Annotated in this window: 49 protein-coding genes (1 of these 49 running past the window's edge); 29 read left to right on the forward strand and 20 right to left on the reverse strand. The window is 45.1% G+C overall.

From position 1 onward, the window contains the following. Both putA and ACWPOD_RS07120 read right to left on the reverse strand, forming a co-directional pair. A protein-coding gene (putA, locus tag ACWPOD_RS07115; RefSeq protein ID WP_006740881.1) for a bifunctional proline dehydrogenase/L-glutamate gamma-semialdehyde dehydrogenase PutA crosses the window boundary here: on the reverse strand, window positions 1-898 show its beginning. 2,234 nt of this gene lie to the left of the window's left edge; the window shows 898 of its 3,132 coding nt (coding positions 1-898); it begins with the start codon at window positions 896-898; its stop codon lies off the left edge, out of view. A gap of 406 nt (window positions 899-1,304) precedes the next feature. Further along, window positions 1,305-2,117, reverse strand: coding sequence for a helix-turn-helix domain-containing protein (locus tag ACWPOD_RS07120; protein WP_432609811.1), 813 nt, complete (start codon window positions 2,115-2,117; stop codon window positions 1,305-1,307). 974 nt (window positions 2,118-3,091) lie between these two features. Here ACWPOD_RS07120 and ACWPOD_RS07125 point away from each other — a divergent pair. Next, entirely contained in the window at window positions 3,092-3,811 is a 720-nt protein-coding gene (locus ACWPOD_RS07125) for a helix-turn-helix transcriptional regulator (RefSeq protein ID WP_005392144.1), read from the forward strand. 72 nt (window positions 3,812-3,883) lie between these two features. On the opposite strand, the gene pdxH is transcribed toward ACWPOD_RS07125, so the two are convergent. Further along, a complete protein-coding gene (gene pdxH, locus ACWPOD_RS07130) occupies window positions 3,884-4,519 on the reverse strand; it encodes a pyridoxamine 5'-phosphate oxidase (protein ID WP_005392142.1) in 636 nt (211 codons plus the stop codon). 115 nt (window positions 4,520-4,634) lie between these two features. Between pdxH and ACWPOD_RS07135 the strand changes: the two genes are divergently transcribed. The 9 genes from ACWPOD_RS07135 (at window position 4,635) to ACWPOD_RS07175 (ending at window position 16,688) form a co-directional block, all read left to right on the forward strand. Then, window positions 4,635-6,509 (forward strand): sensor histidine kinase, encoded by a 1,875-nt coding sequence (locus ACWPOD_RS07135; protein ID WP_432609854.1) that lies wholly within the window; start codon window positions 4,635-4,637, stop codon window positions 6,507-6,509. Beyond that, a complete protein-coding gene (locus ACWPOD_RS07140; RefSeq protein WP_104970371.1) occupies window positions 6,502-7,728 on the forward strand; it encodes a sigma-54-dependent transcriptional regulator in 1,227 nt (408 codons plus the stop codon). Before ACWPOD_RS07135 ends, ACWPOD_RS07140 begins: the two co-directional genes overlap by 8 nt. Window positions 7,729-7,900: 172 nt before the next feature. Continuing rightward, complete coding sequence (locus ACWPOD_RS07145; protein ID WP_005392136.1) at window positions 7,901-9,292, forward strand: HlyD family type I secretion periplasmic adaptor subunit; 1,392 nt, start codon at window positions 7,901-7,903, stop codon at window positions 9,290-9,292. 114 nt (window positions 9,293-9,406) lie between these two features. Then, on the forward strand, window positions 9,407-10,090 hold the full coding sequence (locus ACWPOD_RS07150; RefSeq protein WP_005392134.1) for a transglutaminase-like cysteine peptidase: 684 nt from the start codon (window positions 9,407-9,409) through the stop codon (window positions 10,088-10,090). Window positions 10,091-10,095: 5 nt separating this feature from the next. Next, a complete protein-coding gene (locus ACWPOD_RS07155) occupies window positions 10,096-12,009 on the forward strand; it encodes a bifunctional diguanylate cyclase/phosphodiesterase (RefSeq protein WP_031780239.1) in 1,914 nt (637 codons plus the stop codon). A 15-nt stretch (window positions 12,010-12,024) separates the two neighbouring features. Then, a complete protein-coding gene (locus ACWPOD_RS07160; RefSeq protein ID WP_203343135.1) occupies window positions 12,025-14,139 on the forward strand; it encodes a type I secretion system permease/ATPase in 2,115 nt (704 codons plus the stop codon). Window positions 14,140-14,649: 510 nt separating this feature from the next. Continuing rightward, the gene (locus ACWPOD_RS07165) at window positions 14,650-15,243 is read left to right on the forward strand and encodes a mechanosensitive ion channel family protein (protein WP_012842403.1); all 594 of its coding nucleotides are present in this window, start codon (window positions 14,650-14,652) and stop codon (window positions 15,241-15,243) included. A 142-nt stretch (window positions 15,244-15,385) separates the two neighbouring features. Then, window positions 15,386-15,589, forward strand: a complete 204-nt coding sequence (locus tag ACWPOD_RS07170) for a hypothetical protein (protein WP_145472442.1) — start codon at window positions 15,386-15,388, stop codon at window positions 15,587-15,589. Window positions 15,590-16,103: 514 nt separating this feature from the next. After that, window positions 16,104-16,688, forward strand: coding sequence for a flavodoxin family protein (locus ACWPOD_RS07175; protein ID WP_456231724.1), 585 nt, complete (start codon window positions 16,104-16,106; stop codon window positions 16,686-16,688). A gap of 63 nt (window positions 16,689-16,751) precedes the next feature. On the opposite strand, the gene ACWPOD_RS07180 is transcribed toward ACWPOD_RS07175, so the two are convergent. Continuing rightward, window positions 16,752-18,377, reverse strand: coding sequence for an ABC transporter substrate-binding protein (locus tag ACWPOD_RS07180; RefSeq protein WP_258680080.1), 1,626 nt, complete (start codon window positions 18,375-18,377; stop codon window positions 16,752-16,754). Window positions 18,378-18,518: 141 nt separating this feature from the next. Between ACWPOD_RS07180 and mpaA the strand changes: the two genes are divergently transcribed. Further along, the gene (gene mpaA, locus ACWPOD_RS07185) at window positions 18,519-19,229 is read left to right on the forward strand and encodes a murein tripeptide amidase MpaA (RefSeq protein ID WP_170902807.1); all 711 of its coding nucleotides are present in this window, start codon (window positions 18,519-18,521) and stop codon (window positions 19,227-19,229) included. A gap of 19 nt (window positions 19,230-19,248) precedes the next feature. On the opposite strand, the gene ACWPOD_RS07190 is transcribed toward mpaA, so the two are convergent. Further along, complete coding sequence (locus ACWPOD_RS07190) at window positions 19,249-20,100, reverse strand: SIS domain-containing protein (protein ID WP_237308923.1); 852 nt, start codon at window positions 20,098-20,100, stop codon at window positions 19,249-19,251. Window positions 20,101-20,342: 242 nt separating this feature from the next. On the opposite strand from ACWPOD_RS07190, the gene murQ reads away from it, so the two are divergent. From murQ to ACWPOD_RS07205, 3 genes are all read left to right on the forward strand, one after another. Further along, on the forward strand, window positions 20,343-21,245 hold the full coding sequence (gene murQ, locus ACWPOD_RS07195) for an N-acetylmuramic acid 6-phosphate etherase (RefSeq protein WP_258680084.1): 903 nt from the start codon (window positions 20,343-20,345) through the stop codon (window positions 21,243-21,245). 28 nt (window positions 21,246-21,273) lie between these two features. Further along, complete coding sequence (gene murP / locus ACWPOD_RS07200; RefSeq protein WP_456231725.1) at window positions 21,274-22,728, forward strand: PTS N-acetylmuramic acid transporter subunit IIBC; 1,455 nt, start codon at window positions 21,274-21,276, stop codon at window positions 22,726-22,728. 146 nt (window positions 22,729-22,874) lie between these two features. Further along, complete coding sequence (locus ACWPOD_RS07205; protein ID WP_015313726.1) at window positions 22,875-23,930, forward strand: porin; 1,056 nt, start codon at window positions 22,875-22,877, stop codon at window positions 23,928-23,930. An 89-nt stretch (window positions 23,931-24,019) separates the two neighbouring features. On the opposite strand, the gene ACWPOD_RS07210 is transcribed toward ACWPOD_RS07205, so the two are convergent. Together ACWPOD_RS07210 and ACWPOD_RS07215 are read right to left on the reverse strand one after the other, a co-directional pair. Beyond that, window positions 24,020-24,685 (reverse strand): Type 1 glutamine amidotransferase-like domain-containing protein, encoded by a 666-nt coding sequence (locus ACWPOD_RS07210; RefSeq protein ID WP_456231726.1) that lies wholly within the window; start codon window positions 24,683-24,685, stop codon window positions 24,020-24,022. A gap of 37 nt (window positions 24,686-24,722) precedes the next feature. Continuing rightward, the gene (locus ACWPOD_RS07215; protein WP_167427846.1) at window positions 24,723-25,634 is read right to left on the reverse strand and encodes a LysR family transcriptional regulator; all 912 of its coding nucleotides are present in this window, start codon (window positions 25,632-25,634) and stop codon (window positions 24,723-24,725) included. A gap of 88 nt (window positions 25,635-25,722) precedes the next feature. On the opposite strand from ACWPOD_RS07215, the gene catC reads away from it, so the two are divergent. Then, a complete protein-coding gene (gene catC / locus ACWPOD_RS07220) occupies window positions 25,723-26,382 on the forward strand; it encodes a type C chloramphenicol O-acetyltransferase (protein WP_167427847.1) in 660 nt (219 codons plus the stop codon). Window positions 26,383-26,438: 56 nt separating this feature from the next. Here catC and ACWPOD_RS07225 read toward each other — a convergent pair whose 3' ends face one another. The 4 genes from ACWPOD_RS07225 to ACWPOD_RS07240 form a co-directional block, all read right to left on the reverse strand. After that, window positions 26,439-28,118, reverse strand: a complete 1,680-nt coding sequence (locus tag ACWPOD_RS07225; protein WP_167427848.1) for a DUF342 domain-containing protein — start codon at window positions 28,116-28,118, stop codon at window positions 26,439-26,441. Window positions 28,119-28,369: 251 nt separating this feature from the next. Beyond that, window positions 28,370-30,397, reverse strand: a complete 2,028-nt coding sequence (locus ACWPOD_RS07230; RefSeq protein ID WP_456231727.1) for a tRNA(Met) cytidine acetyltransferase TmcA — start codon at window positions 30,395-30,397, stop codon at window positions 28,370-28,372. 105 nt (window positions 30,398-30,502) lie between these two features. Beyond that, entirely contained in the window at window positions 30,503-31,477 is a 975-nt protein-coding gene (locus ACWPOD_RS07235) for a ParB/RepB/Spo0J family partition protein (protein ID WP_006740903.1), read from the reverse strand. Window positions 31,478-31,484: 7 nt separating this feature from the next. After that, window positions 31,485-32,702, reverse strand: coding sequence for an AAA family ATPase (locus tag ACWPOD_RS07240; RefSeq protein ID WP_005374503.1), 1,218 nt, complete (start codon window positions 32,700-32,702; stop codon window positions 31,485-31,487). A gap of 1,240 nt (window positions 32,703-33,942) precedes the next feature. Between ACWPOD_RS07240 and ACWPOD_RS07245 the strand changes: the two genes are divergently transcribed. Continuing rightward, window positions 33,943-35,913 (forward strand): replication initiator protein RctB domain-containing protein, encoded by a 1,971-nt coding sequence (locus ACWPOD_RS07245; protein WP_005392102.1) that lies wholly within the window; start codon window positions 33,943-33,945, stop codon window positions 35,911-35,913. Between the two features lie 292 nt (window positions 35,914-36,205). Here the strand turns inward: ACWPOD_RS07245 and ACWPOD_RS07250 are convergent, their stop codons facing one another. From ACWPOD_RS07250 to ACWPOD_RS07260, 3 genes are read right to left on the reverse strand one after another with little or no spacing between them, the layout of a single operon-like run. Continuing rightward, window positions 36,206-36,673: a transcriptional regulator gene (locus tag ACWPOD_RS07250; protein WP_139059707.1), complete on the reverse strand. Its 468-nt coding sequence runs from the start codon at window positions 36,671-36,673 to the stop codon at window positions 36,206-36,208. Continuing rightward, a complete protein-coding gene (locus ACWPOD_RS07255) occupies window positions 36,673-37,605 on the reverse strand; it encodes an ATP-binding cassette domain-containing protein (RefSeq protein WP_395197149.1) in 933 nt (310 codons plus the stop codon). Before ACWPOD_RS07255 ends, ACWPOD_RS07250 begins: the two co-directional genes overlap by 1 nt. Further along, complete coding sequence (locus ACWPOD_RS07260; protein ID WP_456231728.1) at window positions 37,602-38,456, reverse strand: ABC transporter ATP-binding protein; 855 nt, start codon at window positions 38,454-38,456, stop codon at window positions 37,602-37,604. Before ACWPOD_RS07260 ends, ACWPOD_RS07255 begins: the two co-directional genes overlap by 4 nt. A 361-nt stretch (window positions 38,457-38,817) precedes the next feature. Here ACWPOD_RS07260 and ACWPOD_RS07265 point away from each other — a divergent pair, with 361 nt between their 5' ends. Beyond that, window positions 38,818-39,015, forward strand: coding sequence for a PA3496 family putative envelope integrity protein (locus ACWPOD_RS07265; protein ID WP_005392088.1), 198 nt, complete (start codon window positions 38,818-38,820; stop codon window positions 39,013-39,015). 281 nt (window positions 39,016-39,296) lie between these two features. Then, window positions 39,297-40,358 carry a GTP cyclohydrolase II gene (gene ribA, locus ACWPOD_RS07270; RefSeq protein WP_006740907.1) on the forward strand — a complete coding sequence of 354 codons (1,062 nt, stop codon included), beginning with the start codon at window positions 39,297-39,299 and terminating at the stop codon, window positions 40,356-40,358. Between the two features lie 71 nt (window positions 40,359-40,429). Here the strand turns inward: ribA and ACWPOD_RS07275 are convergent, their stop codons facing one another. Beyond that, window positions 40,430-41,185 carry a substrate-binding periplasmic protein gene (locus ACWPOD_RS07275; RefSeq protein WP_006740908.1) on the reverse strand — a complete coding sequence of 252 codons (756 nt, stop codon included), beginning with the start codon at window positions 41,183-41,185 and terminating at the stop codon, window positions 40,430-40,432. Between the two features lie 68 nt (window positions 41,186-41,253). Between ACWPOD_RS07275 and ACWPOD_RS07280 the strand changes: the two genes are divergently transcribed. From ACWPOD_RS07280 to ACWPOD_RS07290, 3 genes are all read left to right on the forward strand, one after another. Then, on the forward strand, window positions 41,254-43,149 hold the full coding sequence (locus ACWPOD_RS07280) for an ATP-binding protein (RefSeq protein ID WP_395196903.1): 1,896 nt from the start codon (window positions 41,254-41,256) through the stop codon (window positions 43,147-43,149). A 100-nt stretch (window positions 43,150-43,249) separates the two neighbouring features. After that, window positions 43,250-43,459 (forward strand): DUF3283 family protein, encoded by a 210-nt coding sequence (locus ACWPOD_RS07285; protein ID WP_005374484.1) that lies wholly within the window; start codon window positions 43,250-43,252, stop codon window positions 43,457-43,459. Window positions 43,460-43,594: 135 nt separating this feature from the next. Continuing rightward, entirely contained in the window at window positions 43,595-44,311 is a 717-nt protein-coding gene (locus ACWPOD_RS07290; RefSeq protein WP_005392082.1) for a YebC/PmpR family DNA-binding transcriptional regulator, read from the forward strand. A gap of 73 nt (window positions 44,312-44,384) precedes the next feature. Here the strand turns inward: ACWPOD_RS07290 and rodA are convergent, their stop codons facing one another. Then, window positions 44,385-45,467, reverse strand: coding sequence for a rod shape-determining protein RodA (gene rodA, locus ACWPOD_RS07295; RefSeq protein WP_005392081.1), 1,083 nt, complete (start codon window positions 45,465-45,467; stop codon window positions 44,385-44,387). 407 nt (window positions 45,468-45,874) lie between these two features. On the opposite strand from rodA, the gene ACWPOD_RS07300 reads away from it, so the two are divergent. From ACWPOD_RS07300 to ACWPOD_RS07335, 8 genes are all read left to right on the forward strand, one after another. After that, entirely contained in the window at window positions 45,875-46,543 is a 669-nt protein-coding gene (locus tag ACWPOD_RS07300; RefSeq protein ID WP_006740910.1) for a hypothetical protein, read from the forward strand. A gap of 9 nt (window positions 46,544-46,552) precedes the next feature. Continuing rightward, the gene (locus tag ACWPOD_RS07305) at window positions 46,553-47,251 is read left to right on the forward strand and encodes an ABC transporter ATP-binding protein (protein WP_006740911.1); all 699 of its coding nucleotides are present in this window, start codon (window positions 46,553-46,555) and stop codon (window positions 47,249-47,251) included. Next, entirely contained in the window at window positions 47,239-48,507 is a 1,269-nt protein-coding gene (locus tag ACWPOD_RS07310) for an ABC transporter permease (protein WP_456231729.1), read from the forward strand. Before ACWPOD_RS07305 ends, ACWPOD_RS07310 begins: the two co-directional genes overlap by 13 nt. Continuing rightward, window positions 48,500-49,285: an outer membrane lipoprotein-sorting protein gene (locus ACWPOD_RS07315; RefSeq protein WP_182035907.1), complete on the forward strand. Its 786-nt coding sequence runs from the start codon at window positions 48,500-48,502 to the stop codon at window positions 49,283-49,285. Before ACWPOD_RS07310 ends, ACWPOD_RS07315 begins: the two co-directional genes overlap by 8 nt. 45 nt (window positions 49,286-49,330) lie before the next feature. Then, entirely contained in the window at window positions 49,331-50,677 is a 1,347-nt protein-coding gene (locus ACWPOD_RS07320; RefSeq protein WP_456231730.1) for a hypothetical protein, read from the forward strand. Next, window positions 50,678-51,700, forward strand: a complete 1,023-nt coding sequence (locus ACWPOD_RS07325) for a sensor histidine kinase (protein WP_395187417.1) — start codon at window positions 50,678-50,680, stop codon at window positions 51,698-51,700. Between the two features lie 15 nt (window positions 51,701-51,715). Next, window positions 51,716-52,507, forward strand: coding sequence for a LytR/AlgR family response regulator transcription factor (locus ACWPOD_RS07330; RefSeq protein ID WP_456231731.1), 792 nt, complete (start codon window positions 51,716-51,718; stop codon window positions 52,505-52,507). Window positions 52,508-52,575: 68 nt separating this feature from the next. After that, window positions 52,576-53,226, forward strand: a complete 651-nt coding sequence (locus tag ACWPOD_RS07335) for a DUF2268 domain-containing putative Zn-dependent protease (protein ID WP_456231732.1) — start codon at window positions 52,576-52,578, stop codon at window positions 53,224-53,226. A 117-nt stretch (window positions 53,227-53,343) separates the two neighbouring features. On the opposite strand, the gene ACWPOD_RS07340 is transcribed toward ACWPOD_RS07335, so the two are convergent. The 4 genes from ACWPOD_RS07340 to ACWPOD_RS07355 form a co-directional block, all read right to left on the reverse strand. Then, window positions 53,344-53,838, reverse strand: a complete 495-nt coding sequence (locus ACWPOD_RS07340; protein ID WP_456231733.1) for a peptidylprolyl isomerase — start codon at window positions 53,836-53,838, stop codon at window positions 53,344-53,346. Window positions 53,839-53,960: 122 nt separating this feature from the next. Next, complete coding sequence (locus ACWPOD_RS07345) at window positions 53,961-55,622, reverse strand: methyl-accepting chemotaxis protein (RefSeq protein ID WP_005392065.1); 1,662 nt, start codon at window positions 55,620-55,622, stop codon at window positions 53,961-53,963. A 180-nt stretch (window positions 55,623-55,802) separates the two neighbouring features. Then, window positions 55,803-56,189 (reverse strand): thiol-disulfide oxidoreductase DCC family protein, encoded by a 387-nt coding sequence (locus ACWPOD_RS07350; protein WP_257888892.1) that lies wholly within the window; start codon window positions 56,187-56,189, stop codon window positions 55,803-55,805. 27 nt (window positions 56,190-56,216) lie between these two features. After that, the gene (locus ACWPOD_RS07355) at window positions 56,217-57,011 is read right to left on the reverse strand and encodes a DUF4344 domain-containing metallopeptidase (RefSeq protein ID WP_456231734.1); all 795 of its coding nucleotides are present in this window, start codon (window positions 57,009-57,011) and stop codon (window positions 56,217-56,219) included. Between the last annotated feature and the right edge of the window lie 660 nt (window positions 57,012-57,671).

Raw genomic sequence — 57,671 nt, forward strand, 5'->3', positions numbered from 1 at the left:
CTGCATCGATTGTGATTGCAACGTCGACTTCAATTGCACGTTTCAATAGCTGCATTAGTGAATCATACAACTCTGTCATTACACGTTCTTCATTTGCGACTTCGTAGCGCGGGTGTAATGCAGAAAGCTTGATGGAAATCGAAGGCGCAGGACTGGTGTCATTGCCGTAAGTCTCTCGACCTACCGCTTCGATCGCCATTAGGTAATCTTTGAAGTACTTGTTCGCGTCCGCTGTAGTTAACGCCGCCTCACCTAACATATCAAATGAGTAGGTGAAACCTTTGTCGCGCATTGGGCGACCGTTCTTTTGCGCTTCTTCGATCGTACGACCACGAACAAACTGATGACCCATAATCTTCATTGCCTGATACATGGCTTTACGAATCACAGGCTCAGAGAATTTATTTACCAGACGGTTTACAGCCTGACCTGGGCTCTGGGTGCCTTGCTCACCAAGACCAACCACTTTACCTGTTAGCATGAGGCCCCATGTTGATGCGTTAACAAACACAGAGTCAGAGTTTTTCAGGTGAGATTTCCAGTCTGCGACGCTCAACTTATCTTTAATCAAAGAATCTGCTGTCGCGGCATCTGGGATGCGCATTAATGCTTCTGCAAGACACATCAGCAAGATACCTTCTTGAGTATCTAAGCTGTATTCCAACAATAGGGCATCAATCATCTGGATTGACTTCTTATCGGCACGAATGGCTTCGATAAGTTGGGTCGTTTGGGTAGTGATCGCCGATTTTTCATCCTCTGTCGGCGTCGCTAGTGGCAATAGTTGCTCTAGCCATTGAGACTCGTCCACCATATACAATGGCGAGATCAGTGACCACAACTTATCAAGCGGCTGCCCGATAAATTCCGGTGTCAACACGTTCGTAGCTGTAAACATGTGTGTTCCTCAATCTCACTCCTCGAAAACCGCTTCGAGGATTATCAATGGCTGGCAGTGTATTTTGAGGCCGATAAGAATACTTGTCAAAAACTACGACATTTTTGCCAAAAACTCGCTTTTATAACAAAACATCCACATAGTCACATTCAAATAGGTAATATTTTGTGTTGTAAATTTTAATTTTTTCATTGCATTCACAACAAAATGTCAGGAATATCAATAAGATTTTTGTGAAGCGCTCGTTCTAAGAGAAAATGTAGGATCAAGTGGCATATCAGTCACACCAAAGGACAGAGAATTTAACAAAACGAGAGATAGGTCACGTGAATAAAACACAAAAAAACCATGCATATTGCATGGCTTTGTTCTGATTGCTGCTAATTTGACCTAAAAATACGCGTTGTTATCCAACTTGTTTTTTATAGCGGGATGGCGATATTCCCTGTAAGCGAGTAAAAGTATGAGTAAACGTACTCTGGCTTGAGAAACCAGTGAATTCGGCAATTTGCCCTAAAGAAAGGTGGCCTTGCTCGATTAATTCACGAGCCATGTCGATACGCTTTCCGAGAACATATTGATGAGGTGTAATCCCCATATGCTCCTTAAACAAGCAATGGAACTGACTTTCCCCAAGAAACACTCGTCCCGCTAACTGAGCCACACTGATCTTATGGCTAAGGTGCTGCTCGATGTAGCGATCAATCGCCTCCAAATCAAAGCGTGACTCTTTTCGGCTAGTCTCAAATGCCGAGATATGGCGCTGCATTAATGCAATCACGGTGTCATTGCACGCGCGACTTAACAGCAGATCATCCGGATGGTTTCGCATTTCCTGAACCAACATCTGTATCAGCTTCTGAATTTGACCGTCTAACTGAAAGTAGACATGGTCTCTCTCCAGATTATTGATTTTCTGCAGCATTTCAGGATCATCATTTGTCGGTTTTGGCATATTCAACACCAAAATATCCGATTGATTAATGACGCCACCGAAAGCATGATCAGAGCATGCGGTTACCACACAACCTTGGCCAGGACCGACAAGATTACCTCGTCCACGCACTTCAAATTCGGCTTGTCCTTTTAAACCAATCACGATCTGTGTGTAAGAATGATCATGGCAGTCCATATAAGACGGAAGTGTGATCAGTTCTGCTGGCTTAGGCAGCATAATCTCTTGATATGGCGGGGCTTTGGGGTTATCTGAATCACTCATTTTAAACAGTCGTCTTTACACGGTCAGCTTACGTCTTGGCATCATATACCTTCCTTGTTGGGTTGCAACTTTTCCCCAACTCAATCGCACAAGATCAAAACAGCATGATCAAGTTCGTTTACATGATCATAGTTCCGGAACGATGATCATGCGAGGTTAACTTACGGTCAATGAGCAACCAATTTTATTAACAAAAACGGATAGATAGAAGCACCTTACGTATACATAACCAATAGATATAAAGATCCTTGTTACCGAACAATCCGTTATTTGGTAGAACACTGCGGTTCAAAATAGATAAATCGCCTCATAAACAGATCAAAGCCACCTCTTGAAATCAACATAGAGGGATTTCCCCCCTTACTAATATGCTTCTGATTCAATACATTAGTCCTCGAGCTTTAAGATGCATACGATCTAAAGCTCTCGGTATCTCATTGATACCTCTAACTTACTTAGCAGACCCTCGCTAGGTAATTTAGAACCTCTTCTACACGTCGACAAGATTATATCTTGTGTTGCCAGCCCGTCTTCAGGCTGGCTTTTTTTTCGCTTCTCAACAATGAAAACAATGGCATAAGCTGATATTATAGCTTTCGTCTCACTGTCCCTCTCATATGACTTAGGCACCGTTCTCCCTCTCGATGAGTGATATGAACGCTAACTAAATTACAACTGAGTTGTAGGAAGCATGATCAAGGACGATACGAGTTGTAAGCCGAACATCAGGCGGACATCCGTGAGCGCACATATCTGTAATGAAACAGACCATTTTCCCAATTAAATTCTTCGTTCAATTTCGTTGTTGTTTGTCGCTGTGTGACGAAAATATCGAACACCATGAACTTAATTGGATTGAGCGCCAATCAACGAACGTGTTCTAGCAACGTGACTGCCTACTTGGCAATGTCAATATTAACAACGCAACACGGACGTCTCTGTATTGGTAAAAGCAGTATGTAGTGAGTCCTTTTGTGAATATTTCAGTCGATACCATAGAACAATCCCTCCTTAAACAGCTACCTGGTTGTTGGGGATGCAAAGATAAAGATTCGGTATTCCGCTACGTAAATCAGGAATACGCAGAACTGTTGGGACACACGTCGCCCGAGGAGTGCGTCGGTAAAACTGATTTTGAGATGGCAAGCCCAACCACTGAATGTGCACAAGAATTTCAACGCCAAGATAAACACGTCATCGAAACTGGTGAGTCACTCAAAATTCTTGATATACATCCTTATCCAGATGGCCGCTGGCGAGCGCATATCTTTACTAAAACACCGTGGCGAGATGACAATGGTAACATCGTAGGGACCATTTTCTACGGAAGAGAACTCACCGACACCGCCGTGATTGAAGTCGGGTATTGGGTTTGTCGTGCAATCAGCACCAACCCTAATCAGCAATCCATCTTTCGTTTCTCTGACTTACAGCCAAAACCAGAGAAGCTCACATGTCGCGAGCAAGAAACGCTTTTCCTCTTGCTCTACGGCAAGAAGCCACAATTCATCTCTCAGGTCATGGGTATATCAACAAAAACCGTTGAAGGTCACGTCGCACGCTTACGTAATAAGTTTGCAGCGAACAGCAAGAACGAACTAATAGATAAAGCAATGGAAGCTGGCTACGGCTCTGTTGTGCCCAAAACTCTGCTTAAGCATCAATTATCGGTAGTGTTGAATGGAGAGCGATAATTCGCGCCACTTTCCACCTACAAAAACACCGCCCAAGTGGGCGGTGTTTGTTTATTCATGAGGCACGAGAGTTTATGGCGCAAGACGGTCAATGTCCCAACTTCCATCATGTTGGGAGAAAAGAAAGCGATCATGAAGACGGTGTTCACCACCCTGCCAAAACTCAATACTCTGTGGTTTTACGCGAAAGCCACCCCAGAAGGTTGGAACCGGTATTTCACCCTTAGCAAATTTCTGTTTTAGCTCTAAAAACTTACCTTCTAATACGCCTCGAGCAGAAATACGGCTACTTTGCTTGCTCGCGATTGCGGCTAATTGGCTCTCTTTTGGACGAGAAGTAAAGTATTTCATATTTTCTACGGCGGTGAGCTTTTCCGCCACACCAGTAATATGAACCTGGCGCTCTAACGGATGCCAAGGGAAGTGCAAACTAATATTGCTGTTATGCTCAAGCTGCTGGGCCTTGCGACTGCCTAGGTTGGTGTAAAATACAAAGCCATTTTTGTCGACGTTTTTTAATAGAACAATGCGTTGAAACGGCATGCCATTTTCATCAACCGTTGCAACTGTCATCGCAGTCGGATCCGTTAAACCCGCTTCAACTGCTTGCTCTAGCCACAGATTAAATTGATCAATAGGATCAGCTTTCAAATCTTTACGACGTAGCCCACCTTTGGTGTACTCACGACGAATATCAGCAAGTTCCATCTCTACTCCTTCACTCGTTTTTGTCGATTGTGCTCCCGATACTGAGGAAATACAAGGACATCATTGTGCTTGTTATCGTTGCCGCTCACAGCATCACAGTGTGTCATTTGATACCATGACACAAAAAACCAGTGAGCTGATCGTGAACTTACTCAACCCTAAAGCCCTACGCCATTTTCTATTGCTACTGTGTGCCGTTGGCATTTCAGGGCTTGCGCTTACTCATCATTACGCAACTCAATACCAACATGATAAGTGGCAACAAAAGCTAGAGAGACAAGCAGCGCAAGTGTCGCAAGAAGTCGACTACGAGCTGGCAAAGTTTGAACAGATACCAAACCTATTAAGTCACGATCCGAGATTACTCAAAGCAGTAGAACGCGGAGCGCCCTCTCACGAGCTCAACCTATTGTTAGCAGATTGGTTGAAACAAAGTTTGGCCGATACGATTTACGTTCATGACCGCACAGGGTTGGTCATTGCCTCAAGTAACTTTCAGCAAGAAGATACGTTTGTTGGTTCCAGCTTTAGCTATCGTCCCTATTTTAAAAATGCGCGACGCGGTGAACCCGCTCAATATGTCGGGTTAGGCGTTCGTTCAAATAAACGTGGGTACTTCTTCTCATCTCCGCTTTGGGTAAATGATGAGGTCGTTGGCGTGATCACGGTAAAAGTGAATTTGGAGCCGTTGGAACAGCGTCTTTCGCAAACCACGACGGACGTACTCATCACGGATAAACACAATGTCGTGTTTATGAGCAATTTGCCTAACTGGCGCTATCGTGCACTTTTCCCGCTGTCACCGAGTGCGATAAACGAGCTTACCGAAACGCGTCAGTATGGCGATACCTTACCAGAGTATTTTGGTGAGCTTACCGCGCAAACTGGCGTCAGCGAGTTTGCTGATAATCAATTGCTCCTCTCACCCAATTACCTCGCATACGCGACACATTTATTGGATAAAGGATTTCGCGTCGTTGCCTTGATAAACCACAACACCGTCCTTGCCGCCGTTTTACAGGCTGATGTCGTCTTTCTGATTCTATATGCGCTCATTGCGCTGATTGCGTTGGCGTGGTTCCAAACACTCGTGAACAAGGCACGCCTAGCCGACCTTAATGTGAGCCTAGAAGAAAAAGTGGTGCAACGAACCTTAGTGTTGAGTGAGGCCAACCAAAAGCTACAACAGACCATCCGCCAATATAAGCAAAGCCAACAAGAGCTTAAACAAACACAACAAGAACTGACTCAAGCCGCGAAATTGGCACTGTTGGGCGAGCTGTCTGCCAGTATTAATCATGAGATAAATCAGCCACTTTCCGCACTAAGAACCTATACCGAAAACTCGCAGCGTTTGTTGGCAATGGAAAAATACCCAATGGTCGCCGACAATTTGGGCAAAATGCTGACACTCAATGACACCATTTCGGAAGTGATCGCACGCTTAAAAGTCTTCACTCGGAAAGCCACGCACGATTCACACAATGAAATCGCGGTACTGCACGACGCAGTACATACTGCCACCAGCATTTTGAGCAACAAACTCATTAAACAAGGGGTGACATTAAAAGTCCCAGCCATCGATGATAATGTGAAGCTAGCAATTCACAGCGTTGAGTTAGAGCAAGTTCTGATCAATCTCTTCCATAATGCTGCACAAGCGATGGAAAACTACTGCATTGATCCGCAAATATCTATTGCCGTTCAGTGTCATGATGACAGCTGTGACATTCTTGTTTCCGACAACGGGCCCGGCATGTCGGACGAAGCCTTAGCAAAAGTCTTTGACCCATTTTTTACGACTAAGCCAGAGGGCTTAGGATTAGGTTTGACCATCTCCAAACGCATTTTAGAAAGCTATCACGGTTCACTCAGTGCTTATAAACATCAGAACACGGAACAACAAGCAGGAGGCATGACCTTTATCGTAACGCTGCCAATCGCTATCCAAAACCAACGCAACCCAGAAGTGGAAAACAACCATGAATAATCCCGTTTTCTTTGTTGATGATGAACCACATATTCGTGATGCCGTCGCTCAAGCACTGCTTATTGAAGGGATAGACGTCACCTGCTTACCAAACGCCGTGGAAGCCTTACGCGTTATCGACCCAAATACGCCAGCGATCATCATCACCGATATCCATATGCCCGTGATGGATGGATTGGAGTTCATGCGAACGTTGCGAAGTAAAAACGATCACTTTCAATTTATCGTACTTACCGGACATGGAGATGTGAAAACCGCGGTAGATGCGATGAAAAGCGGCGCGTACGACTTTCTCGAAAAGCCTTTTTCAACGGAACAACTTATGAAGTCGCTCAATAATGCTGGCGATAAGTTGAATCTATTGCAGGAAAACATCTGGCTTAAGAAAGAGCTCGACATGCAAACTCACGTTGGCCCGAAAATGATTGGTCACAGTAAAGCCATGGTGAGCATTCGTCGCGCTTTGATCAGTGCACCAACGAACCAGCCGATCATTTTTGTTGGTCAAGATGGCACAGGTCGCCGGCTCGCCGCACAATTTGCCCACGACATACATGCAACGCCAGACAGCGAGTTAATCGCCGCTTCTGGTGAGGATCTCTATGAGCTTTCATTAGAAGCTCTCGATAAAGCCATACATCGCTTGATTGAAGGAAAAAGCCATTGCAGCTTGTACTTACATAGTGCTGAGCATGTGTCACATGAACAATGGCAATGCTTATTTAACCACCCGAAACTTGAGCGTGTTTTTGGTGCGACAACCCAAGTCGATCCGTCTGTCAAAGCCCTGGCTACTCTAATTCACTTGCCGACACTCGATGAAAGAAAAGAAGACATTGGACCTTTATATAAGCACTTTGTACGCCACGCAGCGAGCCGTTATCAGCTTCAACCGCCACACATTAGCTTAGAAGAAGTCAAACATCTGACCGATTTAGAATGGCCAGAGAATATTAAGCAGCTGCGCCAATTTGCAGAACTTCGCGCACTCAAGCCAGATACCTTCCGAATGGAAGATTGGAACAGTGAAAAAAGTATCGAAATTCAGAGTATGACTCAGCGCACAGAATACTTTGAATATTGCTTATTATTCGATGCACTACAAAGACACCGAGGCAGACTCAAAGAGGTTCAACTAGAATTACAGGTATCACGCAAAACCTTGTACGACAAACTAAAAAAACATCAGTTGGATAAAACCAAGTTCAAGGCGCAATAGCCATACTCTGACGATATCTTCACTTTTCTTTTGCTAGAGAAGCATTGAAAACGCTCATTCGGAGAGAGAATGGTCTTCGTCTCATATTTTTATTCGCCGAGCATACTGACATGATCGGTTAATAATAATAAGATCAAAAAGATAATCAGCATTTATATAAGCAGGGACTGTGATGAGCCGAGATAACTACAACAAACTCAACAATGAAGAGTTGGATTTTGTTGACGACAAAACTGCAGCATTGCTCCTCAACACCCCCAACAGCGCACGTTTGATGCTCTGGGTGATGGTGTTGTTTTTTATTGCTGCAATAGGCTGGGCATCTTGGGCTGAAATCGACCAGGTCACTGTTGGTCAGGGAAAAGTCATTCCCTCTTCACAGATTCAAGTTGTCCAAAACTTAGAAGGTGGCTTAGTCAAAGAAATTTTAGTCAAAGAAGGTCAGTTGGTTGAAAAAGGTCAGCAGTTACTTCTTATCGATGACACTCGCTTTCGCTCTGATTTTCGTGAGCGTGAACAACAAGTTGCCAACCTAACTGCGTCTGTGCTGCAACTCTCAGCTTCGATCAACAGTGTTGCCGTGAATCGTGATTTTGAAACGGAAAACTGGCGCCAAAGCGTTGTACTCGATTATGGCAAACTGACCTTTCCACCAACTTTAGAAGAAACTCAGCCGAAACTCACTCAGCGCCAGAAAGCAGAATACCGCGAAGATTTAGACAATTTACGCAATCAACTTTCGGTGATTGACCAACAAGTTCAGCAAAAGCAGCAGGACTTAGTAGAGATTGAAGCGCGAGTAAGGAACTTACGTCAAAGCTATCAATATGCGAAGAAAGAATTAGACATCACCAAACCGTTGGCTGATGAAGGTGTTGTGCCTCGTATTGAATTACTCAAGTTACAACGCCAAGTCAACGACACCCGCCGCGAAATGACGTCCAGTGAGCTCAAAATCCCGGTATTAAAATCAGCGATTCGAGAGTCCATGCTCAACCGTATTGATGTTGCGCTCAAATTCCGTTCAGAACAGCAAGAAAAGCTCAACAGCGCCCAAGACCAGTTATCTGCCTTGGTTGAATCAGCAGTGGGTTTAGAAGATAGAGTTAATCGAACCGTTGTGAACTCGCCAGTAACAGGCAAAATCAAAACGCTGAACATCAACACCGTTGGGGGGGTTATCCAGCCAGGCATGGATATCGTCGAAATTGTACCAACTGAAGATACGTTATTAGTTGAAGCGAAAATTGCACCCAAAGACATTGCATTTTTGCGCCCAGACCTACACGCCATCGTGAAGTTTACGGCTTACGACTTCACTAAGTACGGCGGCTTAGAGGGTGAATTGGAGCACATCAGCGCAGATACAACCCAAGATGAAGAAGGAAATAGCTTTTACATCGTTCGTGTCCGCACCGATAAAACGAATTTTGGTCAAGATGCAGATTTACCAATCATTCCAGGAATGACGGCATCGGTCGATATCATCACAGGGAAGCGAACCGTTTTGGAATATCTACTTAAACCGATTTTAAGTGCCAAAACGAACGCCTTGAAGGAGTAAATCACACCAAGGTACTCACAACGGCGAGTATTGAGCGATAAGTGATTAAATAAAAAGCACTTGTTTCTCACTGACGAACCCTTTAGAAGAGTATACTTGTGATATGAGTCGAATATGCGATCCAATTTGAAGCGTAAAGTTACATTATTAATCAGTTTAAGTTGTTTTTCGTTCCAAATTGGTGCGTTAAGCAGTAAAGAACAACAATGGGTCAATACGGTCACAGCGGTGTACGGCGAACGTGCGGGATTGCGCGTAAATACATGGCGAAAAAACCTCGACTTATTTAAACAATTAGAGACACATGAACAGCTCGCTGGCGTCAACGACTTTTTTAACCAGCTGTATTTTGTTGACGACATAAAACTGTGGGGAAAGACAGATTATTGGGCTACGCCACTCGAATTTTTAGGGAGTAATGCAGGGGATTGTGAGGATTTCACCATCGCCAAGTACTTCTCGTTACTCGAGCTAGGAATACCAGATTCTAAGATGCGTTTGATCTACGTAAAAGCCATCGAACTGAATCAGTTTCACATGGTATTAGCTTACTACCCAACCCCAAGCTCTGAGCCGCTCATTCTCGACAATATCAACCCTGATATTGTCCGAGCCTCTAAACGTAGCGACTTGCTACCGATATACAGTTTTAATGGTACAAACCTGTGGTTGATGAAGTCTTCTGCTAGCACTGGAGAGCTGGCAGGGAAAGCATCACGGTTGAGCCTTTGGAATGACTTACGCTCGCGCGAACGTAAGTTGCAGTTAAATAAACCTAAAATTAACTATGACGAGTGAGAAACATGACCCTATATAAGAAGCTTGTAGTGGGAATGGTTACGGTCTTTATACTCTTGTTGGCATCAGTATTCGTAATCCAATTCAACACGACTCGAGACAGCTTGGAACAACAGCAACGTTCAGAGGTCAACAACACCATTAACACCGTAGGTTTGGCATTGGCTCCTTACCTTAAAGACAAAGATAAAGTCGCGGTAGAATCCGTGATTAATGCTCTGTTTGACGGCAGCACCTACTCGGTTGTTCGCCTGACCGCTTTAGATTCTGACTACCAAATCGTGCGCACTTACCCGGTTAAACCAAGTACGGTGCCACAATGGTTTATCGACATGAATCTATTCAAAGCCATTCACGATAAGCGCGTAGTAACCAGTGGTTGGATGCAACTTGCTGAAGTGGAAATCATTAGCCACCCAGGAGCAGCTTACGAGCAGCTCTGGCAAGGCTTTATTGGTTTGTTATCTGCATTCAGTGTCATTTTCCTGGCTGGTTTAATTGCGATTTCGTACATCCTCCGTCGCTCACTAAAACCATTAGCGGCCATCGTGAAAAAAATGCATGAAATCGCTAATAACCAATTTGGTGAACCACTTGCTCGTCCAAGAACTAAAGATCTGATCGCGGTGGTAGATGGCATTAACATGATGTCTGCTCAAATTGAGCTGTCATTCAAAGAGCAAGCGAAAGAGGCACAACGACTGCGTGCTCAAGCTTACCTCGACCCTATCTCCAAACTGGGTAATCGCTCGTTCTACATCAACCAAATAGACCAATGGCTTGCAGAGCAAACGCAAGGGGGTATCGCGCTACTCCATGCAGAATACATTGGTGACATTTACGAGACAAAAGACTACCAACGCGCCGATGCCCACGTAAAAGAGCTGTCTCAACGTCTGAAAAACACCATTGATGTTCCGGGAGCTACCATTGCACGCCTGTCTAGTGATGAGTTTGGCCTGCTTTTCCCACACATGGATGAAAGCGAACTACGCATTTTGGCGGACAGCATCGTGAACTGCGTTAACGGGTTGAACACTGATCCAACCGGCCTAGCCAAACCAAAAGCAGCCTTAGGTGTTGCGCATAGTAAAGACCAAAAAACGCGCTCTGAAATCTTATCTATGGTGGATAATGCGCTCTCGAAAGCAAAAGCTCAACCAGACAAAGCTTACGGCTTTATCGGCAGTGACACACCTTCTAACTTAATGGGTAAACAGCAGTGGAAAGCGCTGGTTGAAGAAGCGATTCATAGCGATTGGGTTAAATTCCGCTTCCAAGCAGCGAAGAACACTTGGGGTAAAGTGTTCCATAACGAAGTGTTCTCAAGCATCGAAAAAGAGGGCGAAACGTTCCGTGCCAACCAATATTTATTCGCACTAGAGCAGTTAGACGCCACCAATATTTTCGACCAATACGTTATTGAGTCGATGATTAAGATGCTAGAAAGTGGCGAGCTAACCGATCCTGTCGCGATCAATATTGCGCAAAGCAGCTTGTCTCAGCCATCGTTCATTCGCTGGACCACCAGCATGTTGGAAAAACACGCAAAAGTGGCCTCTAAGCTACACTTTGAAATTCCAGAGGAGTGTTTTATTGATCAGCCTCACCACACGGCGCTGTTATGTAATGCCATTCGCCAATCCGGGGCTGAGTTTGGCGTAGATAACTATGGACGTAACTTCCAATCATTGGAGTACATCCAAGAGTTCCGCCCTAACTATGTGAAGCTCGATTACCTATTCACACACAACTTACACGACGAAAAACAGAAATTCACGCTAACGTCGATTTCTCGTACTGCCCATAACCTAGGCATTACGACTATCGCGTCGCGTATTGAAACTCAAATCCAGTTGGACTTCCTCACCGAGCATTTTGTTGAGGTATTCCAAGGATTCATCGTCGACAAGGAATAAAAAGGTTTACCACAGATGAAAGACCCTTTACTGAATTCGCTCATCTACGTTAGCCGTTACTATGGGTTAGCTAACTCGCCAGAAGCGCTGGTCAATGGCCTTCCGCTTTCAGACGGCAAGCTAACTCCATTTTTGCTACCAAGAGCAGCGGAAAGGGCCGGATTGGTTGCCAAGGAAAACCGTGCAGAGCTGGAGAACATCTCCAGCCTGATTCTGCCGGCAATCTTAGTTCTTAAAGGCGGTGACTCATGCGTTCTCAACAGCATTAACGCGGAGACACGCGAAGCCGAAGTCACCACCTTAGAAAGTGGAATGGTGCCAATCTCCATTCCATTAGAAGACCTACTTGAGCAGTACACTGGTCGCTACTTTTTAGTTAAAAAACAATTCCGTTTCGATGAGCGCTCTCCCGAGGTGCTCAAAACCAACGAAGGTCACTGGTTTTGGTCAACCTTGTGGCAGTCAAAACGTATCTACCGCGATGTTTTAATCGCCTCACTTCTCATCAACCTCTTTGCCGTTGCCGCCCCGCTGTTCACTCGTTTGGTGTACGACAAAGTGGTACCAAATCTCGCGTTTGAAACCTTATGGGTATTGGCAAGCGGCATCTTTGTTGTCTTTCTATTCGATTTCATACTCAAATCGTTGAGAAACTACTTTATTGATGTCGCAGGAAAGAAGTCTGACATTCTGATTTCCTCCAAGCTGTTCAGCAAAGTGATGGGCATCCGAATGGAGTCCAAGCCGCCTTCGGTCGGCGCATTCGCTCGCCATCTTCAAGAGTTTGAATCTATTCGAGAATTCTTCACGTCTGCAACCGTCAGTGCCCTAATTGACCTGCCTTTTGCCATTCTGTTCTTGGTGATTATATGGCTAATGGCTGGTGATCTTGTGTATGTTCCAATGGTCGGCGTGGTCATTTTGATTGTCCATTCGCTACTGATACAAGGACCGCTGCGTCGCTCTATAGAGGAAGGGTCACGCTTAGCATCGCAAAAATACGCCAACTTAATTGAGAGTCTAGCGGGGCTAGAAACCGTAAAAATGCTCAGCGCGCAAAGCCAATTCCAATACCGTTGGGAAGAAGCGGTGGCGCACATGGCGAACTGGAACATCAAAAGCCGCCGCATTACCGACAGCATCCAGAATGCGGCAGGCTTCGTGCAGCAAAGTAGTAACGTTGGGATGATCATTCTCGGTGTTTATCTGATTGCAGAGGGCGAGCTCACTATGGGTGGCTTAATCGCCGCAACCATGTTGAGCGGTCGCGCCATAGGGCCTTTGGTTCAGTTGTCTTTGCTCTCAACGCGCTACAACCAGGCGAAGTCTTCTATGACGATTATCAATCAAGTCATGGAAATGCCGGACGAGCAAGAAGAAGGGAAACGCTATATCCATCGCCCAATCATCCAAGGTAAGATTGAAATTGATCGCGTAACGTTTCATTACCCAGACTCTCCTGTCGCGTCTATACGTAACATTTCTCTCACGATAAATCCTGGTGAAAAAGTCGCGATAATCGGTCGGATTGGTTCGGGTAAGACAACGTTAGAGCGCTTGATTATGGGCTTGTATAAGCCAACAGAGGGGCACGTACGTATCGATGATACTGATATTGCACAGCTTCACCACGTTGATGTTCGACGTAACATCGGCTGTGTACCTCAAGATTCGAATCTATTCTACGGTTCGATTCGCGACAATATTACCTTGGGTCGTCCACTAACGGATGACCGAGACGTGCTTGATGCAGCAAACCGTGCAGGCGTGACCGCATTTACACAATCGGATCCAGCTGGTTTAGAACGTCAAGTAGGTGAAGGTGGTGCGATGCTTTCTGGTGGTCAACGTCAAGCCGTCACGATTGCTCGTGCATTTTTGGGCCGTCCTCCCGTCCTACTTATGGATGAACCGACCAGCGCGATGGATAACCGCTCTGAAATGCATATTAAGCACCAGCTATCTCAGCTCAAACCGAGCGAAACATTGATACTGATTACGCATAAAACGTCGATGCTCGACATCGTTGATCGAGTGATTGTGATGGAGAAAGGCAGCATCATTGCTGATGGTCCTAAAGCGCAAGTGCTGAATGACCTGAAGCAAGGCAAAGTACGTGCGGTTAGCTAACCGAAATTAGCATTTACAAAAGAGAAAGGCCCCGTTTGACTCATGTTTAACGGGGCTTATTTTATTGAGAATCCAAGATAGTTAAGCTCTTCAAGCACTATCCAAACGAGCACTAGCCCCACAATCACTACCAACATCATAATCGCCTTTTCATCTTCTTCCATTTGATAGATATCCTAGCAAGCCATTTCACTCAACACGTCTTAGGTTATCAGGACAAAAATCATATTCAGCACGTTTATACGCTCCTAGCCTCATACAATACCGGATATGAGATACAGCTCAAACATTAAACACTTTAAAACCGCATCAACTTTGGTTGAATATATGCGGTGAGCGCAAACAGAAGCAAAGCTCTGCACACTATTGATAAAACTCTACAACTCTCCGTAGGCTCTAGGGCGAAGTTCCTAGGTAGAGAGACGAAAAATGGAGAGAGAAAATTTGTGATTACTTACATCAGAAAATCAGCTATAACAGCGGTTTTCTTAATATCGTCGAGTTGAAGAAATGAATGATTGGATCCATCTAGATCAAGTGAGCCAGTATTTCACCGCTGGATCTCTCGGGTACAAAGTCTTAATGGGCATTATTGTCCTGATTGCTTATCGCATTCTGAAGAGAATCGTCAATCGAGCCATTTTAAACTTAGCGACCTCAAAAGGTGTAAAAAAGGCCCGCCTGAGTTTTATTCAGCGTTGTTTTAACGTCGTGCTTTTATTTTTAACCGCGTCTGTTTTTGCCATTATCACCGGGATTGGCTATGGTGATGTGTCATTGTTCCTATCGTCCATTTTCGCCGTATTGGGTGTGGCGTTTATTGCGCAATGGTCAATTCTGAGCAATATCACTGCCAGCTTTTTGATCTTTTTTGTCTTCCCATACCGAGTGGGCGATCGCATCAAAGTCGTAGACAAAGACGAAGACATCAGCGGCGAGATTCAAGAAATCAGTATGTTTCACGTGTTAATTAAGCACGATAACGGTAACTTGATCACTTACCCAAACAACCAGATTTTGCAAAAAGCGGTACTAAAGCTGGCGAAAAACAAGCCAGAGCCAAGTAAAGCAAAATCTCGGATTTATACTCGCAGAAAGAAATAACCCACTAAAAAGCCGATGTATCTACATCGGCTTTTTAGTATCACTTGGTGGTCACAAATAACCCAAAGTTAATGGCGAAAAACAGTGAAGAGACAAAACGTATAAGCTGAAGGTCACCACTGTATTCTTTCATGATAAAAGCATGACACATCGCCGAAACCAAAAGCGCCACTTTAACCAAAGGAAGCTTCTTCTTTACGAAGAAGAGATACGTGCAGAAAATAGAGATGGTGCAAGCAAAAAAATTGTTATTAATTATCCTACCTATAACGACCTGTTTATCTGCTATTTTTATCTAAAACATATCAAAGCTGTGGGAGCAAAAAAAATTGAGAAAACCAAATAGAATATAGCTAATCCAGTGCCTTTCTTCACCCTTCTGTCGACACCAACAATCCGAGGACAAAAAATAAAAATCAGACCAATAGATATAACGAAGTAAACCTTATAGTACTCTTGTATATTGCTATGTATTGCAGGAAGTCCACCAAAAGCTAACTCTAGTAAGCCTTTTATACCAACCAAATTCACTGCAAACAAAATTGAGAAAAGCAATCGAGCATTCAAGTCTGGATCTGATTGACCTCGCTCTTCCATTAACTGTCGCATAGAGAAAAACACGTTAGACAAAATGTTCAAAGCTTGATCTCCAGTATTATTTGAACAAATATTATCTCTTATTGAGCATAAGAGGCAGCCGTAAAGTCACGAACTTCTCCTTTCACTATGAAAACTGCCCGATAGATCAAAATAAAATTTCCATCCTTTAAGCCATTTCAAATCTCTTCTTGACCTCAACTTAGCTTTAGGTTTTAGCCTTAGTCGCACGATTCAAAATCAACAATGAAAAAGGAACCATTGTGTCCAAAATTGCGATTATTTATTTCTCTAAAACCGACGTTACTGGTCAGCTTGCTCGCGCGATTGCCGCAGGCGTTGAACAACAAGGCATTAAGCAGCAAGGTGAATGTGAAATCCTCGCTCACCGAATTGAAGGCAGTGAGATTATTGAGGGACGTTTTGTGAATCCTAACCTAATGGATGAGCTTGCTGAGTGTGATGCGATTATCTTTGGCTCACCGACCTATATGGGCGGTGTAGCAGCGCAGTTTAAAGCATTTGCAGATGCAAGCAGTGAATCTTGGTATTACCAAAAATGGGCGGGCAAAATCGCGGCTGGCTTTACCAGTGGTGGGGCAATGAATGGCGACCAATCTTGCACATTACAATATCTACAAACACTCGCTAACCAACACGGCATGATGTGGGTCGGGTTGGACAAGATCAGCAATTCTGGTGAGCAAAACCTGAATCGCTACGGTGTGCAAGGTGGTATTGTTGCACACCGTGGTGAAGATGGTAAGTTGCATGCCTCTGATGTTGCAACGGCGGAGTATCTTGGCAAACGAGTCGCAATGCTAGTTGACAAGCTCTCCGCTCGCTAACAATAAAAAGAAGCCCCGTAAGACACATCTTCGGGGCTTCGTATTTATCGATTGTTTTGAGCGCTACTTCTTGATGTAGAGATCTTTCGAGTAGATGCGCCCTTCTACGTTGTTTTTGGCAAAACCGCCAACCGTAGGGCGAACCAAACGTGCTTGCATGTAGTAATAGATTGGCGCGATGGGCATATCTGTCGCCAGCAACTGTTCAGCTTGGTCGTAAAATCCTTGGCGCGCTTTCTCATCGGTTGCAGCCAATGCACTGTTCATCGCGTTGTCGTACGCTGCATTGCTGTAACGTGCAAAGTTACCCGAAGAACCTGAGCGAAGTAAGCTCAGGAAAGTAGACGCTTCATTGTAATCACCGCACCAAGAAGCACGCATCACATCGAAATTGCCTTGTTTACGCGCCACTAAGTACGACTTCCACTCTTGGTTTTCTAACTCCACGTTTGCACCGAGATTTTTTTGTAGCATCGACGCTATCGCAACCGCGATCGATTTGTTTGCCTCACTGGTGTTGTACAGCAATTTAAAATCGAGCGGCTTGTCTTGGCTGTAACCCGCTTCTTTTAACAACTGACGCGCTTTCTCGTCACGTTGTTGCTGACTCCACTTACTGTATTCAGGCGGCGTCGCATCAAACCCGGCGGTGTACTGATGCGCAAAGGTATAAGCAGGAAGGTTACCCACTTGCGTGACACCATTCGTAATCACATCACGCATGATGGAGTACGACACCGCTTGACGCACTCGCACATCATCAAATGGCGGACGAGTGGTATTGAACGCGTAGTAATACGTGCACAACAATGGCACCACCGTGTAAGCCTGCTTGTAATCTTGTTTAAGCTTCTGCGCCATATGAGTCGGCACATCTGACGTGATATCCAACTCTCCTGCCGCATAACGATTGATCGACGCGTTTTGGTTTTCAAACGGAATGTAAGTCACTCTGTTTAGATGCGTATCTGCGCTGTCCCAGTAACTTGGACTCTTAACCAGTTCAATGCGCTCATTCACGACCCACTTATCCAGTGTGAATGCACCATTGCCAACAAATTGGTCTGGATCGCTCCACGGCTTGTCGCGGTTTTCCACTGTCGCTTGATGCACTGGCATCATGGAAGTGTGCCCAGTCATGGCGACAAAGTACGGAACTTGACTGTCCAACTCAAAACGTAGGGTGTATTTATCCACCGCCTTGATACCGAGCTCGTCCAAAGGCTTTTTGCCCTCTGCTACATCGGCGATGTTTTTGATCTTGGTGAGTTTGAGATACCAAACATTTGGAGAAGCGGTTTTCGGATCTACCGCTCGGCGCAGTGAATAGACAAAATCCTCCGCCGTCACAGGCTCGCCATTCGACCATTTCGCTTCTTTGCGCAAGTGAAAAGTAAAGGTTTGGTTGTCCTTGGTTTCCCATGATTCTGCCACACCGGGAATGATGTTTCCGTCACGATCTTGAATCACAAGCCCTTCAAATAAGTCACGAATCACATGCATTTCTGGCAGACCTTCGGCTTTCGCAGGGTCAAGCGTCGCCGCCTCTGCGTCATTCGCACGTACTAAATGCTGTTCTGCGGCAAGTTGAATGCCTTTAGGTAAGGTCTCCGCAGCAACTGATGTAGCAAGAAAAGGGGTGAATAAAGAGGAAATCAGCAACGCCGTTGAATGTTTTTTAAAATCCATATCGTTTTTCGTTCTCCTAACGCGTCTTGTGAAGCAAGTGCCACAATTAACATTTCAACCGTTGACGAGTTTAAACGGTTCAGTTTAGCTAGGTGTAATTAGCTTAGATATTGATACTACTTCATCAATCAGGAGATTACGGTGAGTCTAATTCCAAGAACGGAAAGAGCGGCATTTTTAATTCGACCAACATCATACGGTCAATCCGTGCTTGGTGCGCCATTACTGTATTTTCCGGCTCAAGTCGAAAGTGCTTCGCGAGGTTTGATTTTGGCAGGCACTCACGGGGATGAGACGGCCTCGATTGCAGGTTTGTCCTGCGCGCTAAGAAGCTTGCCTGCTGAAAACTTACGACATGATGTGATTCTGTCAATGAATCCTGACGGCAACCAGCTAGGCACACGTGCAAATGCAAACCAAGTGGATCTCAATCGCGCGTTTCCAACCCAAAATTGGACTGAGCATGGCACCGTGTATCGATGGAGCTCTCACACACCCGTTCGAGACGTAAAGGTGAAAACTGGCACTAAAAACCAACTAGAGCCTGAAGTTAGCGCATTAATTAACTTGATTGAACTGCGCAAGCCAAAGTTTGTGGTGTCGTTTCATGAACCGCTTGCGTTTGTGGATGATCCCAAACATTCCGACCTTGCCAAATGGCTCAGCGAGCAGTTCCAACTGCCAATCGTAGACGATGTCGACTACGAAACACCCGGCTCATTCGGCACTTGGTGTAGTGAACGTGATTTACCTTGCATCACGTTGGAATTGCCCGCGATTTCTGCCGATCTCACCATTGAAAAGCATCTGTCCGCCTTTATTGCTTTGCTGAGGCACGATCCGGATCTTTAGTCCGCTGTTGAACAAGCGATCATGTGAGGATCTGCTTGATGTCGGTACTGATATCGCTGATCAACTGACGGGCACTGTCGTCTCTTTGCTGAACCAAGATGATAAACAGCAAATCGGTGATCACGTTTTGCGCGGTGCGCGAAGCAATGGATGAGCTGCGATGCTCCATTTCATTGGCGATGGTATCAAACGTAATATCGGCAATGCCGCGCAAGCGACTTCTTCCGGGCGCTGATAACGCAATCACCTTCGCGCCCTGCTCTTTTGCCGCTTCTGCTGCCACGAGAATTTCTTTGCGTTCACCCGAAAACGAAATTGCAATCTGAACATCTTCTGGAGAGAGCGTGCGGGCAACAGCAATCTGCACGTGGCTGTCTTGTTCAGAAAGCGCCGTAATACCAAGTTTAAGCAGTTTAAAGCTTAAATCCTTCGCGGTCAGTGCAGAGCCCCCAATCCCGACCACTTGCACTCGACGCGCTTCACTCAACCATTTCACCGCTTGGTGACACGCTTCATAAGACAGCGCATTGGTGGTTTGAAACATAGCATCTGTTTTTGCTCTCACCAGCTTTTGTGAAATAACCGCGATGGGATCGTCTGCCAAAATATCACTGTGCAGCGGTGTCGACTGCATCGCATGCTTACGGCCAATCTCTTCATTCAGAGCTAACTTAAACTCGCTGTAGCCTTTAAAGCCGATACGCTGAGTAAATTTCACAATGCTCGATTGACTCACTTTTACTTGCGCCGCAAGTTCTTGGCTAGTGAGCAGCGCGGCCTTTTCTGCGTTTTCAACAATCCAATCGCCGACCAAACGACCACTTTGCGAAAGCTGAGTACGCCTCGCGACTATCTTATTGACAACTGACACAACAAAAACCTCAAAAAATTTAAATAAATTATTCCAAAACAAAAATAATTGGAGTTTGATTTAACCCCATGATTATTCTAACCAAGCCAGTTTGTACCGGATGTAATGGACGTATATTTTCTCTCATTATTCCAAATTTCTCCTGCACAAAGAATAACCTCAAGTGTGATTTTTATCACCAAAACAGAATATTTTATTCCATAGAATCGCCCTCAGATTGAACATTACGAAGAGTGCAAAACATGAAAATTGATTTAAGCCGATTGGTGACAGAAAGCCGTAATCCAGCCAGTACGGAGATTGATACGCTTTCGACCATCGAGGTGCTGCAAGTCATGAATGAAGAGGATCAAAAAGTCCCGCTCGCGGTAAAAGCGGTGCTACCACAAATTGCAGAGACAGTTGATGCAATTACCCAAGCTTTTGCAAATGGTGGCCGTTTAATTTACATGGGAGCTGGCACATCAGGCCGCTTAGGAATTCTTGATGCGAGCGAGTGTCCTCCAACCTACGGCACGCATCCAGACATGGTGATTGGCTTAATTGCTGGTGGACATCAGGCGATTTTGAAAGCGGTAGAAAATGCAGAAGACGACGCGCAAATGGGTCAAGACGACTTAAAAGCGCTTCACCTCACCAAACATGACGTGGTTGTAGGCATTGCAGCGAGTGGCCGTACACCTTATGTACTAGGTGGTTTGGAGTACGCTAAATCCATCGGAGCTACGACCGCATCTATCGCCTGTAATCCGGAGTGTGCAATGGCAAAAGCGGCCGACATCGCGATTCTGCCGATTGTTGGCGCAGAGGTCGTTACTGGCTCTTCTCGCATGAAAGCCGGCACCGCACAAAAACTGGTGTTAAACATGCTCACGACAGGTGCAATGATTCGTAGCGGTAAGGTATTTGGCAACTTAATGGTGGATGTAGAGGCCACCAACGCCAAGCTCATTCAACGCCAAACCAACATTGTTGTGGAAGCAACCGACGCCTCAAAAGAAGAAGCAGAGCGAGCATTAAATGCCTGCGATCGCCACTGTAAAACCGCCATCTTAATGATTTTGGCCAATTTGGATGCCGAACAAGCCAAATCACGCCTCGCCGCGCACAACGGTTTTATTCGCGCAGCACTAAATAATAACTAAATAATCCGAGTTCTGAAGGATAGACCCTATGGCAAAAATAACTTCAAACACAGTATCGCAGTTGCTGTCCGCAGTGGGTGGCAGTAGCAACGTAAGCAAATGTGGTAACTGTATGACGCGTATGCGTTTATCGCTCGCCAACAATGGCTTGGCTGATCAGTCAGTTATCAAGCAAATTCCCGGCGTAATGGGTGTGGTGGAAAGCGATGAGCAGTTTCAGATCATTCTCGGTCCCGGAAAAGCTCAACAAGCGGCTGAGATGATGAATCAATTGATCGACAGCTTAACCTCTGGTTACAGTGAAGAACCAGATATGCCGCAACAAGATCTTTCTGCCGTCGCGGCCGAGCAGAAAAAACAGATGAAGAGCAAACAAACCAGTGCGGTTCAGCGTTTTTTAAGCAAGTTTGCCACCATCTTTACGCCGTTGATCCCTGGTTTTATTGCCGCTGGTTTGTTGCTAGGTTTTGCGACGTTATTGGAACAAATGTTTGTTCTCGACCAGACACCAAGCCAGTTTATGCTGGATTTGATCGCCTACATGAAAGTCTTTGGTAAGGGTCTGTTTGCTTTCCTAAGTATTCTGATTGGCTACAACGCGCAGCAAGCGTTTGGCGGCTCTGGTGTTAATGGTGCCATTCTCGCCTCTTTGTTTGTGCTGGGTTACAACCCTGAGGCGACATCCGGCATTTACTCTGGCATGAACGAGTTTTTCGGCTTTGCGATTGATCCGCGCGGCAACATTATCGGCGTACTTTTGGCGGCGATCATCGGTGCGCAAGTCGAGCGTAAGGTTCGTCAATACATGCCAGATGATCTGGACATGATCTTAACGTCCGTTATTACTCTATTGATCATGGGTGCGGTAACCTTCTTGATCATCATGCCGATCGGCGGCGAGCTGTTTAAAGGGATGTCTTGGTTGTTCCTCAACTTGAACGATAACCCATTAGGCGCTGCAATCTTGGCAGGTTTGTTCTTAATTTCTGTGGTATTTGGCATCCACCAGGGTTTTGTTCCAGTGTACTTCGCATTGATGGAAGCACAGGGTTTTAACTCGCTGTTTCCTATCTTGGCGATGGCAGGTGGCGGTCAGGTTGGCGCGTCAATGGCTCTGTATTTCAAAGCCAAAAAAGACGCTCTACTGCGCACTCAAGTTAAAGGCGCTATTATTCCGGGCCTTCTAGGCATTGGCGAACCATTGATTTACGGCGTGACATTACCACGCGTAAAACCATTCGTTACCGCTTGTATTGGTGGCGCTGCGGGCGGCTTCTTTATCGGCTTAGTTTCTTACCTTGGCTTGCCAGTTGGTCTTAATACGGTGTTTGGCCCGTCCGGTATCGTGGCGATTCCTCTCATGACATCTGAAAATGGCATCTTCCCGGGCATGATGGTGTTTGTTGCCGGCCTGCTTATCTCTTACATCGTCGGCTTCCTCGCGACTTACTTCTTTGGCTGCAAAGACGTCGATTTAAGCTAAATCATTCTTCCCCTATAGGAATGGACTAGCTCGCGCCCTTGGCAAACAAGGGCGCATCCTCTCTACTTCACGACAATTTTTCTTATTCCGTTACTCGGAAGGGGCTTTGTCGTACCTAAAACAATAGAAATGAAAGGTCGTTAATCATGAAAAAGCACATTTTGACTCTACTTCTCCCAACATTGATGGCATCAAACGCAATGGCAGCGCAGCTGTATCAAGCGGAAGATGGGTCAGTTTTAAATATTTACTCTCGTCTTGGTTTCAATGTCACCAGTAAAAATGATGAGCATGGCGATGCAAATGGCGAGTTTGATGGTCGTATTGGTTTAAACGGTTCACAAACCATCAACGAGTACGCGTCGATCATCGGCCAAGCGCAATACCAAGTGGGTGCCGCTGAATACGCAAACCAAGTAAACGACAAACCGTCTCTGACCGCACGTTATGTATGGGCAGGTATTGATGCGAAAGATTATGGTCGCATTACTGGTGGTCGCGTGGCATCTGGATTAATTATGTTTACCGACATTGGTGATGTGTTCGCCTCTTCCGATGTTTCTATGGCGCGCCAAGCGAATAAAGTCGACAAAACCGCGACGCAAGTTTTCCGTCAAGATGGCACGTTGCAATACCAAAACAGCCTAGGTAATTTCGATTTTTCTGTCGCGTACATTTTAGGAAACAACACTTCTGAGCTCGACTACGGTTACAACGCTGCACTGCGTTATACGCTAGACATGGGGAATTTGGGTACCTTGGCACCAGTGGTGGCGATGCAGAAAAATAAAGGTGATGCACGTGAAAGCAACGACACCGATTACACATTCTGGGGCGCAGGTACGCGTTACTACTTAGGTGATTTAATGTTGGGTGCGTTGTACTCGGAAGATGAACTAGAGGGCTATTACTCGCAAACCAGTACCGACAAAGTGATGGAATTGACGGCGGTTTACAGTGTAAATGACAAATGGGCACTGCGTGCTGGTTATCGTTCTTTAGAAAACAGTGAGGGTGACGAGCTAGAGCTGAAAGATACAACGCTAGAAGTGCAATACAAACTGACGCCTCGTTCTTCTATCTACACAAACTACGTTGATCGTAACGGTTCGCGTGGCTACAGCAATGGACAAGAAGTCTCGTTTGGCGGTGCGCACGCAGACGAAAGCTACTACCACTTAGGTCTGCGTTACGAGCTGTAAGCACGATACTTAATGTAAGTTAGCTGAATCCATGAGCTTCTTCTGTGTCCGGTCAGTAGTTATTGCCTTTAATGCTGATTTGAAGAAGCTCACCCTCGCAATATGTTTTCTTCGTTACCTATTTTAACCAACACGCCTGCATCAGGAAAGCTGGTGACAGTAGCTAACAATTTTCCATCGACAAAGTGCAATGCCGCATAATCGTGAATGCCATAACAAGTGATGCTCGGTTGAGAACGAGCAAAGGCTTGGAAAACCTCGAACTTCTCACCTACATGAGAAAAATGCGCCGCAGCCAAACCGTCAATTAATCCAAGACAACGCATAACTTGGTATGCTTCGGGATCACTGTCTGTCACCGCAAACTCAAACCAACAAATTGCACCAGCGCTCATGCCACAAATGATGATGCCTTGTTCATAACACTGCTTGAGTATTCTATCGATTCCCCATTCGCGCCAAATGGCCAACATCGAACGTGTATTACCGCCACCGACGTAAATGATGTCTTGTTCAAATAGCGTTTCTTTCCAACCAGCATCAAACTTAAACAGCGGAAAATGGGTTACGTTTTCACTAAGCTTCGCATTGTAAAAACGTTCAATAACTTCATCAGCGTCTCCTGTGGCTGTCGGTAGAAAACAAATGTTTGGATTCTCCTTACCAGACAAAGACAAAATGTATTGATCGAGCGGACTCGGGTTCTCTCCCATCACCCAGCCACCACCACCAATCGCAATACAGTGTTTTCGCATTCCTTTGCTTCCTCAATTGTTGCTAAGTTTGTTGTCGCTATTCGCCGACAGAATATATGTTCCTAAAGTGATCAATGAACGCTCGCGTTCTTCTTGGTAAGTGCTCACGTTTTGGGTAAAGCAGATAAAGCGGCAAAATCGCATCCGTTTGCCATTCTGGCAGCAAACTCACGAGTTGTTCTTTTTGTGCAGGGTCGAGTTTAGCCAGTGCAAATTCATCTAACATGGCTACACCACAGCCAGTCAAAGTAGCATCCAACATGGACTGGACAAGATTAAAACTCAGCGTACTTTCTAACTCAATGCTGCACTGCTGTTGAGTTTGCTTATGCGTAAACGTCCACTTGTCTAACACCAAGTCACGACTTTTATAAAGGATGTGCTCTAAGTCACCAAGCTCCTCTGGCGTACTTACATTTGGTTTATCAGCTAAATACGAGCGATGAGCGATCGGTTTACAGTGTAAAGCGCGTAACTGATGGCCGACGTATCCCTCAGGAGGAGTATCGATAAAGTAGAATGCGATATCAAACCCAGCTTCAATCAAGTCGAGAGGTGTCTCTGTGAAGATCACTTCGACGCTCACTTGTGGATTCTGCAATCGAAACTCGATCAATGTTTGGCTGAGTAACGCGGCTCCGAAAGAAGCAGACGCCGCTATTCTCAATTTTCCCGATACGATCTCGTTTGCCATGACTTGCTCATTGATCTGCTCAGCGCCTTCGAGCAGTTGCTTTACCTGCTGATAAAACCGCAAACCATCGTAGGTCAAATTAAACTGGCGCGTAGTTCGCTGAATAAGCTGCACCGACAATATCTCTTCAAGCTGTTTAAGTTGCCGACTTACATGCGCATTCGAACAATTCAGGCGCTTTGCCGCGCCAGCAATACTTCGCTCCTCGCACAAAGCGACGTAAAGTGGTACGTAGCTGAGCCATTTTATTTCCATACAGTAATTCTGAATCTCTAAAATCAAACTACTGGAAATAATAGAAAGCATCTAAACTCTGTACAACCTAAATTTGAAAGGATGAGTTATGAGTGTTTTCGACACGTGGTTAAAAGGTCAAGTCATTAAAGATCACATCACAAATCCCAATATCATCGTTGGCGATTACAGCTATTACTCGGGCTTCTATCATCAAAAAAGCTTCGAAGAGCAAGCGGTACGCTACTTGTTGGGTGACCCCGTCACACTTCAAGAATGGCAAAGTAGAGAACCCGATAGCATCGACAAATTAATCATTGGCAAGTTTTGTTCCATCGCTTCTGGAACCACCTTCATGATGGCAGGCAACCAAGGTCATCGCATTGACTGGATTTCGACATTCCCCTTCTCTCCTGAAGAATTTGGAGAAGGCGTACAAGACGGTTTCGAGCGTGCCGGAGATACAGTGGTGGGGAATGATGTTTGGATTGGCAGTGAGGCGATGATCATGCCCGGAGTAAACATCGGCGATGGAGCCGTCATCGGAGCACGCGCCCTAGTGACGAAAGACATCCAACCTTATTCGGTGGTGGTTGGAAACAACCAAGTCGTACGTCAACGATTCAGCGATAAAGAGATTGAAACTCTACTCAATATCCAATGGTGGAACTGGCCAATAGAACACATTAAACAAGCAATGAAAGTAATGTGTAGCAGCCAAGTCGGTGCGCTTACGGACTACTATCAAGAGCACATTGTCGATTTTTAGTTAAACAAAAGCCCACACATCTTGTTTCGACATGTGGGCTCAGTAAGTAAGAAAGCTTAAACCGCAGCGACGTCCTCTTCTTCCAAGTTCGCCGAGACTTGAATTTCGTATTGATTGAAACGGAACGAACAACCGCCATGAGTACGCTTTGTCGTTACTTGCTCGTCGCCAAACTGCACCGTCACACGAGTGAAGACACGCTCTTTGGCTTCGACAATATTTTCTTCTAACGCGACTTCAAAGTCATGTTCCGTTTGTTCTAACTTTTGCTTTATCGCTTCAAGTTGCTCGTTGTTTTGTGTTTTCATCACATCAATCTGAGCTTGTTCTTCGTCGGTACGTTCGGCTTTAGGACGTTTCTTAAATTCGAGCTCTTTACGAATCACATCCATCGTTCCTTCTTGAGTACGTTTGTATCGATCTTTGAGTTCTGCTAACCGCTCCTTAAATGCAGAATATCGCGCGAACGCTTCTACCTTAGTGGCGGTGTCGCCTTCTACGCCCAATTGTAAACACACCACTTTGTCACCGACTTTTGCATCCCCGCCGCTGAGCGTACCGTTCCTACCGTTCGCATCCAGCACCGTCAGATTGCGCCCACAAAGAATATCGTTATTCATGCTGTGCACCGCCAACTCAATATCTTCGCCGGCTTGCAAATCACAATATTGGGCGTAGCTGGCACGAATCGAACCTTTGGCTTTGACGTGACAACTCTTTGGCTGACCATCACTCACGGTGTGGCCAATGATCCCTTTACCGACTTGGATGTCGTCTTGTGCTTGTACGTCAGCCGATTCAATGAAGCCGCCTACAGTAATAGAGCCCGTCGCTTTAACAATCATTCCGGATTCAATGTTGCCACCGATAATCACATTCCCTTTGAATTTCACGTGGCCTGTATTCACGCCAACGCTATTGAGGCAGAGTGCGTTATCAACTTCAATGGTTTTGTCTTTAATCAGAGGCGTACCGGATACCGATGCAATCAATAGGTTTGGGTCGTGCTTGCTTATCTCGGTGCCCTTGCCTGGCTTCATTGGGCTGTCTTTTCCAGCTTGTGGAGGAATCACTCGTCCTTGAACAGTAAAACCAGGTGTGCCTTTGGTCGCAGGCGTGCGGCGCATCACCTCATCGCCTACATCAACCGCGATAGTTTCACCGAGGTTACGTAAATCAATTTTGTCGCTAGCAGATTGGCCGTCTTTGGGTTTGAGGATGCGTTTGGTGATGTCTTTAACGAGAGGAGTAAAAAGAGCGTCTTTGCCTTTGATAGGTTGCTTACCAACCGCTACAGGTTGAGAAAAAGTTTCGCCTGGTTTGAGCTGAGTGCTGACAACCAACACTTTCTTCAAAGCCAGTTTGTTGATGCCTTTCGAAACTCGCGCTTGAGCAAGGGCTTGAACAATCTCGGGGCCACGTAAACCTCGGCCTCCGTACGCGCCGACAACGTTCATACTGGCGAGCATGTCATTATTCGATAATTCAACCTCAACTTGCGCGTTGCGTTTTTCCGCAATGACGATGCCTTCGTAGGCCTCGGCTTTACGTTCTTTGGCGCAGTTAATGAATCTCACGACTTCCCCCTCAACAACAAACATCTTTTCAGCGTTCATTGCGACGAGCTGCTCGTTTAATTCATTTTGATTTAGCTCACCACCGAGGTCCACTTCTCCCGGAAGACGGGCTATCACCTTGGTCTTATCTTCAGATAACTCAAGACACAGCTTCCACATACCCTTACCACTTTGCTTCCCATCAACACTTTCAGTCTACCCAAATCCGTTTTCTGAACAAACCTCGCATTTCTTATTATAAGGCTCACGTCACTAAAGAAAGTAATCCATCAATAACGGTTAAACAGATATTAAGAGAGCATTTCGATTTAACCTAAAGCTCAATCAAAATACACACTGAAATAAAAAGGAGCTGGATTTACAGTGTAAAATCAGCTCCTAATAATTTCATTTACAGTGTAAATCTCACCTTATTGTTTACAGTGTAAATCGTTCCAAATGTGCTTTACTTCGTCCCTTAGCTGCTGCTCAACTTGCTTTCTTCCAGGTAGCCCAAATTGCTGAGCACATTCAGTCCAACTACGGTTAAGAAAAAGCTTACTGATCATCAAGTCGGAAGCGGAGTTCAAACCTAAGTTAAGTAACCACTGCTGAAGCCAAGCAGACACGGACTCATAACTGTTACCACCATCAGCATAGCATTCAATTAGTAATAACTTAGCGGGATGAAGTGGACTCATTCCCAAAGGTTGCGGTAATAGAGCTCGAAAAATTGAGGCTTCTAATTTTGGATAGACGTCAGCCACATTGTTAGACAACATTTCTTCAAATAGCGCCTGAGATTCATCGACCCAAGCCGTCTGTTTGGAATCACAAGCTTTGACCATCAAGACTGAATAACAACCGCTAGCAGCATCGCGCATTGATCCTAAGCGAATTGTACGGAAGTTCGATTGTCGCCAAAAATGGACCAATTCTTCAGTCGCACCGAAACTCGTGGATAAGTAAGCAATGTGTTTAGCAGCCATTTGCTCAAGTTTCTGCAGCATTTTTTGACCAATGCCTTTTCCTTGCAATGCTGGATGAACAGCAATTCTCATGACTCGCTGCGTCGATAACTTCGCGACATTCGGAAATCCTAGGTGGTTTGCAATCGTAACTGGGGCTAAGTGTCCTTTAGGACGACGCTTACCAAGCTGGATTCCTTCAACCAATTCATCGTCAAGCCCACCCTCTTCGACCGCTAATATTACCCCCACAACCATATTGTCTTGTTTAGCAAAATAGAGATGACTATTGTCATCCTGCAAAAGGTGAATTAAATCATTCGGCGAGGTCTGATAATGAGCATTAACCAAAAGAGCAAAGCACTCGCGCAGCAAACTAGGCTGCGATATCAAATCGTCCTTATCGGCTTTAGAAAGGGAAATTGAGTCGACCTGGTTAAGTTGATGGTGCGTTAACTCCGCATCCAACAAAAACGCGTCATAGAGCCATGATTCGAGCGCATCATTCATGCTCCAGCGGATGGGCTGTGTCATGTGCCATGTTTTCATTCCCGAACGCTGTTTCTGAAGCCAATCAACAAATTTAATCGTAAAGCCCCGGCCACAACCTTCATAACCGTGAATAGTCGTAGAAAAAACGAGTCGATGATAATGTTCGGTAATGCTTTTAAGCATAGGAACTGGAATTGCAGCCGCTTCATCGACAAGTAACAAATCACATTCAGGTCGGCTCGATAGAAGTTCGTCAGGAGCAATGAATTGAATGGCTCCCTGCCCTGATTCTAATCTGTCCTTCCTAATACGCTGCGCATTAGGAAGTAACCGCAAAGCATGTTGGTAAACAGGCTCAACAGCTTTTATAGATGGTGCCGTGATTAAGATTCTAAGTGGCTTCTGCTGTAATAAGTTCGCACACGCAATACCAAGTGCGCTTGTTTTTCCACGCCCACGATCAGCGGTCAAAATTAATGGTCGCTTTCGATGTCCTGTCACCACCTTTTCAATTAGAGAAATGGCATGTTCTTGTTCCGTGTAGTGGCTTTCTTTTTCTGCTTGCTTGATGTCTGGAGCCGTTGGCAATGGTTTGTCTTGCTCAATAACAACGAGCTTCTCCCATTGTTTGTGCATCCATTGCTGAGCAAAATTCGTAGGTTGTCGCGACTCAGTAATGATAATAAGAAGACCACCGCCAACCAATGAGCCAAGCGCGGCGGTAAAGCTATTTGCGTCAAAACCATTTCGAGCATCAAACAATAGAACGTCACACTCTCTGCCTAACAACATGTGCCCTTGTTTAGGCGAAACACTGTATGCGTTTTCCAAACCAAAATCGCCGACACAAAACCAACGTTGATACATCTGTGTTTTATGGAACTCTGACACCAATGCATCTTGCCAAGAAGACTCGCCTTGAATGACGATGCCGAATCTTTGGAAAGATTGGTGAGCTTGTTGTTGAAGTGATGAAAGGAAATCAGATTGTGTCTGCATTTTGTCTATCCAACGTTGAACTGACGCAATGGTATCACATCTTTAATTTGACGCTTCTCAGATATAAAAAAACCGCCCGGAGGCGGTTGATTCAATCATCTTTTGTTATTGCAGCTTGTTTTGCACAAAGGCAAGAATCTCTTCCATCAAGCTGTCGTCAACTTTCTTCAAGTTCAACGCCAGACTGCTACCTTTTCGGCTATAGCTTGCTCGACCTTTTACTAAGTCGACTTTTTCGGTCTTCTTGCCAGGTTTTGCTGGTGCAAGCTCAGCAATCCAGTTTTCGATGCTTTCCGTGACTTCTTTTGTCAGACGAGCAACGCCTTGAGCTGTGCTTCGCTGCCATAAAAAGCCTTCGCTAGAGCGACACTTATCTAACAGCTCTTGCTGTTGCTCTGGCGTCAACGTTGAAAACTGTTTGTGCAGTTTCACGATAGTTGGACGACCAAGATCGCCGACATTGGGATACGCTTGAAGCAGTTCTAACGGTAATGCCGCCGCTTTTAAAGCGCCACTTACTAACGCTTCACTGCACTGGAACATTTTCGCCAATGCTTTCTGATCTTCAGCTTCACCACTATCTAGTTTAGCCTGCATCTCTTTACCTTTTTCGTACAAAGAGAGCGGCTTGTGAGCATTTGCCACATCAGACAAAAACTTTGCATGGTCAGTATTGATGTTGTCAGCAACATAAACCAAAAAATCTTGCTCCGCGAGGATACAAGACATGCGACGACGGCTACCATCTAAAACTTCAATCTTGCCATCTTTAGTTCTACGACCCACCGCTGGATATTGTTGGCCACGCTCTTTGAGTGTGACTAAAACATCAGATAAAGCATGTTCGTTTAAGAACGATTGCTCACGAGCGTTATCAACAAACACCGTTGTTTCTGTCGCGACTTTCTCTGCAGGAATACGAACAAGTTCAAACTGAACAATGTTTTCACCTGCGACAGCTAGCTCAATCGTTTGAGCTTTTTCTTTTGCCGCGGTTTGCGCCTCTTGTGGAGTCACAACACGACGTTTATTCGTTTTGCCAAATAATTTCGCGTTTAATTCAGACGTTTTCAAAGCCATTTACTTATTACCCCTGATTCAATGACGGCCAATTAGAATGCAGCACACGCTCTAATTCCAGTGCGCTTTTATGAACAGCATCTTGTGCGGTGGCTAGCGTCTTCTTACCGCCTTCAAAATCGCTTACTGTCAGATCAAATACTGTGCTGTAGGTATCGGCACAGGTTTCAAACGCACGGCTACGAGGGATAGTAGCCATCATAACTTGGTCACCTAGAAGATAGTTCATTTCAGTTAAAACAGAAACTTGCTTCTTATTGTCGTCCTCAAACATGGTTGGCATCAAGCGAACAAACTCAAGACCATTCCAGTCTTCCGGAAACATTTCATATACCGTAGGCAAATGCTGGAAGAAGTTTACTGTTGAAGCCCAGTCCAGACGCTTAGCCGCACAAGGGATTAACAACGCATTTGATGCATACATCGCATTCCATACTAGTGGGTCAACGTGTGGGCCGGTATCAATCATGATGATATCGAAGTCATCAGCAATTTTATCAATCAGTTGCTCTTTTAGCAGACGAACGATATCGAGTGATGGGTCTTCAGATAGCGTTTGCCATGCTTCAGCATTAAACATTGCGTCTTCTGGAAACGCTGAAATCGACTTTAAGTTCGGGTATTGCGTTGGCAGCAATACGTTTTTACGCAAAAATTCACTGTCAATTTCTACACCATCAGGCACGTTACCCAACATAATGTCTACAGCAGAATAGATATTGTCATGCTCTGCCATGCTGATTTGTGGGTTGAGGAATAAACGTAGCGAGCCTTGTGGGTCTAAGTCGATTAAACAAATACGGTAGCGTTTATCCAAATTTAGCGCTAAACATGCCGCTAAATGAACCGCGGTCATTGATTTACCAGTACCGCCCTTTTGGTTCTGCACATTAATAATCCAAGGTTTGTTACCTGAATTCTTTTTACGCTCATGAAATTTAGGCACTTCAGCCGCATCCATAAGCATATGTGCTTCTTCTAACGTAATTGAATAATGATTCGCGTTGTTTTTGGTAAATTGATGCCCAGCGGCTTCCATTTTACCAATCGCGTCATCGAGCTTACGGCGAGTTAAACCTGAACGGGTTTCCATCATCGCCTTAGACATTGGTGGGAAGTAGTTATCGCTTCGCTCTTCTAAAACAATTTCAATACGGTCAGCTTGAACCTGCTGAGTCAGCTCCGCCAACTCAAGAAGGTTTTCAATCGTTTTTTCTCTTTTCATGCCAAATTCCGTTGGAAGGATTTATGCTTGCAATTGTACAGCAGTAAAGACCAAAAACAACAAAAAGGTGCACGAACATTTTGAATAACCATCACATAAAAAAACACTCAAATCGACGCTTTTATGATTTATGGTAAAAAACATAACTATTTTTAATTAAATAATCTTCGAATAAATGGACACCTTAAACTTAAAAATAAAAGTGTTACAGCGTCACTCATTTACAATGTAAATCAATTTTCTACCGGAACGATTATATTCTTAAGCTAAATTACGGATTATGTTAGGCCAACCTAATTTAAACAAAAAATAGAAAGCAATCTTTCAACATGAACGCTAATAACAACCTTGATCATGTATCCGAGCCAAAAAGGGCTGTTCAAGTGATGCTCCTATGGAAGTATGATCAAGGTATGCTTATGATCATGCTTCCATGATAAAACACAAATACGAAAGCATGATCATGGAAAAATAGAGTAGACGAGGGTGTAAACACGCGGATTAAATAAGATCCATCAATCGGAAATATGATCAAGCTATAGAATCTCTCGGAAGCATGAGTTTTTGTCTCTAATTTACGGTTGAATGCAGTCAGAATGGGGGATGGAGAAGAAATTAGTGGATAGAGAAGCCGGAACAATGAAATTGTTCAAGTTACTATGATAAATCTTACTCTCATGATCATGCTTCCTAAGAATAGCCCGAAACTAGGTTTTACTGCGGAATAAGAGCTACTTGGATGTATTTTCATCACATGAGTAATTTATCATCAATATTGTCTCCAGAACGATAGCTATCTCAGCTCTTGATCATCGATCCGAGTATCAATAACATCGACAATGCTCAATAAAATCCTCATTAAGATCATTATTAAACACAGCATCTGTGGATAACCTGTAAAAACATCATGATCATCGTTTCAAGACTCTTTTGATCATCTTTTCATAAACTTAATGATCATGCTTACGAGTAAATATGATCATGCTTTCAGGCTATTGTTGATCATAGTTTCAGAATTAACATGATCATAGTTCCGATATACATAAAAATAATCACTTTATAGAACATGTACTTAGCGGCAAAACGATAACCAGATCATTAGATCATATAATCAATTAAGATCAGATTAATCAAAAAGATCAGTTATTTAAAAAACAATCTTTTTTCTTTATTTATGATCTGTTTTTCTTTATTCTTCGGAACCATAGCACAACTACGGCTAGTGTGATCTGGATCTAAAATGACGGCTGATGAAAAAATTCTGATTAAAGCACCTAGAAGCCATAAGGATGGCCATCTTTTTGAGGTACATGAATCCTCTGCAGATTGGGTAGAGCAGTACCAACATTTCAAAGGGGTGACCAAAAGCATCTTAGAGTTGCTTAATCTGATCTCATTGCGAGGTTTCAGCAGCAAAGATGGATTGGTTTCAACCACAGAGATTGTGGAAGCGACGGACGGACAACTCACTCGTGCAGCTCTGCAACAACGCTTACGTGCAGCAGTAAACATTGGTTTGTTTACTCAAACTCCAGTGCGGTTTGAAGAAGGACTTGCTGGTAAGACGATGTTACATAAGTTTGTTAATCCTAATCAGCTTATTTCAGTGTTGGGTGCAACAAGTCTTGTTACAGACAAAGTACGCCAAAACGAAAAGCAAAAACGTTCAAAAGCATTGGCTCAAACCCAAGTCAACAAGCGTTTGTTGAATGAACATGGGTTGAATACCCCTCCAACGATGAAAGATGAAGCAGATCAATTTGTCGTGTCTCCAACGAATTGGGCTGGGATCATTGACCAAGCACTTGCACCACCAAGAACTCGAAAAAGTTATCAGAAATCCATGGTGTCGATCTCTGGTACCAAAGCGGTTATTGAAACGCGATCATCCAAAAATATCATGACTGTGGATGATCTGATGACCTTGTTTGCTCTGTTCACGTTGACCGTGCAATACCATGATCATCACAAAGATCAGTATCAACTCGACGCAGCACACGTGCCGAACAAGACGCCGTTATACATTACTGATATTTTGTCGCTTCGAGGCAAAAAAGACAGTGGTCCAGCACGTGATTCTATTCGCGACAGCATTGATCGTATTGAGTTTACCGATTTCCAGCTGCATGAACTTACTGGTCGTTGGCTAAGTGAAAACATGCCAGAAGGATTCAAAAGTGATCGTTTTCGTTTTCTTGCTCGAACCATCACTGCGTCTGAAGAAGCGCCTGTAGAGGGAAGCGATGGTGAAATTCGTATCAAGCCAAACTTGTACATTTTGGTTTGGGAGCCTTCGTTTTATGAAGAACTATTAACGCGTGATTATTTCTTCTTGTTCCCACCAGAGATCTTGAAGCAACATACTTTGGTATTCCAACTGTATTCTTTCTTCCGTAGCCGCATGGTGCGTCGTCATACTGACTGCATGCTGCTGAGTGAATTAAACCAGAAGCTGGCACGCAACATCGAATGGCGACGATTCTCGATGGATTTGATCCGAGAGCTGAAGCGTTTATCGGATGGTAAGGGAACGGATGAGCTGTTTGTCGTGAATTTGTGGGGTTATCACCTGACGATCGAAACTATGATCGAGAATGACAAAGTGATGGACTACCAGATCGATATTAAATGCGATGTGGAAGAAGTCTTACGTTATTCACGTGCGCGAACAACCAACGCAGGAAAGCGTAACATGGCGCCTACGCTGCCAAACCCACTTCGTAATGAGATGGTTACCCGACAACAGCTTGAAGAGCTCTCAGGCATCATAGACGGCGAATTTGAGCCTATCCAACGCAAAGCGCCATCTCCAAGAGGGAATTTAGGCCGCCGCGTGAAGCAAAGAAAACACCTGGTAGAGATCAATGCAGACGAGATCACCATTACTTTATCTAAATATACCTCACCAGAGGCTCTAGAACGCAGTATAACGGCTTTATCTGCGATGACAGGGCACTCGTATGCCTCAATCAAAGAAGAGTGCTCTGATTACATAGAGAAGCTTGATTGGCTAAGGGTAGGGGATGAGCCAATTCCTTATGAGACATTAAGCAAAACCGTCGAGCTGTTTAACACTCAAAATGATATTAAGCATCTTACCATTGAGCGCTTGATTGCTGGATTAGCGGTACGTCGGAAGGTGTGCCGTCAAATCTTCGATGGCCACATGGATGAAATGGTATTCCGCGCTCTGGATGAAATGGCGATTTAAAAGCGTTGCTTGATGTGTATCAAGCAATAGGCGTGGCGTATTGATTTGAAATGTAACAATGTCTTTCGATGATAAAAAACAGACTTAACTCTAACAAATCACTGACATTAGGAGCCAAGCCTGAGACTACTATTTATCACGAATAGACAACCTTTTGTCCTTTCTGATGATTAATAGATTGGCTCATATTGTTACATTCATTCTGAATAGACTTCGCGAGTTTCTCCTCAGGAAACTCGCTTTTTTTTTTTACCTCAAATTCCTCAAAGTAAGCCTTGATCATCTTTCCGAATTAATGAGATAAACCTTGATCATGCTTCTTGTCTTCATTCCAATGTAAAGAACGCATCAAAGCAACATGCGACTCGATCAAGTTATGTGCTTGTTGTTGCCACTCATTTTGATCGCATTGCTGATTACAAAACTCTAACGCTAAAACGGTAAGGTGCTGAAGTCGCTTTAAACACCAATCTTTGATCAGAATATCGGTCGATACCTGACATGCCGCTTGCTCAAGCTTTGCGCTCGTGTAAAGCAAGGTTTGATACGCTTTTTGAGGATCTTGGTACCTAGCATGTTGAAACACACGTAAACAACCGTCTAGCCAGCAAGCAATCGCTTTGCTTTGAACTTCGTTTAGTTCTGGGCCAAACACGCCGTCGGGCGCTTGATATAAGATCGTTTCCAGTTTTTCAACTTGATCATGCTTCCGATGTTCATACCACATGGCGATCTGATCTTGCCAAGTCCTCAATTCCATTACGCAGCCTCAGTCAATTGTTTTACATAGTGATTGGGTCCTATTTGATCAAATTCGTCGACAATGATGCTGCTACGACTACGAATTTCATCGGCATCTATCGAATAGTTTGGCTCACTTTTCACTAAGTTACCAAAAGGAAGATCTGGATCTGGAACGGCTGAAATCAATAGTTTGGTGTACGGGTGCTGCGGATTCTTCAGTATTGAGTGTGTATCACCCCATTCAACGATTTGCCCTTTGTACATCACAGCTGTTTCTTCCGCGATGTAGTGTGCGGTCGCCAAATCATGAGTAATGTACAAAAAGCCGATTCCTAGCTCTTGCTTCATGCGCTGCATTAGATTTAGTACCCCGAGGCGAATGGAGACATCCAGCATCGATGTTGGCTCATCCGCAAGAATGATTTGCGAACCGACGGCGAGAGCACGTGCTAAGTTTACTCGCTGACGTTGTCCACCACTCAGCTCGTGAGGAAACTTATTTAATGTCTCTTCAGGTAGTTCCACCAGCTTTAAAAGCGCTTCCAAGCGGGCAGGAATGTCACGCTCGCTTTTGATTTGCTTATGAATCTTTAAAGGGCGTGTTAGATGATGGCGAATGGTATGAGTTGGATTGAGTGAGCCAAACGGATCTTGAAACACCATTTGTACTTTACTGCGATACTCTTGGAGCGCTGAGCGTGACGTAATCTCATTGATATTAGTGCCATTGAAAAGGATCTCGCCTTCTGTTGCCGGATAGACTTTAGTGATCAAGCGAGCACACGTACTTTTACCGCAGCCTGATTCTCCAACTAAAGCCAGCGTTTTTCCTGCATACAGATCAAAGCTCACGCCTTGGAGCGCACGGAAGGTTTCCTCTTTCGCTAAACCACCGCCTACTCTGAATTCTTTAATCACGTTTTTCATTTGGATGATAGGCTGATTCATGATTGCGCTCCTAGTCGTTCTGGTTGTTTGTGGACGTCGTGGATGTTTGGAAAAGAAGCCCATAGCTTTTGTGTGTAGGGATGTTGAGGATTATTGCGAATTTCGTATGCCTGATTGACTTCGACGATTTCTCCATGCCGCATGATGGCAATTCGATCACACAATTGGCTCATCAGCGCCAAGTCGTGCGTAATAAAGAGTACTGAGAAGCCAAATTCATCTCTAAGCTGATAGATTTGCTGTAAAATCTCCCTTTGTACCACCACATCTAAAGCGGTTGTGGGCTCATCCATAATGATCAGCTTAGGGTTCAAAGACAAAGCAATAGCAATCACTAAGCGCTGACGCATTCCACCTGAAAATTGGTGAGGGTATTCCGTTAACCGTTCTCGTGGAATATTGACCAAGTCCAATAGTTTTTCTGCTCGATCTTTCGCTTGAGCGTTGGTGAGTCCTTGGTGATGACGCAATACATCTGCGAATTGCTCTTGGAGCGTTAAGACAGGGTTGAGTGAGTTCATCGCGCTTTGAAACACCATGGCGATTTCACTCCACCTCAGAGCGGTTAGCTCAGAATCTGAGAGGTTAAGAATGTCTTTGCCATCAAATAATATTTTACCGCCAGAAATGAACGCTGGCGGCTTATGGAGACGATTGAGCGAGAATGCGATCGTGCTTTTGCCACATCCCGATTCACCAGCAAGTCCAAATACTTCTCCTTTGCCGATATCGAAGCTGACGGATTTTACCGCATTGAAATCACCATGATCGGTGATGTAATCGACGCATAAATCTCGGATCTGGATGACCGGATTATTGTGGTATGCATGATTTAAGTTAATACCATCCATATAAACACCTTACTAATGTAAAAGATAATTATTATCATTATCAGGTGTGGTGGTTTTTAGAAAGTGGCAAGCGGTGAATCAGTGAAGTGACTCGAAAGTTAGGCGAAATAAAAAGTGGTATCCGGCGTTGTTAATGAAGTCAAGGAAGACGAGAATTGAGAGCTGGATCAGCACACTTTTCTTAGGGGGAATTATTCAAATCTAATCGTAAATTTGCCCCTTGGCAAAACTTAAATGATGGATCTATTAAGGAGTTAACGAAAGGGCGGGAGGGGTCACATTTCCCTACAGTTTTTCTTACCACCTCGTTCCTGTTTTGCTATAGATTACGCATCGAAAACATGGTGTGTTCGGAGGAAATATGTCCATTAATTCTATCGACCATGACGAGATGACCAACATCGCTCACAAATGGGAATTACCTGATGAAGAAGCCGTTGTGAAGCCTGAGAAAACAGTGAAATCAGCAGAAGCCAGAAGACGCATTGAAGCGCTACGTGAAATCCGTGAAAGTGGATTGACCATTGAAGAAGCAAGGGAGCTTGGCTTGATACACTGATTGCTCTAGTTTGGTATAGCAATCCATAGGGTAGTCGTCGGGCTGCCCTTTTTATTTTTCGCTCCATTTTAGCCATTGCGTCTTACTACAACATCTCACATCTCTTTATTTTTCTTATCCAAACGTTCTAATTCACCTCTCTTTCACCTAAAAAGTTCTAGATCCAAACTCATTTTCATCTATGTAGAAGTTTGACAATCTTACCTAGCGTTACTAAAAGATATATCAATAGCGATATGCTTTTTGTTGATTATCGCGACCACAAAGCAAGGAGCGCGAGTATGGTTGACCAAATCCTTTTTTATGAGCCCGATGAGCCCCACGGTTTTCTTTCCAATTTTTGCCATGCCCCAGTCAATATATCCTCCCAAACTTGGCCCACCAGCGAACATTATTATCAAGCCCAAAAGTTCCTCGATGCGCAGTTACAAAGCAAAATTCAACACGCGAGCACTCCCGATGAAGCATTCGCCTTAAGCCGAAAATACGAACATTTCGTCAGAAGTGACTGGGAGGATATGAAGTTGGCCGTTATGGCTTTCATCGTTAGAGAAAAGTTTCTGCAAAATCCACCTTTAGCGCAGCAGTTAATGAGAACGGGTAACGCTTGTCTTACAGAGCATTCTCACAAAGATGCCTTTTGGGGGGATGGGGGAGACGGTAAAGGAGAAAATCATTTAGGAGAAATTCTGATGAACGTTCGGGCTGAGCTGAGACATGTCGAGCCCTACAATCTCGTGAAGTTCATCGATAAAGCCAAATTGCCTACCCAATGGGGCACATTTATGATGTATGGCTTCGTTGAAACTGCCACGAACAAAGAGCATCTTGCCCTCGTGTATGGAGAGCCTGCAAACAGCGCAGCACCGCTTATTCGGTTGCATTCGGAGTGCCTTACTGGCGATGCCTTGTTTAGTACGCGTTGCGACTGTGGTTTTCAGCTCAATAGGGCGCTACAAAATATTGTCGAAGAGGGATGTGGTGTACTGCTTTATTTGCGTCAAGAAGGACGTGGTATTGGCTTGATTAATAAAATTCGAGCTTATCACCTCCAGGACGATGGCGCCGATACTGTAGAAGCCAATGAACGTTTGGGCTTTGCTGCCGATATGCGTGATTACGCATTCTGTAAAGGGATGTTAGAGCATTTGGGCATTGATGCGGTGCGACTAATGACGAACAACCCACGTAAGCTGGCTGCGTTAAAAGCGGTTGATATCAACGTCATTGAGCGTGTGCCCTTGCAAGAAGGTAATAATCCAAGCAATCAACACTACTTGCAAACTAAGGCGAGTAAATTAGGGCACATGTTTGATCCTAAGTTTGTCAATCACACCAAGTAAAGCATCATCTATGTCTCAATAGATGAAAACGCCAACGATAGAATCGTTGGCGTTTTCATTCGTTAGGTCATTTATTGATACCTTTGAATGATCTCATCAATTTCACCCGATGTTTTTAACTCAGCCAAACGTGTATTGATGTAGTCCTGAGTTTCTGGCTGCATTTGGGGCGAAAAGGCCAAATAGATCGAGTAGTCAGGGATAACTGAGTCGAAAGATTGGATCTGAAAATCTTCTAGCGACAAATTGAGGCGTTTTAAGTTGTACATAACACGTGATTCCATTTCGACGAAGGCTGTATCTCCTGGTGTTCGGGTAATCACTCGATATGCGGCATCATAGTCTTTAACGCGTATTTCATTCACACTACCATCCTCAAAGAATGGGATTAAATTCGGATAATCAAAACCGAGTAGTAATACGATAGATCGGCCATGCATGGTGTCCATATTCTTGAACTCTAACGGTTTCTCACTACTAGAGACCAATACATGTTTTACAGTGTAAATGGGCTCTTCAGACAAGTTTTCTGATTGCACCTTGCCCCAATTTGGGCTGCCGTAAGTTAGCCAGTTTGGTTCGCCACCTTCTTCTAATATGGAGATCATTCGTTTAAACGGATAAGTATGATAATTCACCTGATAATCTGATTCAGCGAAAATGGCACTGACGATGTCAGTCACAATCCCGGAATGCATTTGCCCCTGTTGTTCTATTTGAAATGGCCTTGCTTGGTCGGCGATAACGTAATAGTTCACTTCAGCGGCAGTAGCATAAGTTCCTATCGCAATAAAACTAAAAGCCAATCTAAGTAGAAGTCTTTTCATCGTATCCTCGATTATTATTTACGCGTGGCTATATTTAGAGTAGCGCAAGTTTATCGGAGCGATTTCATATGGATGAAAAAGAGCGATCTCAACGTCGATTTAGTATCGGCAACCAACTTATGTTGGCGGTGCTAACGTTGAGTTTAATCTTTACTGTCATCATTTCCGCTGTGAGTTTATATCGAGTTTTTAACGAAGATTTAGCCCATTTGCACGTCGAGCTAAAGCAGGTCGAATCCAGTTACTTATCGAGCTTTTCTGCCAGCTTATGGGTGGAGGATAGGGAGCTGTTACTCACTCAAGCAGAGGGCGCAATGCGCATGCCCTCTGTGGATTATTTACGTATCGCTAATGAAGATGAAGTTATCGTCGAACTGGGCACCGTACTTTCTGAGGATGTCGTAGAAAGAAGTTGGCCGATGCAATATCGTGTTGGTGATAAAACCTATGATCTGGCGACATTGACTGTTCAGGCGGATCTGAGCTCGATTTATGAAGATCTTTGGCAACAATTTTTTTTCTTGCTCACGACAGAAGCGATCAAGATCCTATTACTCATAATTGGCGTGCTTTGGGTCGCCTTCCGCCTCTTGGTCAATCCTCTCCAACTGCTTTCCGGCGCCGTGAGCGATTTTAGTGGCGGGAAGGTCCCAAGCAAAGTTACGCTCCCAAAGCGTTGGTGTTTTGATGAAGTGAGCGTGTTGGCGGAGAAATACAACCGAAGCGTTGAGAAAGTCCGTGAACATCAGACTGAGCTTGAAGAAGAAAGAGATAGAGCGGAAGTCGCCAACCGCAAAAAAAGTGAATTTCTTGCCACCATGAGCCATGAAATTCGAACACCAATGAATGGCATTATTGGTGTCGCTTCATTACTGGGTGACACCAAACTCGATCCTCAGCAAAAAGAGTTTGTAGAGATCATCGATAGTTCTTCTCACTCTTTAATGACGATCATCGACGATATTCTCGACTTTTCTAAAGTCGAAGCAGGTAAAGTCGAATTAGAAAATGCAAGCTATGATCTGCGCCGTATTTTGGATGATGTGATCAGCTTACACGCCGTCAAAGCCAAGCAGAAGAATCTGCAATTGCTTAGCGATATTGATCCTCACTTGCCAGCGGAAGTGCAAGGCGATGCTGCGCGCTTAAAACAGGTATTGAACAATTTGTTGAGCAACGCGATCAAATTTACTGATCGTGGTCATGTGAAGCTTCTTGTTGAGTTAACACGTCAAGAGCATGATGTCGCCATGATTCGATTTCGCGTCGTTGATTCTGGCATTGGTATTGCGAAAGAGAACCAACAAGCGATCTTCGAACGTTTCCAACAAGCCGATGGCAGTACAACCAGAAAGTACGGTGGTACCGGCCTTGGTTTGGCGATTGGTGCTCAGTTGGTGAACTTAATGGGAGGAGAAATCCAACTGACAAGTGAGTTGGGGCTTGGTAGTTGTTTTGAGTTTTCGATTCCAGTTGTAGTAAAAGCACGGTCTACCTACACGGAACGACCTAATGTTTTGACGTTTCCAAAAGTTGAAGATAATGAAACCAGCCTCCAGCATGACAATCAACCTTGGGTATTGATTGTTGAAGATACCATCGTAAACCAGAAAGTCGTCCGTATTATGTTGGAAAAGCTCGGCGTTCGAGTGAGCGTCGCAAATCATGGTGAAGAAGCGCTTCAGCTATGTGAGAAGCAAGCTTTTGACTTGGTGTTTATGGATTGCCAAATGCCAGTGATGGATGGCTTCATTACTACTGAGCGTATTCGACAAATGGGAGAGTGGGGGAAACACGTTCCCATTATTGCGTTGAGTGCCAATGTTATTAAAGAAGATCAACAACATTGCTTTGACGTCGGTATGAATGAGTTTGTCGCCAAACCTGTTACCAAAGATCGGTTGCATCAAATATTCGAGCAGTTTTTACCAAAAGCGCTGAAAATCAGTGCGGGTCCCAAATAGTTAACTTGAAATTGATCAAGTTAAGTGCGTTTCTATTCTGCAATTGTAACTCTGTATGCTATAGTGCGCGGCTAGTATTTAAAGTACCTTGAGGCTGTAAATGTCGTTCAATCTATCCCTATTGCCGCCTGATGAAAAAAACAAAATCGAACTGGATAAACAAGCGTCGTTTTTGGTTTGGAAGCTCAGAGAGGCCAAATCTGGTCCTGAAGCAATAGAAGAACAGTTGTCCAAGATTAACGATGCTGATGAAAAAGCGTTTTTTCAGCAATCGGTCGAAAAGTACAAACGAGTAATGGGTGTCGCTTAACGCGAATCGTGACAACGGTATAAAACTATGTGGCGAATGAGGTAACCTCCCCATTCCTTTGCTAAGCGAAATTGAAAAGGTTTCGCTTTTTGCTAAAATCCTTCGCATTAAATTTGAATTTAGAGAGACATCCCGATGGGAAGAAGTTTTGAAGTGCGCAAAGCCTCTATGGCGAAAACTGCAGGCGCGAAAATTAAAGTTTATTCCAAATACGGTAAAGAAATTTACATGTGCGCGAAAAACGGCGGTAGTGACCCAGACATGAACTTGTCTCTTCGCCACCTGATCGCGAAAGCGAAAAAAGATCAGGTACCAGCGCACGTTATCGACAAAGCACTAGACAAAGCGAGTGGCGGCGGTGGTGAAGATTACCAACCAGCGCGCTACGAAGGCTTCGGCCCTGGCGGTACTAGTGTTATCGTTGACTGTCTGACCGATAACGGCAACCGTACTTTCCAAGATGTACGCCAATGCTTTGTTAAAGTGGGTGCGAAAATTGGTGTTGAGGGCTCAGTTTCTCACATGTTTGATCACCAAGCGGTATTCCAGTTCAAAGGCGACGATGATGAAATCATCCTAGAAACGCTAATGATGGAAGATGTGGACGTAACTGACGTTGAGCTAGAAGACGGTGTGATCACTGTATTCGCTCCTCATACAGAGTTCTTCAAGACGAAGACAGCACTAAATGGTGCGTTCCCAGATCTAACGATCGATGTGGAAGAAATCACTTTCGTTCCTCAAACTCACACGCCAGTAGCGGGTGAAGATGCTGAGAAGTTCCAGAAATTCCTAGATCTTCTAGATGACTGTGACGACGTTCAGCAGGTTTACCACAACGCAGAGCTATAATTTTTTAGCTTCCACCGTTGTAAAAAGGCTTCCCGAGGGAAGCCTTTTTTGATCGCACTCTTTGCTAGCAGCATTATACGTTGCGATATTTGGAATAACACAGTGACATGATCACACCAAAGCAGATGCCTTGCGTCAGCATGGCCGTGCCGCCGTAACTAAAGAACGGCAAAGGGCTTCCCATTACTGGCAACAAGCCGCTCACCATGCCTGTATTGATAAAAGCATACAGGAAAAAGCTCATCGCTAATGCACCACTCACAAGCCGACTAAAAAAGTGGTCAGACTGACATGCAAGCAACATGACGCGCGCGGTAATAAACAAGTACAGTGCGAGCAAGACTAAACTACCAACAAAACCCCACTCCTCGGCATAAGTCGAAAAAATAAAGTCCGTATGACTTTCTGGAATAAAGCCAAGTGTTCCTTGCGTAGCATTCATCCAACCTTTGCCTTTCATTCCGCCGGAGCCTATCGCAATCAAAGATTGGATGATTTGGTAGCCCGAACCTAACGGATCCGACTCCGGGTGCAAGAACTGAGTAACGCGGCTTTTTTGATACGTCTCCATGACGAAGAACCACAAAATTGGCGCCAACGTTAATATACTCGCGACAAAGCCACCGATTATTTTCCAGCTCATGCCAGCTAAAAATAAAACGAATAAGGCGTAAATGACGGTAAAAACCGCACCGTCTAAATCCGGTTGTAGCGCGATTAATCCGGCAGGAATCATAGTGATGAGTAAGCAAAATGCAATTTTCCTACTATCTGGTCTGCCGCCTTCAATATGTAGCATCCACGCGATCATGATTGGAATCGAGAGTTTGATTAGCTCCGAGGGTTGAAAGCGAAAAAAGCCAATATCGAGCCAACGTTGAGAGCCATTAGTGCTATCGCCAAACAAAGCGACAGCAAGTAGCAGCGCAACCGCAATAATGTAGAGATATGGAGCTGAGCGTTGATAGCTAGCGGCGGGAATCGATGACATGACCAATATACAAACCAAGGTCAGTCCGCAGCGTGCTAAATGCTTGAAGAGCATGGCCTCATTAAAGCCACTGGCACTCCAAAGTGTTAGTGTACTCAATAGCATGATCGGAATGATCGCCATCAGCAGTGGCAAATCGACCCTGGGGAAAAAACGCTTATTCATTTTCTACGACCTAATAACGCACCCAGTTCGAGCGCGAAAACAACCAGAACTCGAGAGTTCGAACTATTCCGATGCTAAGAATCCTATTTGGAAATAACAGACACCATGCAAAGGTGTGTATGAGAGGAGCGTCGATGTCGTCTGTTATGGGTAAGCTGCTTGGAAAACTGTGGAATGGATAAATACACTAGACGCAGGTTTTAAGCCAGTATTTTTATTCCTATTGTGGTGAAAGACAGACGCTTACAAACAAGCTGGGATAAATGTTCTCTTTAAGGATGGAATGTCATTCATCGCAGCAAACACCCGTTCACTCCATATAAATGCCATTGGTCGCATGCAAAAGCAGCGTGCGATCTTCTCCATTAATCTGAAACCATCAAATCACGTTCAACTAAGGACAGTACATGATGGTTTCTCAATCTCGCTCAATCAAAGCTCTTAAACTGGCAAGTACGTTTATCGCCGCATTTGCACTTAGCAGCAATCTGGCTCTGGCTAACCCAAGCGAGCGCACACTCAGTCAATTCAACCAAGCGGCGCAAGGTGACTCTGGTTTGGTTGATACCGTTTACGGCGAACTATCCAAACAACTCGAAGAGCAGGGAGCAACGCCGGTGACCTTGGTGTATTTAGGCAGTGCTGAGACGTTGCAAGGTCGTGAGGCGTTTATGCCTTGGAACAAGATGAAGTTCACCGAGCGCGGTCTTGCCACAATCCAAAAGGGTTTGGATTTAATGGCGAATCAGCCAGTACCACTGCAAGAGCAACAACGTTTACAAGGCTTGCCGGAATACCAACTAGCCACCGCCATGGCAGCCACCACCTTTACTTCTCTACCTGACATGTTCAATCACTTTGAGCGTGGCTACGAGCTGTACCTTTCTCTGCTCGATGAACCGAGTTTTAGTCAGCAACCTTTTGCGGCAACGTCTTGGATTTATCGCTACGCCATTGAAGCGGCACTGCGCGCTGAAGACGTTCAACAAGCCAAAACATGGTTAGTGCAAATGGAGCAATTGGGCGACAGCAACCTAGAAACGCAAACCGCGAAAGCGCTGCTAGCCAAGTATTAGGGAGGCGTCATGATCGTTTTTAATCAACTTAGCCGCGAATACGCCCTTGGTAGCCAAACCGTACGTGCATTGCGAGACGTGTCTGGTGAAGTGTTTGCGGGAGAAATGGTGGCACTGTGTGGACCGTCTGGCTCAGGCAAAAGCACCTTACTTAACGTGCTTGGCATGCTGGATACTCAATACCAAGGTCAGGTGACATTTTCAGGCAGCCCATACCCAACCGGACAAATGCAAGCTGCGAAAATGCGCCGAGAAAAGCTTGGCTTTGTATTTCAAAAATTCAATCTTGTGCCCGTGATGACGGCGTTAGAGAACGTGGCGTATCCGCTGCACCTCAACGGCTTTTCAAAAGCAGAACAAACTGAGCTCGCTACACAAATGCTAGAACACGTTGGCTTGGGCGAGTTTATTCATCACATGCCCGATAACTTGTCGGGCGGTCAGCAACAACGTGTGGCAATTGCTCGTGCTTTAGTACACAAACCAGCATTGGTGATTGCTGATGAGCCCACCGCAAGTCTTGATAGCCAAACTGCCAATAAGGTCATCGACATTATGAAAGGGCTCGGACACGAGCTTGGCACCACTTTTATCGTCGCCACACACGACCCTCGTATGGCATCTCGCTGCGATCGAACCATTGAGTTGGTAGATGGCAAAATTACCCAAACGCACGCAAGTGTGGAGGAAGTTTCATGGGCAAGCTAATTCCAGTTTCGGTTCGCCTTGCTTGGTTGAACCTGCAACGCAATCGCCGCCGCAGTTTATTGTCGATGCTGTTCATCGCCATTGCCGTGTTTGCCTTAACCAGTGCGGGCGGTTTTGGTCTATACACCTATGACAGTTTGAAAGAATCGACAGCGCGTGACACGGGGCATCTGACGTTAACCACGCCAGGTTACTTCGCTAAAGAAGAAGAGATGCCACTGAGTAATGGGTTAACTCATGCGGACGACATCACCAAGCAATTGATTGGCTTGAATGAAGTGCGAGGCGTGCAGCCACGAGTTGAGTTCAGCGGTTTGATTTCCAACGGCAACAAGTCCTCGATCTTTATCGGCATTGGCGTCAACGAACGCGAATTCGATATGAAAGGACCGTTTTTGGATGTGCGCGAAGGGCAAACACTTTCCAACATTCATGCATCGCGTTATGACCCAGCAGAACCAGAAGTGATGCTTGGCGTTGATTTAGCGAACAACCTAAGCGTGCACGTTGGCGATTGGATCACTTTGCTGGCGACCACAACCGACGGCGCATTGAACGCTTATGACTTCAAAGTCCGTGGCATCTATTCAACCGGCGTACCTGAGCTTGATAAACGCCAACTTTACGTACACATCAACAGCGCGCAATCGCTGCTCGGTTCAGACAAAGTCAGTGCGTTATCGGTCTTCCTGTTCGATACCAGTTTAACTAGCCAAGTCGAGCAACAAGTGGCTTCGGTTCTGATTAAGCAAAAGCAGAACTTTGGTGATCAAGATATTGAAATTACGCCTTGGCAAGAACGCGCGTTCTTCTATCTCAAAGTGAAAGATTTGTACGACCGTATTTTCGGCATCATGGGGGCAGTGATGGCGCTGGTGGTCTTTGTTGCGCTGTTCAACACCATGACCATGTCGGTCACCGAGCGTACCCGTGAAATTGGCACCTTGTCAGCACTTGGTAGCTACCCTTGCGAAATCATTGCTGGGTTCTTGCGCGAGGCAGGGTTACTCGCGGTGATTGGCAGCTTAATCGGCGCTTTGTTTACGGCGCTAGTGACCGTCTTACTGATGATCGTGGATGTGCAAATGCCGCCACCGCCAGGACGCACCGAAGGTTACCCATTGACGATTTACTTCTCTTGGGAGCTGGTGGCTATAGCTGGATTTGCAGTATTGATGATTTGTTTGGTTGCGGCGTTTTTCTCGGCACGCAAAGGGGTGAACAAGCCAATTACGGAGGCACTGATTTATGTTTAATTTCAAATCACTATTACCAATTGCACTGCTGACGGTAAGCGGCATGGCAAGCATGAATGCCAGTGCGAATGAAACAGCGTTAGATGCACAGCAAGTCGCGCAATTGATTGAAAAAGCCGACAGCTACCGCTTACAAGATGATTCCTCCAAAGTGGTGTCATTGGTGCGCTTATATCAAGATCAAGAGTTAGATAAAACCCGTCTTTACCACGTGTACACGCGTCCAAATCGTGAATCGCTGGTGGTGTTCAAATCGGCAGTCGAAGCTGGGCAAAAGATGTTGATGATGGGCGACAACTACTGGCTACAAATGCCAAAGAGCCGCCGTCCGATTCGCATTACGCCGATGCAGAAGCTGCTTGGTGAAGCGTCTATCGGCGACATCTCAACCCTGACGTGGAGCCAAGATTATCAAGGTGAATGGAAAGCGACAGAAACTGTTTCGGTGAACGGAGAAAGTGTCGCGGCTTATCACCTTGCGTTAACCGCGAAAACCAAAGGGGCGAGCTATCAGAAGATCGACTTATGGTTGTCTGAGCAAGATGCGTTTCCAATCAAAGCTGATCTTTACTTGCGCTCTGGCAAACTCGCCAAGCAAGCGGAGTACGGACGTGCAAGCGACAACGGTGAAGACTACGTCAGTGAGATGACCTTGCTTGATAGCATTCAGCCGAGCAAAAAGACCGTTATCGAGTATCAAGAAATCGTGCCTTGGCAGCTGGATAACAAGTTCTACAACCCAAGCTATTTGCCTAAAGCCAATACGACTCAGCTTTAGTCTGAGCTTCGTAAATAGAACCATGAAAACGAGCAAGGAAGTCACATGAAATCGCGCCAGCCTAACCTTAACAAAAGCACCAGTTTGTTGATTGCTGCCTCATTGTGTGTGGGCGCGTCAGCCCCTGCTTTTGCCAATGACGAACTGAGTTTTGAGTGGGATTGGGCTGTCAGTTACGAAACTGCAAAGCAGCGTGACAGCGGATTTATGCAGGCGCAGGGCAGTTCTCGTGATTCACTTAATGCACTCTTGGATGTGCAGGTGAACTATCAAAACTTCAGTGGCTTGTTTGCTCTGTACAGCCAAGGTTTGTACCTCAATCAACAAGGAGAGAGTGATTGGTGGAGTGAAGCTGATAACCAATTGCTGATTCGAGAGCTGGCTTGGCTAGGGGAGTGGCAAGTCGGCGATACCACTCTTGATGTGAGCTTAGGTAAGTTGCGCGTGGATTGGGGCGTAGGTTATGGCTACCGACCTTTGGATCTGTTTAAGCCGTATCGACAAAACCCTGTTGGCTTAGTGGCAGAAGAGGGCGCGGGTGTGTTTTCACTTTCACACTACGATATGGCCGGCGAATGGACCGTCATTGCGACCGATTCAAGCTGGGGGCAACAAGACCAAAGTGCACTTGATCAAGCCGCAGAGCAGCAAGGTGTTGGTATTCGTCGTTATGCGCTGGTGGGTGACACCGAGTATCAACTTATTGGTTATTACGATGATGTGCGCCGAGGTTTACTTGGAGCCAGTGTAATTGCGGTGTGGGATGAATCCATCGCAATGCACGGTTCCATGCTGTGGCAAAAGCAAAGTGTCGGCTATCAGTTTCAGCAGGATGATCTTTACCGACCCATTTCGGTTGAGGAGCAGGGCAGCGCATTCCAAGCCTTAGCTGGGGTGAACTGGGCAAACCAAGCCGGACACAACGTGATTGCTGAATATTGGTACGACAGCCGTGCATGGTCGAAAAGCGAATGGCAACAAGCAATAGAGCGTGGCGAATTACTCTCTCAGATCCCTGATCCTAACAACTCTCTGTTGGCTAGCAGCGCTCTACTTGCGACAAGCTACGCCCAAGGGTTTCAGCATGCCAATATCGTTCAGCATAACGTAATGCTGCACTGGAGTTGGGATGTGGAAGCATGGTCTGCATGGAACGGCAAAGGGGATATGGGCTGGCTAAGTGATGTAACCCCTACGTTGGATGTGATGCTGTCGCCACAAGATGGTGGTGTGATTGTCACGCAGTGGCTTAACTACCAATGGATTGATACTGGCGTTCAAAGTGTAGAAGTGGAAGTTGCCGCACGCTTTTTAACCGGAGACGACCAATCTGCTTACGCACAAATCAATGATAAGCATATGATTGTATTTAACATCAAAGGGAAATTCTAAATGTATTCAGCTAAGTTAATGGTAGAAAGTGGATGGCTACGCAGTGTGGTTGTCACGACTTTATTCTGTTTGTTTATCTCGGTAATGACATTGTCTGTTTGGGGTGGTCCTTACTATGTACATGTATTGGTGAGCTTTGGTTTTGGTTACTCCGCCTTGTTCTTCTCTTGGTTAGTCGACAAGTTGTTTCCTAGCATCCCTCGTAGACTAGAAATTGCTTTGTCACTGACCGCCTGTTTGTTGTTTGGCGTCATTAATGCGCAGTTTTGGCTCGGTGAATACTTCGGCATTTCGGGCATGCTGCCAGTGTTGCTGATGGGCTTGTTATTCAGCGGCATGTGTTACTTTTATTTCCACTCACGAGAGAAAGAAGCGATTGCTCAGCGTGAATTAGAGAGTATCAAGCGTGAAAAGGCAGAGCAGGAACGTGCACTGTTGCTAAGTCAGCTTAAACAGATGCAAAGCCAGATTGAACCGCATTTCCTATTTAATACCTTGGCAAATATCAGCGCGTTGATGTCCCAGGACGTTGATAAGGCCAAGCAGATGTTGGATCAACTTACCGCACTATTACGTGCGACGCTAAAAAGCTCACGTGAAGAGCACACCACGATTGAGAATGAAATTGCCTTAATTGAAGCCTACTTGAGTATTCAGAAGATACGTCTGGATGGACGCCTAAGCTACAAAATTGAAGTAGAAGACGGTTTAGGAACAACAGAACTGCCACCGATGATGTTGCAACCTTTGGTGGAGAATGCCATTGTTCACGGTATTGAGCCAAAGCGAGAAGGCGGCGAAGTCAGTTTGCTCATTAAGCGCGAACAACAGAACTTGCAGATTGAAGTTAGAGACACAGGTGTTGGCTTGAATCATGTTAGTGGGCACATGGGCTCCGGCGTGGGTTTGAGTAATCTCAAGCAGCGAGTTGAAGCTTTGTTCGCAGGGCAAGGAGAGGTTTCTATCAGTGAGTCTGCTCAGGGTGGCGTATGTGTTCGCCTGAGCTGGCCAATGGAATCGTAATCAAGGAAGAAAGGAATGAATACAGGGTTTACTGTCATTATTGCTGATGATGAACCGCTATTGAGGCGTCATCTTGATAAAAGCCTAGCTGAAGTGTGGCCTGAGCTAGAGGTAATAGCCAAAGTCGCAGATGGTGAACAAGCGTTGCAAGCCATTGAGCAAAGCCAACCTGACATTGCGTTTCTCGATATTCGTATGCCAGTTTTGGATGGCATGACATTAGCACAAAAGCTCAATCAACTCGCCAATCCCCCTTTGATTGTGTTTGTCACCGCGTACGATGATTACGCCATCAAAGCTTTTGAGCAAAATGCCGCCGATTATTTGCTTAAGCCTATCTCGGATGAGCGCCTCCTGACGACGTGTGAAAGAGTGAAAGCACGCCTTGCTAAGCGAACACAAGAGAGCAGCAATGTGCAGATGAGCAGCCTGTTAGAGCAGTTGCAGCAATTATCCGCGCCACAAACGCCGCAGTATTTACAGTGGATTAAAGCGACGCAAGGGGAAGATATTCATCTGATCGCCACGTCTGATGTGTTGTATTTCAAAGCGGAAGAAAAATACGTTTCTGTGTATGCACAACAAGGACAAGGCAAAGTGCAGGAGTATTTGATTCGCACCTCGTTGAAAGAGTTGATAGGGCAGCTTAACCCAGAACAGTTCTGGCAAGTGCACCGCTCAAGTGTTGTGCAAGTGTGCAAAATTAGCAAGGTAAACAAAGACTTTACAGGCAGAATGTTTGTTCACGTTGGAGAAAACAAGCTCCCGGTGAGTCGTGCATCTCAAAGTTTGTTCAAAGGGATGTAATTGCTAGAACTGCTCACTCTTTACACTGTAAACTCGCTGCTCTTAACCCACATTATCAAGGAAGATAAATGAGTTATCGCGTAACCCTGTTAAATGCGACGGGAGAGTTGTCTCCAATCTCTGAGTATTTGCATCAGAAACTTGATGATCTGAGCTCACAACTTTCTAGTTACTTTGATTTAAGTAACAACGATTTAAGTAATGTTGACCTGACTGTTAGCCCGTTTGATCGCAATGACGTACCGCAGACGGGGATTGGTGGCTATTGCTTAAGCGCCTATCGTGTAGAGATTCTGCTTGATACTCAACGTGCTGATATTAAAAACGTTATTGAGAAAGAACTGGCTGCGGTGTTAGCGCATGAGTTGCATCACCTGTTCCGTATGCGAGCAGGTGAGAATGGCGTTGCACTTGGTGATGTGCTGATTATGGAAGGGTTAGCTTGTCATTTCGAACGCAAGGTGAATGGAGGCATCACACCGAGCTTGTTTGAGAAAATCAAAGATCAAGATTGGCGCCCTTTCTATGCTGAGATGAAAGACAAGTTGACCAGCTTAGATTACAACTTCGACGCTTACTTTCTTGGCAGTGATGAAAGCCGCTGGCCGAAGTACATGGGGTATTGGGTCGGGTACAACCTTGTCGCGGAATATCTGGCTGATTCTCAGGGCTCTGAACTGGATTTGGTTGGAGCAAAAGCCGAGCTTTTCTATCAATAACTCCGGCACAAGCCAAACTAATAGGCTGAGTCATAAAAACAAAAAGCGCCTAAGTCATCAGACATTAGGCGCATTCTTCGTTTTATAGCGACGATTTCTCCGAAGAGGCGAATGGGCTTATTCGCTGATTGTCACTTTCTCAATAATGATTGGATCGCATGGTACATCATCGTGACCAAGCTTAGAGGTCGTTTTCACTTTCGCGATGCGATTTACGACATCCATACCCGCAGTCACTTTGCCAAACACCGCGTAGCCCCAGCCCAAGTTGGTGGTTGCGGTGTGGTCTAGGAAATCGTTGTCTTCCAAGTTAATGAAGAACTGTGCCGTTGCAGAGTGCGGTGCATCGGTACGCGCCATTGAGATAGTGCCAACAAGGTTCTTTAGACCACGGTTTGCTTCGTTCGCAATCGGGGCGCGCGTTGGCTTTTCTGCCATGTCTTCGGTGTGACCGCCACCTTGGATCATAAAACCATCGATAATGCGGTGGAAAATGGTGCCGTTGTAGAAGCCATCTTCACAGTATTTTTTGAAGTTCTTTGAGCTAACTGGCGCTCGTTCTAGGTTCAGTTCAATCTCGATATCACCGAAATTGGTGGTCATAATTATCATTTTGTTTTGCCCCTGTGGGTGCGAAGTTGGCGGCATTATAACTAAGTCGTTTGAGGATAGCAGAAATAAAAACAGCGACGTTAAGGCGTCGCTGTTTCTACTATTAAGTATGGTTAAGGAAGTTAAACCGTGAAGCGCCCCACCAAGTCGTAAAGCTCGTTGGCTTTGTGATTGAGGTTTTGGCTGCCCGAGCGATTTTGATTGGCAAGGTGCGCCGATTGACTACTTTGCTGAGAAATGACTTCGATGCGTTGTGAAATCTCTTGTCCAACTTGGCTTTGCTCTTCGGTCGCGGTAGCGATCAGCGTGTTCATGTCCATGATATTCGCAATCGCTGCTTGAATATCTTGCAGCGCAACCGATGCAGCACGTGCTTCTTCTACTGTCGCTTCGCCACGTGCTTGGCTAGATTCCATCGCTTTTACTGCGGCATCCGATCCTGCTTTAAGTTGATCGATCATCTTGTGAATGTCACCTGTGCTGTCCTGAGTGCGGCTTGCAAGCTTACGCACTTCATCCGCGACAACTGCGAATCCGCGTCCTTGGTCGCCCGCTCGTGCCGCTTCAATGGCGGCATTTAGTGCAAGCAAGTTGGTTTGTTCAGCAATATCTTGGATGACTTCAAGTGAGGATGAGATGTTCTGCACGTCACTCTCTAGACGTGAAATTACAGTGCTTGCTTCAGAGACCTCATTCGCTAGGGCTTCAACGGAGTTAGCGGCGGAGTCCACGATGTGCTTCGCTTGTTGTGCGTTGTCATCGGCATTTTTAGCGGAATCGGCGGCTTGGTTTGCATTGCCAGAGATCTCGTGAGCGGTGGCCGTCATTTCTGTCATTGCTGTCGCGACTTGTTCCGTTTCCTCACGTTGACCTGAAGCCAATTCATCCACTTGTGAGGCGCGTTGAGACATGTTGTTAGTTTCTGATACTACCTCTTGTCCGACATGGCTGACGCTCTTAATAATTCCTTGCAAGCTCTCAACGAAGATATTGAAGTTATGCGCGAGCTGCTTAAATTCTGGCACGCTAGATTCTTCCATACGCGCGGTTAAGTCGGCGTCACCTTGCGCGAAAGATTGGATTGAGCTGTCAAACTGTTCGATAGGGCGCATAATGCTACGGTTGACGAGTACGGCAAAAATGGCCACGACAACGGCAATAGAGACACAAAACATAGCAATAGCGGCTAAGGTATTGTTTAGCTCATCGTTTGCTGTGTTTTCCATCTCTGTAATGATCGCATCGATGTCATCAGTATAAAAACCTGTGCCAATCATAATATCCCACTTGGGAATGAACATGGAGTAGCTGAGTTTTGGTAATGCTTCGGTTTGCCCTAACTTAGGGAAGTAGTAGGTTGTGAAGTCACCCGTTTTGGCGTTTTTCAACAGGTCTTGGATCAGGTAGTTGCCTTTTTTGTCTTGAAGGTTATAGAAGTTTTCTCCAACCCCTTTGTTGTTTTTTCCGACAACAACACGCACACCTTTTGAGTCGTACGCAAAAATATAACCTGATTGGCCGAACTCTAGCTCTTTGAGCACTGGAATGGCTTCTTGCAATGAGGCATTACGATCCAATAATGGTTTGAGTGCGGAATGAGCCATCTGCACATAGTTTTTCAGTTCCGCTTTCTTCATCGCCATCATCGTCGTGTGCGTATGATTGATTTGTTGTTGGTTGTAGGTACTGGTTTGGAGGTAGGTAAACCACATCATACCCAAAGCAATCGTTAACACGGGAATGATGGAAAGAATATAAAGTCGCTTTCTTATCGTTAGATTCATAGGTACTTCCTTACGTCTCGGCGCAGCGTTACAAACTGGTAAACTCCAATAGCTTTACCAAATAAAAGTGTTAATAATTATTTTTGTACTGATTGCAGATTAACCGAGTTGGCGGGTGAGAAGTACAGGAAGTTGGTGATCGTGGACGAGAGAGACTCACATTTTTAAGCAGGATCACAATTAGCGAGAGCATTGGCCCGAGTTGCAGCGGGAGCTACCAGTAAGCCAGTATGAGACACGATACCTATTGTTGGCAAAGCGCAGGTAAAGCCAGTCGGCAATTGGTTTGAATAATGGCCAACGTAGTGGTGCATATAGCCAACCTCGTCCGACCAACTGCCATGCTCGGTGAGTCACATCAAGACCAAGTATCAGTTCATTATTGTCATTCAGCGCATGCAAAATCGTATTGGCTTTTTGTGCGTCTATCTGTGGGTAATCAGAAAAGTCATCGCTGTAGATATCGACGATTTTTATCGCTTGTTTTACATCTCGTCGCTTAAGTGCGTGCATTTCTTTGGCGCACAGTGGGCAAGTTCCGTCATAAAATATGGTGAGTTTTGTCATTGCGATCGTCTTATTATTTGATTTGTCTTACTGAGTTCTACGTGGCGATTTTTCTTTTGGTTCATTATGTTGCAGGTAGTGGTTCCAATTCGCGCGTATGTTCTCGTAGTTGTATTGGCAAAAGTCTTTGCGATCACGTAGGTAGTCTTTTTCAACTTCATCGAGAAGCGACTTGTACTGTTCCGGATCACTGCCGTACACCAAACATAAGGTAGAGAAGTAGCGTTGCAAATCAAAACTGTGCTCATCAATGTACTCACCGAAGTCGTAGTAGTCCGGTCTGTCATCGGACTCAAATGCGAACATGTCGGCGGCGCTAATGGCCATCTCTGCGCCATCTTCTAGGAAGTCAATCATTAAGATCGTGGCAAAATTATCGACGGCATCTTCTTCTTTTCCGAGAATAGGGATGTTTTGATCTTCGATGTAAGCATGCCCGGCTTCATGAAGCAAGGTGTGTAATAACGTATCTAACGCCCTTGTTTTTGGGGATTTTCCAAGGCGTTCTTCATACTGGTTATTGGAGAAGTAATTGAGTGATTCCAAATAAAAAGTGTAGGGAATGTGTATCGTGTGCGTATCGGGATCGTACATTGGGCCATCTTCTCCGCCGTAAACCAGTGTGAGTGGTTTGCGAAATGGAAAGTGGATCTGAGATAGCTCAAGAAAAATTGGGTTTACATCGCTGTTTTGGATAGATTGCAGGGCGATTTTTTCATGGGTTGTTTCCACGGGAGAATATTCAATACGGATATTTTCCGCTGCAGTGGCAGATGAGATGGCACAGAGTAATAGCACAGGGAAAAGCAAATGAATTTTCATGTAGGGCTCTTGTTATTTTAATAACTTATATAAAAATTATACATGTTTTTGTGTGATGCATAATTGGGATTGTTTTTATCACCCAGAACCGGGTAGTTAGCCTCGAAAGACTACCATGACAACACCGTACATTTTGGTTGCTGGGCCCTCAAGAAAGCCGATCAAAACACATTTACTCAGGAGACGATAGATAAGTGATTGGCTTTTAAGGTTTATTTTTTGGTGAGGCCAAGTTGAATTGGCTTTGCTCTTTTGTCTGTAAAAATGCTATTCAGCAGTTAATCATTATGGAATGAAACCATGGGATTGGTGAATGTCACTGAATTGAAGAAAATTATCAGCAATATGTTATAATCCGGCTCCGTTGTGACGAAAACGTTTGTTGCAGCTTGAGAGTTTCCTTGGATTCGGCTCGTTTACACACCATGAGCCAGAGTTGAAAAACTACGACAGGAACAAGCAAACCCAATTGTTTTGAACGCGATCTCGGCGTTTAGAGGTTACAACGGGAAGGAACTTTGTTTGATAGTAATTGACACATTCTGTTTAAGTAAGGGAGCCCAACGTGGTTCAGAAAGTGTCACCCAGAATTTACTCACAACACTATACCCCAAGCAGTCACGCACAGGTATTGCGAGGGGGCATTTGAAGGAGCTATAT

The organism is Vibrio sp. JZG120 (assembly GCF_053890955.1).

Excerpts from the sequence above, each read along its gene's own strand:
- ACWPOD_RS07320 (WP_456231730.1), top strand. The coding sequence starts at position 49,331 with ATGAAATCGCGCCAGCCTAACCTTAACAAAAGCACCAGTTTGTTGATT.
- ACWPOD_RS07180 (WP_258680080.1), bottom strand. The coding sequence starts at position 18,377 with ATGGATTTTAAAAAACATTCAACGGCGTTGCTGATTTCCTCTTTATTC.
- ACWPOD_RS07255 (WP_395197149.1), bottom strand. The coding sequence starts at position 37,605 with ATGAATCAGCCTATCATCCAAATGAAAAACGTGATTAAAGAATTCAGA.
- ACWPOD_RS07155 (WP_031780239.1), top strand. The coding sequence starts at position 10,096 with ATGACCCTATATAAGAAGCTTGTAGTGGGAATGGTTACGGTCTTTATA.
- rodA (WP_005392081.1), bottom strand. The coding sequence starts at position 45,467 with ATGAATAAGCGTTTTTTCCCCAGGGTCGATTTGCCACTGCTGATGGCG.
- ACWPOD_RS07225 (WP_167427848.1), bottom strand. The coding sequence starts at position 28,118 with ATGTGGAAGCTGTGTCTTGAGTTATCTGAAGATAAGACCAAGGTGATA.
- ACWPOD_RS07330 (WP_456231731.1), top strand. The coding sequence starts at position 51,716 with ATGAATACAGGGTTTACTGTCATTATTGCTGATGATGAACCGCTATTG.
- ACWPOD_RS07355 (WP_456231734.1), bottom strand. The coding sequence starts at position 57,011 with ATGAAAATTCATTTGCTTTTCCCTGTGCTATTACTCTGTGCCATCTCA.
- ACWPOD_RS07300 (WP_006740910.1), top strand. The coding sequence starts at position 45,875 with ATGATGGTTTCTCAATCTCGCTCAATCAAAGCTCTTAAACTGGCAAGT.
- catC (WP_167427847.1), top strand. The coding sequence starts at position 25,723 with ATGAGTGTTTTCGACACGTGGTTAAAAGGTCAAGTCATTAAAGATCAC.
- ACWPOD_RS07240 (WP_005374503.1), bottom strand. The coding sequence starts at position 32,702 with ATGAAAAGAGAAAAAACGATTGAAAACCTTCTTGAGTTGGCGGAGCTG.
- ACWPOD_RS07345 (WP_005392065.1), bottom strand. The coding sequence starts at position 55,622 with ATGAATCTAACGATAAGAAAGCGACTTTATATTCTTTCCATCATTCCC.
- ACWPOD_RS07275 (WP_006740908.1), bottom strand. The coding sequence starts at position 41,185 with ATGAAAAGACTTCTACTTAGATTGGCTTTTAGTTTTATTGCGATAGGA.
- ACWPOD_RS07140 (WP_104970371.1), top strand. The coding sequence starts at position 6,502 with ATGAATAATCCCGTTTTCTTTGTTGATGATGAACCACATATTCGTGAT.
- ACWPOD_RS07305 (WP_006740911.1), top strand. The coding sequence starts at position 46,553 with ATGATCGTTTTTAATCAACTTAGCCGCGAATACGCCCTTGGTAGCCAA.
- ACWPOD_RS07260 (WP_456231728.1), bottom strand. The coding sequence starts at position 38,456 with ATGGATGGTATTAACTTAAATCATGCATACCACAATAATCCGGTCATC.
- ACWPOD_RS07145 (WP_005392136.1), top strand. The coding sequence starts at position 7,901 with ATGAGCCGAGATAACTACAACAAACTCAACAATGAAGAGTTGGATTTT.
- ACWPOD_RS07325 (WP_395187417.1), top strand. The coding sequence starts at position 50,678 with ATGTATTCAGCTAAGTTAATGGTAGAAAGTGGATGGCTACGCAGTGTG.
- ACWPOD_RS07340 (WP_456231733.1), bottom strand. The coding sequence starts at position 53,838 with ATGATAATTATGACCACCAATTTCGGTGATATCGAGATTGAACTGAAC.
- ACWPOD_RS07315 (WP_182035907.1), top strand. The coding sequence starts at position 48,500 with ATGTTTAATTTCAAATCACTATTACCAATTGCACTGCTGACGGTAAGC.
- ACWPOD_RS07245 (WP_005392102.1), top strand. The coding sequence starts at position 33,943 with ATGACGGCTGATGAAAAAATTCTGATTAAAGCACCTAGAAGCCATAAG.
- ACWPOD_RS07120 (WP_432609811.1), bottom strand. The coding sequence starts at position 2,117 with ATGAGTGATTCAGATAACCCCAAAGCCCCGCCATATCAAGAGATTATG.
- pdxH (WP_005392142.1), bottom strand. The coding sequence starts at position 4,519 with ATGGAACTTGCTGATATTCGTCGTGAGTACACCAAAGGTGGGCTACGT.
- murP (WP_456231725.1), top strand. The coding sequence starts at position 21,274 with ATGGCAAAAATAACTTCAAACACAGTATCGCAGTTGCTGTCCGCAGTG.
- ACWPOD_RS07135 (WP_432609854.1), top strand. The coding sequence starts at position 4,635 with ATGACACAAAAAACCAGTGAGCTGATCGTGAACTTACTCAACCCTAAA.
- ACWPOD_RS07280 (WP_395196903.1), top strand. The coding sequence starts at position 41,254 with ATGGATGAAAAAGAGCGATCTCAACGTCGATTTAGTATCGGCAACCAA.
- ACWPOD_RS07230 (WP_456231727.1), bottom strand. The coding sequence starts at position 30,397 with ATGCAGACACAATCTGATTTCCTTTCATCACTTCAACAACAAGCTCAC.
- ACWPOD_RS07160 (WP_203343135.1), top strand. The coding sequence starts at position 12,025 with ATGAAAGACCCTTTACTGAATTCGCTCATCTACGTTAGCCGTTACTAT.
- ACWPOD_RS07335 (WP_456231732.1), top strand. The coding sequence starts at position 52,576 with ATGAGTTATCGCGTAACCCTGTTAAATGCGACGGGAGAGTTGTCTCCA.
- ACWPOD_RS07170 (WP_145472442.1), top strand. The coding sequence starts at position 15,386 with ATGACACATCGCCGAAACCAAAAGCGCCACTTTAACCAAAGGAAGCTT.
- ACWPOD_RS07285 (WP_005374484.1), top strand. The coding sequence starts at position 43,250 with ATGTCGTTCAATCTATCCCTATTGCCGCCTGATGAAAAAAACAAAATC.
- ACWPOD_RS07150 (WP_005392134.1), top strand. The coding sequence starts at position 9,407 with ATGCGATCCAATTTGAAGCGTAAAGTTACATTATTAATCAGTTTAAGT.
- ACWPOD_RS07215 (WP_167427846.1), bottom strand. The coding sequence starts at position 25,634 with ATGGAAATAAAATGGCTCAGCTACGTACCACTTTACGTCGCTTTGTGC.
- ACWPOD_RS07265 (WP_005392088.1), top strand. The coding sequence starts at position 38,818 with ATGTCCATTAATTCTATCGACCATGACGAGATGACCAACATCGCTCAC.
- ACWPOD_RS07290 (WP_005392082.1), top strand. The coding sequence starts at position 43,595 with ATGGGAAGAAGTTTTGAAGTGCGCAAAGCCTCTATGGCGAAAACTGCA.
- ACWPOD_RS07235 (WP_006740903.1), bottom strand. The coding sequence starts at position 31,477 with ATGGCTTTGAAAACGTCTGAATTAAACGCGAAATTATTTGGCAAAACG.
- ACWPOD_RS07210 (WP_456231726.1), bottom strand. The coding sequence starts at position 24,685 with ATGCGAAAACACTGTATTGCGATTGGTGGTGGTGGCTGGGTGATGGGA.
- ACWPOD_RS07350 (WP_257888892.1), bottom strand. The coding sequence starts at position 56,189 with ATGACAAAACTCACCATATTTTATGACGGAACTTGCCCACTGTGCGCC.
- murQ (WP_258680084.1), top strand. The coding sequence starts at position 20,343 with ATGAAAATTGATTTAAGCCGATTGGTGACAGAAAGCCGTAATCCAGCC.
- ACWPOD_RS07165 (WP_012842403.1), top strand. The coding sequence starts at position 14,650 with ATGAATGATTGGATCCATCTAGATCAAGTGAGCCAGTATTTCACCGCT.
- ACWPOD_RS07310 (WP_456231729.1), top strand. The coding sequence starts at position 47,239 with ATGGGCAAGCTAATTCCAGTTTCGGTTCGCCTTGCTTGGTTGAACCTG.
- ACWPOD_RS07205 (WP_015313726.1), top strand. The coding sequence starts at position 22,875 with ATGAAAAAGCACATTTTGACTCTACTTCTCCCAACATTGATGGCATCA.
- ribA (WP_006740907.1), top strand. The coding sequence starts at position 39,297 with ATGGTTGACCAAATCCTTTTTTATGAGCCCGATGAGCCCCACGGTTTT.
- ACWPOD_RS07250 (WP_139059707.1), bottom strand. The coding sequence starts at position 36,673 with ATGGAATTGAGGACTTGGCAAGATCAGATCGCCATGTGGTATGAACAT.